The 54,410-nt window shown below is 67.3% G+C and carries 55 protein-coding genes and 1 pseudogene (1 of these 56 running past the window's edge); 36 read left to right on the plus strand and 20 right to left on the minus strand.

Annotated features, from left to right (window positions below; all coding sequences use genetic code 11):
• A pseudogene (locus AC07Z7_RS10175) lies at nt 1–162 on the minus strand (helix-turn-helix domain-containing protein); the annotation flags it as partial.
• A 104-nt stretch (nt 163–266) separates the two neighbouring features.
• Here AC07Z7_RS10175 and AC07Z7_RS10180 point away from each other — a divergent pair.
• The 6 genes from AC07Z7_RS10180 (at nt 267) to AC07Z7_RS10205 (ending at nt 4,037) form a co-directional block, all read left to right on the plus strand.
• A complete protein-coding gene (locus AC07Z7_RS10180; RefSeq protein WP_494766176.1) occupies nt 267–872 on the plus strand; it encodes a methyltransferase domain-containing protein in 606 nt (201 codons plus the stop codon).
• Nucleotides 865–1,620 carry a tRNA-uridine aminocarboxypropyltransferase gene (locus tag AC07Z7_RS10185; protein WP_494766177.1) on the plus strand — a complete coding sequence of 252 codons (756 nt, stop codon included), beginning with the start codon at nt 865–867 and terminating at the stop codon, nt 1,618–1,620. Before AC07Z7_RS10180 ends, AC07Z7_RS10185 begins: the two co-directional genes overlap by 8 nt.
• Nucleotides 1,621–1,721: 101 nt before the next feature.
• A complete protein-coding gene (locus AC07Z7_RS10190) occupies nt 1,722–2,348 on the plus strand; it encodes a chalcone isomerase family protein (protein WP_494766178.1) in 627 nt (208 codons plus the stop codon).
• Between the two features lie 110 nt (nt 2,349–2,458).
• Complete coding sequence (locus AC07Z7_RS10195) at nt 2,459–2,932, plus strand: GNAT family N-acetyltransferase (protein ID WP_494766179.1); 474 nt, start codon at nt 2,459–2,461, stop codon at nt 2,930–2,932.
• Between the two features lie 184 nt (nt 2,933–3,116).
• Nucleotides 3,117–3,368: a hypothetical protein gene (locus AC07Z7_RS10200; protein ID WP_063459727.1), complete on the plus strand. Its 252-nt coding sequence runs from the start codon at nt 3,117–3,119 to the stop codon at nt 3,366–3,368.
• Between the two features lie 99 nt (nt 3,369–3,467).
• Nucleotides 3,468–4,037, plus strand: a complete 570-nt coding sequence (locus AC07Z7_RS10205; protein WP_494766180.1) for a DUF1439 domain-containing protein — start codon at nt 3,468–3,470, stop codon at nt 4,035–4,037.
• A 167-nt stretch (nt 4,038–4,204) separates the two neighbouring features.
• Here AC07Z7_RS10205 and AC07Z7_RS10210 read toward each other — a convergent pair whose 3' ends face one another.
• Both AC07Z7_RS10210 and AC07Z7_RS10215 read right to left on the minus strand, forming a co-directional pair.
• The gene (locus tag AC07Z7_RS10210) at nt 4,205–5,272 is read right to left on the minus strand and encodes a serine hydrolase domain-containing protein (RefSeq protein WP_494766181.1); all 1,068 of its coding nucleotides are present in this window, start codon (nt 5,270–5,272) and stop codon (nt 4,205–4,207) included.
• Nucleotides 5,273–5,405: 133 nt separating this feature from the next.
• Entirely contained in the window at nt 5,406–6,329 is a 924-nt protein-coding gene (locus AC07Z7_RS10215; RefSeq protein ID WP_252658100.1) for a LysR family transcriptional regulator, read from the minus strand.
• A 138-nt stretch (nt 6,330–6,467) separates the two neighbouring features.
• On the opposite strand from AC07Z7_RS10215, the gene AC07Z7_RS10220 reads away from it, so the two are divergent.
• Entirely contained in the window at nt 6,468–7,247 is a 780-nt protein-coding gene (locus AC07Z7_RS10220; RefSeq protein ID WP_494766182.1) for an SDR family oxidoreductase, read from the plus strand.
• Nucleotides 7,248–7,263: 16 nt separating this feature from the next.
• Here AC07Z7_RS10220 and AC07Z7_RS10225 read toward each other — a convergent pair whose 3' ends face one another.
• Nucleotides 7,264–8,247, minus strand: a complete 984-nt coding sequence (locus AC07Z7_RS10225; RefSeq protein WP_494766183.1) for a LysR family transcriptional regulator — start codon at nt 8,245–8,247, stop codon at nt 7,264–7,266.
• Between the two features lie 158 nt (nt 8,248–8,405).
• On the opposite strand from AC07Z7_RS10225, the gene AC07Z7_RS10230 reads away from it, so the two are divergent.
• Nucleotides 8,406–9,317 (plus strand): oxidoreductase, encoded by a 912-nt coding sequence (locus tag AC07Z7_RS10230; protein ID WP_494766184.1) that lies wholly within the window; start codon nt 8,406–8,408, stop codon nt 9,315–9,317.
• A 115-nt stretch (nt 9,318–9,432) separates the two neighbouring features.
• Here the strand turns inward: AC07Z7_RS10230 and AC07Z7_RS10235 are convergent, their stop codons facing one another.
• Both AC07Z7_RS10235 and AC07Z7_RS10240 read right to left on the minus strand, forming a co-directional pair.
• The gene (locus AC07Z7_RS10235) at nt 9,433–9,966 is read right to left on the minus strand and encodes a hypothetical protein (protein WP_494766185.1); all 534 of its coding nucleotides are present in this window, start codon (nt 9,964–9,966) and stop codon (nt 9,433–9,435) included.
• 29 nt (nt 9,967–9,995) lie between these two features.
• Nucleotides 9,996–10,769, minus strand: coding sequence for an NIPSNAP family protein (locus AC07Z7_RS10240; RefSeq protein ID WP_494766186.1), 774 nt, complete (start codon nt 10,767–10,769; stop codon nt 9,996–9,998).
• A 179-nt stretch (nt 10,770–10,948) separates the two neighbouring features.
• On the opposite strand from AC07Z7_RS10240, the gene AC07Z7_RS10245 reads away from it, so the two are divergent.
• Nucleotides 10,949–11,941 carry a helix-turn-helix transcriptional regulator gene (locus tag AC07Z7_RS10245; RefSeq protein ID WP_494766187.1) on the plus strand — a complete coding sequence of 331 codons (993 nt, stop codon included), beginning with the start codon at nt 10,949–10,951 and terminating at the stop codon, nt 11,939–11,941.
• Between the two features lie 83 nt (nt 11,942–12,024).
• Here the strand turns inward: AC07Z7_RS10245 and AC07Z7_RS10250 are convergent, their stop codons facing one another.
• Together AC07Z7_RS10250 and AC07Z7_RS10255 are read right to left on the minus strand one after the other, a co-directional pair.
• Nucleotides 12,025–13,893, minus strand: a complete 1,869-nt coding sequence (locus tag AC07Z7_RS10250; protein ID WP_494766188.1) for a methyl-accepting chemotaxis protein — start codon at nt 13,891–13,893, stop codon at nt 12,025–12,027.
• A gap of 125 nt (nt 13,894–14,018) precedes the next feature.
• Entirely contained in the window at nt 14,019–14,708 is a 690-nt protein-coding gene (locus tag AC07Z7_RS10255) for a TetR/AcrR family transcriptional regulator (protein ID WP_494766189.1), read from the minus strand.
• An 83-nt stretch (nt 14,709–14,791) separates the two neighbouring features.
• Here AC07Z7_RS10255 and AC07Z7_RS10260 point away from each other — a divergent pair, with 83 nt between their 5' ends.
• From AC07Z7_RS10260 to AC07Z7_RS10285, 6 genes are all read left to right on the plus strand, one after another.
• A complete protein-coding gene (locus tag AC07Z7_RS10260) occupies nt 14,792–15,220 on the plus strand; it encodes a VOC family protein (RefSeq protein ID WP_494766190.1) in 429 nt (142 codons plus the stop codon).
• 78 nt (nt 15,221–15,298) lie between these two features.
• The gene (locus AC07Z7_RS10265; protein ID WP_494766191.1) at nt 15,299–15,784 is read left to right on the plus strand and encodes a DUF1579 domain-containing protein; all 486 of its coding nucleotides are present in this window, start codon (nt 15,299–15,301) and stop codon (nt 15,782–15,784) included.
• A 160-nt stretch (nt 15,785–15,944) separates the two neighbouring features.
• On the plus strand, nt 15,945–17,384 hold the full coding sequence (locus AC07Z7_RS10270; RefSeq protein WP_494766192.1) for an MFS transporter: 1,440 nt from the start codon (nt 15,945–15,947) through the stop codon (nt 17,382–17,384).
• A 224-nt stretch (nt 17,385–17,608) separates the two neighbouring features.
• On the plus strand, nt 17,609–18,700 hold the full coding sequence (locus tag AC07Z7_RS10275; RefSeq protein WP_494766193.1) for a pirin family protein: 1,092 nt from the start codon (nt 17,609–17,611) through the stop codon (nt 18,698–18,700).
• A 72-nt stretch (nt 18,701–18,772) separates the two neighbouring features.
• Complete coding sequence (locus AC07Z7_RS10280) at nt 18,773–19,243, plus strand: FKBP-type peptidyl-prolyl cis-trans isomerase (RefSeq protein ID WP_094291894.1); 471 nt, start codon at nt 18,773–18,775, stop codon at nt 19,241–19,243.
• Entirely contained in the window at nt 19,227–19,610 is a 384-nt protein-coding gene (locus AC07Z7_RS10285; RefSeq protein ID WP_133066335.1) for a hypothetical protein, read from the plus strand. Before AC07Z7_RS10280 ends, AC07Z7_RS10285 begins: the two co-directional genes overlap by 17 nt.
• Before the next feature lie 272 nt (nt 19,611–19,882).
• Here AC07Z7_RS10285 and AC07Z7_RS10290 read toward each other — a convergent pair whose 3' ends face one another.
• On the minus strand, nt 19,883–20,803 hold the full coding sequence (locus AC07Z7_RS10290; RefSeq protein ID WP_494766194.1) for a LysR family transcriptional regulator: 921 nt from the start codon (nt 20,801–20,803) through the stop codon (nt 19,883–19,885).
• Between the two features lie 110 nt (nt 20,804–20,913).
• On the opposite strand from AC07Z7_RS10290, the gene AC07Z7_RS10295 reads away from it, so the two are divergent.
• Nucleotides 20,914–21,579, plus strand: coding sequence for a glutathione S-transferase family protein (locus tag AC07Z7_RS10295; RefSeq protein ID WP_094291891.1), 666 nt, complete (start codon nt 20,914–20,916; stop codon nt 21,577–21,579).
• Nucleotides 21,576–22,604, plus strand: a complete 1,029-nt coding sequence (locus AC07Z7_RS10300) for a pyridoxamine 5'-phosphate oxidase family protein (protein WP_094291890.1) — start codon at nt 21,576–21,578, stop codon at nt 22,602–22,604. Before AC07Z7_RS10295 ends, AC07Z7_RS10300 begins: the two co-directional genes overlap by 4 nt.
• Here AC07Z7_RS10300 and AC07Z7_RS10305 read toward each other — a convergent pair.
• From AC07Z7_RS10305 to AC07Z7_RS10320, 4 genes are all read right to left on the minus strand, one after another.
• Nucleotides 22,573–23,448 (minus strand): TIGR03915 family putative DNA repair protein, encoded by an 876-nt coding sequence (locus AC07Z7_RS10305; protein WP_094291889.1) that lies wholly within the window; start codon nt 23,446–23,448, stop codon nt 22,573–22,575. The genes AC07Z7_RS10300 and AC07Z7_RS10305 overlap by 32 nt on opposite strands.
• A 15-nt stretch (nt 23,449–23,463) precedes the next feature.
• A complete protein-coding gene (locus AC07Z7_RS10310) occupies nt 23,464–24,756 on the minus strand; it encodes a putative DNA modification/repair radical SAM protein (RefSeq protein ID WP_094291888.1) in 1,293 nt (430 codons plus the stop codon).
• Nucleotides 24,757–24,892: 136 nt separating this feature from the next.
• Nucleotides 24,893–25,738 (minus strand): class III extradiol dioxygenase family protein, encoded by an 846-nt coding sequence (locus AC07Z7_RS10315; RefSeq protein WP_094291887.1) that lies wholly within the window; start codon nt 25,736–25,738, stop codon nt 24,893–24,895.
• A gap of 11 nt (nt 25,739–25,749) precedes the next feature.
• Nucleotides 25,750–26,097, minus strand: coding sequence for a protocatechuate 4,5-dioxygenase subunit alpha (locus tag AC07Z7_RS10320; protein ID WP_094291886.1), 348 nt, complete (start codon nt 26,095–26,097; stop codon nt 25,750–25,752).
• Nucleotides 26,098–26,155: 58 nt separating this feature from the next.
• Between AC07Z7_RS10320 and AC07Z7_RS10325 the strand changes: the two genes are divergently transcribed.
• Nucleotides 26,156–27,109 (plus strand): LysR family transcriptional regulator, encoded by a 954-nt coding sequence (locus AC07Z7_RS10325; protein ID WP_205734204.1) that lies wholly within the window; start codon nt 26,156–26,158, stop codon nt 27,107–27,109.
• A gap of 447 nt (nt 27,110–27,556) precedes the next feature.
• Here the strand turns inward: AC07Z7_RS10325 and AC07Z7_RS10330 are convergent, their stop codons facing one another.
• Nucleotides 27,557–28,447: a gamma-glutamyl-gamma-aminobutyrate hydrolase family protein gene (locus tag AC07Z7_RS10330; protein WP_094291914.1), complete on the minus strand. Its 891-nt coding sequence runs from the start codon at nt 28,445–28,447 to the stop codon at nt 27,557–27,559.
• A 600-nt stretch (nt 28,448–29,047) separates the two neighbouring features.
• Here AC07Z7_RS10330 and AC07Z7_RS10335 point away from each other — a divergent pair.
• From AC07Z7_RS10335 to AC07Z7_RS10345, 3 genes are all read left to right on the plus strand, one after another.
• Nucleotides 29,048–32,614 (plus strand): TonB-dependent receptor domain-containing protein, encoded by a 3,567-nt coding sequence (locus tag AC07Z7_RS10335; RefSeq protein WP_494766195.1) that lies wholly within the window; start codon nt 29,048–29,050, stop codon nt 32,612–32,614.
• The gene (locus AC07Z7_RS10340; protein ID WP_494766196.1) at nt 32,586–34,598 is read left to right on the plus strand and encodes a CHASE2 domain-containing protein; all 2,013 of its coding nucleotides are present in this window, start codon (nt 32,586–32,588) and stop codon (nt 34,596–34,598) included. The genes AC07Z7_RS10335 and AC07Z7_RS10340 overlap by 29 nt, the downstream gene beginning before the upstream one ends.
• A 99-nt stretch (nt 34,599–34,697) precedes the next feature.
• A complete protein-coding gene (locus AC07Z7_RS10345) occupies nt 34,698–35,048 on the plus strand; it encodes an HPF/RaiA family ribosome-associated protein (protein ID WP_094291882.1) in 351 nt (116 codons plus the stop codon).
• 120 nt (nt 35,049–35,168) lie between these two features.
• On the opposite strand, the gene AC07Z7_RS10350 is transcribed toward AC07Z7_RS10345, so the two are convergent.
• Together AC07Z7_RS10350 and AC07Z7_RS10355 are read right to left on the minus strand one after the other, a co-directional pair.
• Nucleotides 35,169–36,134, minus strand: a complete 966-nt coding sequence (locus tag AC07Z7_RS10350; protein ID WP_094291881.1) for a PDR/VanB family oxidoreductase — start codon at nt 36,132–36,134, stop codon at nt 35,169–35,171.
• On the minus strand, nt 36,131–37,183 hold the full coding sequence (locus AC07Z7_RS10355; protein ID WP_094291880.1) for an aromatic ring-hydroxylating dioxygenase subunit alpha: 1,053 nt from the start codon (nt 37,181–37,183) through the stop codon (nt 36,131–36,133). The genes AC07Z7_RS10350 and AC07Z7_RS10355 overlap by 4 nt, the downstream gene beginning before the upstream one ends.
• Nucleotides 37,184–37,455: 272 nt before the next feature.
• On the opposite strand from AC07Z7_RS10355, the gene AC07Z7_RS10360 reads away from it, so the two are divergent.
• The 6 genes from AC07Z7_RS10360 to AC07Z7_RS10385 all read left to right on the plus strand — a co-directional run bounded on the left by AC07Z7_RS10360 (nt 37,456) and on the right by AC07Z7_RS10385 (nt 43,310).
• Nucleotides 37,456–38,244 (plus strand): GntR family transcriptional regulator, encoded by a 789-nt coding sequence (locus AC07Z7_RS10360; protein WP_494766197.1) that lies wholly within the window; start codon nt 37,456–37,458, stop codon nt 38,242–38,244.
• A 173-nt stretch (nt 38,245–38,417) separates the two neighbouring features.
• Nucleotides 38,418–39,455 (plus strand): TRAP transporter substrate-binding protein, encoded by a 1,038-nt coding sequence (locus AC07Z7_RS10365; RefSeq protein ID WP_063459762.1) that lies wholly within the window; start codon nt 38,418–38,420, stop codon nt 39,453–39,455.
• 112 nt (nt 39,456–39,567) lie between these two features.
• The gene (locus AC07Z7_RS10370) at nt 39,568–40,050 is read left to right on the plus strand and encodes a TRAP transporter small permease (protein WP_494766198.1); all 483 of its coding nucleotides are present in this window, start codon (nt 39,568–39,570) and stop codon (nt 40,048–40,050) included.
• A complete protein-coding gene (locus AC07Z7_RS10375) occupies nt 40,047–41,366 on the plus strand; it encodes a TRAP transporter large permease (RefSeq protein WP_063459764.1) in 1,320 nt (439 codons plus the stop codon). Before AC07Z7_RS10370 ends, AC07Z7_RS10375 begins: the two co-directional genes overlap by 4 nt.
• A gap of 15 nt (nt 41,367–41,381) precedes the next feature.
• Entirely contained in the window at nt 41,382–42,353 is a 972-nt protein-coding gene (locus tag AC07Z7_RS10380; protein WP_494766199.1) for a Bug family tripartite tricarboxylate transporter substrate binding protein, read from the plus strand.
• Nucleotides 42,354–42,371: 18 nt separating this feature from the next.
• Complete coding sequence (locus AC07Z7_RS10385; RefSeq protein ID WP_494766200.1) at nt 42,372–43,310, plus strand: NAD(P)-dependent oxidoreductase; 939 nt, start codon at nt 42,372–42,374, stop codon at nt 43,308–43,310.
• Nucleotides 43,311–43,454: 144 nt separating this feature from the next.
• Here AC07Z7_RS10385 and AC07Z7_RS10390 read toward each other — a convergent pair whose 3' ends face one another.
• Nucleotides 43,455–44,405, minus strand: a complete 951-nt coding sequence (locus tag AC07Z7_RS10390) for a LysR substrate-binding domain-containing protein (protein WP_252658124.1) — start codon at nt 44,403–44,405, stop codon at nt 43,455–43,457.
• 188 nt (nt 44,406–44,593) lie between these two features.
• Here AC07Z7_RS10390 and AC07Z7_RS10395 point away from each other — a divergent pair, with 188 nt between their 5' ends.
• From AC07Z7_RS10395 to AC07Z7_RS10430, 8 genes are all read left to right on the plus strand, one after another.
• Nucleotides 44,594–45,295, plus strand: coding sequence for a substrate-binding domain-containing protein (locus AC07Z7_RS10395; protein WP_494766201.1), 702 nt, complete (start codon nt 44,594–44,596; stop codon nt 45,293–45,295).
• A gap of 34 nt (nt 45,296–45,329) precedes the next feature.
• Nucleotides 45,330–46,364 (plus strand): amidohydrolase family protein, encoded by a 1,035-nt coding sequence (locus AC07Z7_RS10400; protein WP_494766202.1) that lies wholly within the window; start codon nt 45,330–45,332, stop codon nt 46,362–46,364.
• A 1-nt stretch (nt 46,365) separates the two neighbouring features.
• On the plus strand, nt 46,366–47,049 hold the full coding sequence (gene ligK, locus AC07Z7_RS10405) for a 4-carboxy-4-hydroxy-2-oxoadipate aldolase/oxaloacetate decarboxylase (protein WP_494766203.1): 684 nt from the start codon (nt 46,366–46,368) through the stop codon (nt 47,047–47,049).
• An 89-nt stretch (nt 47,050–47,138) separates the two neighbouring features.
• A complete protein-coding gene (locus AC07Z7_RS10410) occupies nt 47,139–48,149 on the plus strand; it encodes a Bug family tripartite tricarboxylate transporter substrate binding protein (RefSeq protein ID WP_494766204.1) in 1,011 nt (336 codons plus the stop codon).
• 34 nt (nt 48,150–48,183) lie between these two features.
• Nucleotides 48,184–49,113, plus strand: coding sequence for an amidohydrolase family protein (locus AC07Z7_RS10415; protein ID WP_252658128.1), 930 nt, complete (start codon nt 48,184–48,186; stop codon nt 49,111–49,113).
• A gap of 4 nt (nt 49,114–49,117) precedes the next feature.
• The gene (gene ligA, locus AC07Z7_RS10420) at nt 49,118–49,558 is read left to right on the plus strand and encodes a protocatechuate 4,5-dioxygenase subunit alpha (protein ID WP_494766205.1); all 441 of its coding nucleotides are present in this window, start codon (nt 49,118–49,120) and stop codon (nt 49,556–49,558) included.
• Between the two features lie 2 nt (nt 49,559–49,560).
• On the plus strand, nt 49,561–50,427 hold the full coding sequence (locus AC07Z7_RS10425; protein ID WP_494766206.1) for a class III extradiol dioxygenase subunit beta: 867 nt from the start codon (nt 49,561–49,563) through the stop codon (nt 50,425–50,427).
• A gap of 13 nt (nt 50,428–50,440) precedes the next feature.
• Entirely contained in the window at nt 50,441–51,394 is a 954-nt protein-coding gene (locus AC07Z7_RS10430) for a Gfo/Idh/MocA family oxidoreductase (RefSeq protein ID WP_494766207.1), read from the plus strand.
• A gap of 80 nt (nt 51,395–51,474) precedes the next feature.
• Here AC07Z7_RS10430 and AC07Z7_RS10435 read toward each other — a convergent pair whose 3' ends face one another.
• From AC07Z7_RS10435 to AC07Z7_RS10445, 3 genes are all read right to left on the minus strand, one after another.
• On the minus strand, nt 51,475–52,074 hold the full coding sequence (locus AC07Z7_RS10435) for an ATP-dependent Clp protease proteolytic subunit (protein ID WP_494766208.1): 600 nt from the start codon (nt 52,072–52,074) through the stop codon (nt 51,475–51,477).
• A gap of 68 nt (nt 52,075–52,142) precedes the next feature.
• Entirely contained in the window at nt 52,143–53,462 is a 1,320-nt protein-coding gene (locus tag AC07Z7_RS10440; RefSeq protein ID WP_494766209.1) for a flavin-dependent oxidoreductase, read from the minus strand.
• 121 nt (nt 53,463–53,583) lie between these two features.
• Nucleotides 53,584–53,937 carry a FlxA-like family protein gene (locus AC07Z7_RS10445; RefSeq protein WP_494766210.1) on the minus strand — a complete coding sequence of 118 codons (354 nt, stop codon included), beginning with the start codon at nt 53,935–53,937 and terminating at the stop codon, nt 53,584–53,586.
• A 159-nt stretch (nt 53,938–54,096) separates the two neighbouring features.
• Between AC07Z7_RS10445 and AC07Z7_RS10450 the strand changes: the two genes are divergently transcribed.
• Nucleotides 54,097–54,410, plus strand: the start of a protein-coding gene (locus AC07Z7_RS10450) for a sigma-70 family RNA polymerase sigma factor (RefSeq protein WP_494766211.1). Its footprint extends 514 nt past the window's final position; the window shows 314 of its 828 coding nt (coding positions 1–314); it begins with the start codon at nt 54,097–54,099; the stop codon falls past the right edge of the window.

Here is a 54,410-nt window from a genome sequence, read left to right on the forward strand (position 1 = left end):
GCGCAGCAGTTCGCGGGCGCGCGGGTGTTCGCCCAGCTGGGCCATGGCGATGCCGCGCAGGGCCAGCGCGGGCGGGTCGTCGCGCAAGGCCACCCGCTGCAGCGCGGTGAGGGCGTCGCCCCCCGCCAGCGCGCGGGCGGCGGCAGAGATCATCGAATCCATGGCGACAGACTACACGCCCCCCTGAAAAGACCGCAAACAGGTTCTCCATGGAGGTGCGGGATACTCTCGCCCTCCCTGTCTTCCCTGCCCACAAGGACCGCCCATTGAAATCCGCCAGCGCCACCACCTTCGACGAGGCCTACTACCAGCGCTTTTACTTCGACAAGAAAACCAGCGTGGTGGACCCGCAGCACATGGAGCGCCTGGGTACCTTTGTGTGCAGCTACCTCAAGTACCTGCGTGTGCCGGTGCACCGCGTGCTCGACGTGGGCTGTGGCATCGGGCTGTGGAAGAACATCGTGGCGCAGCACTTTCCCGCTGCCAGCTACCTGGGCGTGGAGTTCAGCCCCTACCTGTGCGAGCGCTTTGACTGGCAGCAGGGCTCGGTGGTGGACTATGCGGCCAGCGAGCCGTTCGACTTCGTGATCTGCCAGGGCGTGCTGCCCTACCTGAGCCCGCCCGATCTGAAGGTCGCGCTGCACAACCTGGGGCGCCTCAGCAAAGGCGCGCTGTATGTCGAGGCCGTCTCGCGCGAGGACTACGAACGCGACATCATCGACGAGGACCTGACCGACAACCGCGTGTTTCGCCACCGCGCCGAGCTGTACCGGCGCGGCCTGCAGCAGGGCGCCATCGAACTGGGCGGCGGCGTGTGGCTGAGCCGCCGGGCCGAACTGCCGCTGTTTGCGCTGGAGCATGTGGATGGGTGAGCACGCTGCCGCTGCGCCGCACGCCGTTTCGCGCCTGCGCGCCGAGCGCCTGGCCCGCAGCGCCAAGCCTTTTCTGGCGCGCGGCGGCCCCAAGGGCGAGCGCTGCGCAGGCTGCCGCCTGGTGCCCAGCCACTGCATCTGCGCACTGCGTCCCCAGGTGCCCACGCGCTCGGGCATGTGCCTGTTGATGGCCGACATCGAACCGCTCAAGCCCAGCAACACCGGCTGGCTGATTGCCGATGTGGTGGCCGACACCTTTGCGTTTGGCTGGGCGCGCACCGAGGTGCAGCCGGGCCTGCTCGCGCTGCTGGCCGACCCGCAGTGGCAGCCGGTGGTGGTGTTCCCCGGCGAGTTTGTGGCGCCCGAGCGGGTGGTGACGCATGTGGCGCCTGCAGACGACGCCCCCGCAGGCAAGCGCCCGCTGTTCATCCTGCTCGACGCCACCTGGCCCGAGGCGCGCAAGATGTTCCGCAAAAGCCCGTACCTCGACCGCTTCCCGGTGCTGAGCCTGCAGCCCGAGCAGATCTCGCGTTACCGCCTGCGCCGCTCGCGCCGCGAAGACCACTTCTGCACCGCCGAAGTCGCCGCGCTGTGCCTGGAGCTGGCGGGCGAGGAGCAGGCCGCGCAGGTGCTGGATGCGTACCTGGACGTTTTCACCCACCACTATCTGCAGTCCAAGCACCAGCTGCCAGTGGCGGCCGACGACCCGACGCACCTGCGGCTGCACAGCCTGGCCACGGGGCGCTGACATTGGCTTGTTTGTGAACAATGTTCAGGCGGTCTACCGCCTTTCGGACGCTCTCTGTAGCATCAAAAGCTTCAATCAGAGTGAACTTGTCCGAGAGTTACATGCACTGCTTTCGTTGGGTTTTTGCTGGGCTTCTCGCACTGGGTGGGGCTGCCGCTGCACACGCGCAAACCGACACATCCACCAAGGTGGCGCCGTCGTTTACCTTCCCTGCCAAGGTGCAGCTGTCGGGCCGAAATCTCGTGTTGAATGGGGCTGGCATTCGGTTCCGTGCGGTGTTCCAGGTCTACCATGCGGCCCTGTACGTCGAGAACCCGTCGCACAACTTCGCTGACATGACGCGCAACAACGAGGCGCGGCGCGTGCACTTGATGATGGCGCGTGAGATCAAGTCCGATGAACTGGGCAAGTTGTTCGCCCGTGGCGTCCAGGACAACCTGGACAAGGCCTCGGCGGCGCGGTTGATGCCTGCGATGCTGCGCATGTCAGAGGTCTTTACCGACTACAAGCGGCTGGACCCCGGTGATCAGATCACGTTGGACTGGGTGCCTGGGCAGGGCACGGTGATCACGGTGCGCGGAAAAGTGGCGGGTGAGCCATTCAAGGAGCCTGAATTCTTCAATGCGTTGATTGGCATGTGGCTGGGGGCCAACCCTGTGGACGCGAAGCTGCGTGACGCGCTGCTGGGCGTCAAGCGGCCTGATATCACCGACCAGGCCAACCGCTGACAAACAGATTGCCGCCCGCGCGTGGTGCTGCACAGCGCGCGCTGGGCATGCAACGCGCGCACAAGAAGGGGCACACTCGGCGCAGACATCCGCCTTCTTGCCGCCACCTTATGCCCACTTTTCTCATCCGCAGCTTCTGCCCCGGCGAGGCGCCGGCGCTGCGCAGCGTTTTCCACGCGGCGGTGCACGGCCTTGCCCGCAGCCACTACCGCGCCGAACAGCTGGCCGCCTGGGCCCCCGCCGAGCACGACGCCGCGCAATGGGCTGCGCGCATGCAGGCCAACCAGCCCTTTGTGGCCGAGGCCGATGGCGGCGCCATCGCGGGGTTTGCCGACCTGCAGCCCGGTGGCTACATCGATATTTTTTTTGTGGCCCCGGCGTTTGCGCGCCTGGGCGTGGGCCACGCATTGATGGCGCACATCCATGCGCAGGCCGCGCAGCAGGGGCTGGCACGGTTGTGGGCGGATGTCAGCCTGGCGGCCGAGCCCTTTTTTGCGGCCCGGGGCTTTGCCGTGGAAACGCGCCAGGCCGTGGAGCGCGCGGGCGTGGTGCTGCACAACGCGCGCATGGGCAAGGCGCTGTAGTCATGACGCTCTTGTTTTGATAGCTTGATACGCTTGTCTATTGCGCGGTAACGGCGTTTTTTGTATGCAATCGGGCCTGTGCGCTGCCGGGGCGGGGCGCCAGTGCCTTACAGTAGCCGCCCCACCGCACACGCGGCGCATCCCGATCCCCCACCGCTTGCCAACACCAGAAGGCCACCCCACCATGACCAAAGACCCGGCCCGCCAACGCGAACTGCAACCCATGGCCCTGTGCGAGCCCTGCCAGGGCATCCAGCGCAACTGGCGCAAGGCCCCGGGCCACGCCGAGCTGGTGCAGCGCGGCAACCGCAAGGAAGACCGCGACCACGGCCCCGTGACCTTCACCCGCTATGTGTGCGACCGCTGCGGCACGGCCTGGGAGTATGAAAACGACAAGACCAACCAGCAGGCGGGCTGGTCGGTGGTGGGGCGGTAGTCGGCGGCATTTCTGAGTGCCTCGGAGTGTTTCCGAGTGCTCTTCTGCGGCACTTTTTTTGCCTGCGCACATCCCAGCTCCTTCCAGGAGAAATGCCACATGCACCACCGCCGCCAGTTTCTGAGCACCACCACCCGCAGCCTGGCCTTGGGCAGCGTGGCCCTGTTCATCGGCTGTGGTGCACTGGCCCAGCCCAGCTACACCGTACCGCTGGCCCAGCTGCAGGAGATGGTGGGCACCAAATTCCCCCGCAGCGTGCCGGTGCAGGGCCTGTTCGATCTGAACCTGCAGGCACCGCAATTGCGCCTGCTGCCCGCCGTGAACCGCCTGGGCGCCACCATGGCCGTGGAAGCAGCGGGCCCCGCGCTGCGGCGCAGCCACGGCGGCACCTTTGATGTGGAATTTGCGCTGCGCTACGAGGCCAGCGACCGCACGCTGCGTGCGCACCAGATCAAACTGGGGCGGCTGGACTTCCCCACCCTCAAGCCCGCCGTGACCGACCTGCTCAACGCCTACGGCCCGGTGCTGGCCGAGCAGTCGCTGCGCGAAGTCACGCTGCACCAGCTGCGCCCGCAGGACACGGCGGTGTTCGACGGCCTGGGCCTGCAGCCCGGGCCCATCACCGTGACGGCCCAGGGGCTGGAGGTGGCGTTTGTGCGCAAGCCTTAGGGGCTCTCCATGCGTTCACTAAGGCGCCGGGGTTCACTCCCTCTCCCCATGTGGGAGAGGGCGGGGGAGAGGGCGGGGGAGAGGGGGCGATGAGGCACAGCGCCTTGCACAGGCCCCCTCTCCCCGACCCTCTCCCGCGAGGGGAGAGGGAGTAAGGCCAGCCTGCGCTATTTCGGCTCCGCTGCCACCCGCCGCTGCACCGCTGCAAACACGGGGTTGCGGATGAGGTGCAGCGCCTGCCCGCGTTGGCCGCTCTCGGGCGACACGGTGGACGTGGTGGCCACCACCAGGTCCAGCGGCGGGTACACCCAGATGAACTGCCCGCCAAACCCGCTGGCCATGAAGGTGGGCCGCGCCGCCTTGCCGGGCACCACCCACCAAAGGTAGCCATAGGGTAGCCCCACGGGCGGGCCGCCCGCGTGCTGCACCTGCACGGACGCATCGGCAAACGCCCCGGGCAGCAGCGGTTGGCCATTCCACTGCCCGCGCTGCAGGTACAGCTGGCCCAGCTTGGCCATGTCGAGCGTGCGCAGGTGCACGATGCTGCCCTGGTAACGCGGCGCGGCCAGGCCGAGGGGCGCCACCAGCTGCTGCGCGTAGTCGGCCAAGGGCATGCCGGTGGCTTTTTCCAGCACGGCCACCAGCAGCGGCGTCACGGAGTTGTCGTAGGCAAACACCTGCCCCGGGTCGGCGGCCAGTGGCCTGGCCCAGGCCTCGCGCACGGGCAAAGGGGCGGCGGTGCCTGAGCGGGTGCGCGGGCCGCCATCCAGCGCAAAGCCGGCCGTCAGCGTCAGCAGGTGGCGCAGCGTGATGGTGGCGGCGCGCGGGTCGGGGTTGAGTGGCGCCCATTCGGGCATCAGCTCCACCACGCGCTGGTCCACGCTGCCGATGCGCCCCTGGGCCAGGGCCGTGCCCAGCAGGGCCGAGAGCGCACTTTTGGAGGCGGACTGGGTATCGCGCAGCCTCTCCGGCTCGCCGTCGCGGTAGAAGCGGTACACCACCCGGCCGCGCAGCACGACCACCGCACTTTGCACATCGGGGTACTGCGTGGCCAGCGCGGCCTCCACGGGCTGGAAGGCGGCGGCGTCCAGCGCCTGTTCATCTGCCGTGGCCGATTCGCGCCAGGTGGACGTGGCGGCGGTTTGCGCATGCGCAGTGCTGGCCACCAGGCCGACCCCGCCGACCAGCAGGCGAAGCGACAACGAGGCACAACAGACGGGCCAGCGGATGGGCATGCGGGACTCCTTCGGTGGGGGCGTGGGGGCGTGTCTGCCAGTGTAGAAGGCGCCACCTTTGCGCCAGCCAAAGATGACGTGATGACGTGATGACGTGATGACGTGATGAATGGATGCAGGGGCAGGGCCCGCCTCAATCCGCCCGCACCCGCTGCGCAAACCCGCGCTGGCTGAACTGCTCCACCACAAAGTCCACAAACACCCGCGTGCGCGCGGGCAGCAGCTTCTTGCTGGGGTAGTACAGCATGGTGGGCCCGGCATCGGCCCACCAGGCGGGCAGCAGGCGCACCAGGTCGCCACGCGCCAGCCAGGGCTGTGCAAACGGCATGGGCAGCACGGCCACGCCCAGGCCCATCAGCACCGCCTGGCACATGGCTTCGGGGTCGTCGAACACGATGCGGGGGCGAAACTCCACCGGCGCGGCCTCGCCCGCCTTGTTGCGCAGGGTGACCACCGGCACGCGCCCCGTGCGGATGGCGCGGCGTGCAATGCCGTCCCAGGCGGCCAGGTCGGCGGGGTGGCGTGGCGCCTTGCGGCCCTGCAGCAGCGCGGGCGCGGCCACCACCACGAGGTGGATGGGCCCGAGCGTGCGTGCCACCATGTCGGGGTTCAGGTTCAGGCCGCCGCCAATGCCCGCGTCAAAGCCCTCGCCGATCAGGTCCACCTGCCGGTTCTCGAAACGCCAGTCGGGCTGGATGGCGGGGTAGCGCTGCAAAAACTCGGTGAGCAGCGGCACCAGGTAGGCGCGGCCAAAAGCCTGGCCCATGCTCACCTTGAGCGTGCCTGCAGGCTGCTGCTCGGCCTCGGCTGCATGGTCCACGGCGTCGGCCAGCGCGGTCAGCGGCGGCCCGATCTGCGCCAGCAGGCGCTGCCCGCCCTCGGTCAGCGCCAGGCGCCGCGTGCTGCGCTGGAACAGCCGCACCCCCAGGCTGGCTTCGAGCCGCGCCACGTTCTTGCTCACCGCCGCGGGCGTGAGGCCCATCAAGCGCGCGGCGGCCGAGAAGCTGCCGGACTCGGCAGACTGCACAAAGGATTCGAGGTGGCTGAGCGGTTGCATGGCCGGCATTTTCAACTTTGGGTTGAAATTCATCCAGCCCATTGGTGGCTACCGCGCGGGCAATGGTTTTCTGACACTGCAGGGGTTCCTGGTTCGTTTTCGGGCCTTCTTGATCCCCCTCTTTTTTGGAGAAACACCATGTCTTCTGTTCTGGCAAGCTCCCCCACACACCAGCCCCTGGCGGGCAAGGTGGCGCTGGTCACCGGCGGCGCGCGCGGCATTGGCGCGGCCATCGTGCGGCGCCTGGCGCGCGACGGTGCGGCCGTGGCCTTCACCTACAGCAGCTCGGCCGCACCGGCCCAGGCGCTGGTGGCGGCCATCGAGGCCACCGGGGGCAAGGCCCTGGCCCTGCAGGCCGACAGCGCCGACGCCGCCGCCCTCACGCAGGCCGTGGACCACGCCGCCCGCACGCTGGGCCGCCTGGACATCCTCGTTAACAACGCGGGCGTGGCCGTGGCGGGCGTGCTGGACAGCTTTTCGCTGGCCGACTTCGACCACACGCTCAACGTGAACGTGCGCGCCGTGTTCGTGGCCACCCAGGCCGCCGTGCGCCACATGGGCCAGGGCGGTGCCTATGGCCGCGTGATCACCATCGGCAGCACCAACTCCGACCGCGTGCCATGGCCCGGCTTCAGCGTCTATGGCATGAGCAAGGCCGCCATCGTGGGCCTGACCAAGGGCCTGGCGCGCGACCTGGGCCCGCGCGGCATCACGGTGAACAACGTGCAGCCCGGCCCCGTGAACACCGACATGAACCCCGCCGACGGCCCCATGGCGGGCGACATGCACGGTCTGATGGCGCTGGACCGCCATGCCCACCCCGACGAGATCGCGGGCATGGTGGCCTACCTGGCCGGGCCCGAATCGGGCATGGTGACGGGGGCGAGCTTGCTGATCGACGGCGGGTTTGCGGCCTGAGTAGTCTGCACGGCGCTCACGGCGTGGGCTTTTGCGCCCGGGGCTTTTTCTGCACCGCAGGGCCGTGGGTCGCCAGCTCTTTGGGCGTGAGCAGATAGGCGGGGTTGTCCGCCACCATCTCCACCGCCAGGTCGATGAAGGCCCGCACACGCGCAGGCAGCGCCGTGCGGCTGCCGTAGTACACGTACAGCGCCAGGTGCTGCGCCACATGCTGTTGCAGCAGCGGCACCAGCTGGCCGCTGCGCACCAGCGGCGCAGCCGTGGGGCCCACCAGCTGGCCCACCGCGTGGCCGCCCAGCACCGCGCGCGCCTCGGCTTCGATGTCGTTGGTGCAGAACGTGGGGTGGATGGTGCGCGCCACAATGTCGTCGCCCACCTGGAACTCCCAGGGCATGGGCTTGCCGGTGGATGCATGGCGAAAGCCGCTGCAGCGGTGCTGCGCCAGGTCGTCGATGCTGGTCGGCGCCCCGTGGCGCGCGATGTAGGCGGGCGCGGCGCACACGATGAGCTGCAGCGTGAGCAGCCGCCGCGCCACCACGCCGCCCTCGGGCGGGTAGCCCGAGCGGAAGCCCACATCCACGCGGTCTTCCACCCAGTTGCCGATGCGGTCGTCCAGCTGCACATCGGGCTCCACCTGCGGGTGGCGTCGGCAGAACTCGTCGAGCACCGGCCAGATCACCTCCAGCAGGATGGAGCGCGGCGCCACGATGCGCAGCGGCCCCGCCATCTCCTCGCGACCTCGCCGCGCGCCCTGCACCGCATGCTGCAGCGTGACCAAGCCCGGCTGCGCCGAGGCCAGGAACTGTTGCCCTTCTTCGGTCAGGCTCAGGCTGCGCGTGGTGCGGTGGAACAGCCGCACGCCCAGGTGTGATTCGAGCTGCAACAGCAGCTGGCTGGACGCCTGTGGCGTGATGCCCTGCGCCGCGGCCGCCTGGCGCAGGCTGCCCAGCTCGGCCGCCTTGGCGAAATTGGCGATGGCACGCAGTTCGTTGATGGCCATGGTGGTGGTGCGGTGTTGGATAGTGATTGGCAAGCATTGCTTGTGAATGAATCGCCAAATTATGGGCTAGTCGCATGGCAATGGAACCCCTAAAGTTCGCCGCCGTGCGCACCCAAAGCGCCCACCCACTACCGAACACCACCACCCAAGGAACTGCCATGGCCATTGCCTCTTCACCCACCCCCTCGTCTTCTATTTCAACTTCGTCTTCGCACCCCCGCGTCTGGCTGATCACCGGCGCCTCGCGTGGCATCGGCGCGCGCATTGCCGAGGCCGCGCTGGCGCAGGGCGATGCCGTGGTCGCCACGTCGCGCAGCGCCGCATCCGTCGAGCAGCGCCTGGGCGCACACGACGCCCTGCTGCCCCTGGCGCTGGACGTGACCGACGAGACCCAGGCCCGCCATGCCGCCGGTGCGGCGCTCGACCGCTTCGGCCGAATCGACGTGCTGGTCAACAACGCGGGCTACGGCCTGCTGGGCGCGGTGGAAGAAGCCACCGCCGAAGAAGTGCTGCGCCTGTACGACACCAATGTGTTCGGGCTGCTGCATGTGACCCGCGCCGTGCTCCCCGCCCTGCGTGCGCAGCGCGCCGGGCATGTTGTCAACATCTCCTCGCTGGGCGGTGTGCAGTCGGCCGCCGGGTTTGGTCTGTACTGCTCCACCAAGTTCGCGGTCGAGGGCATCACCGAGGCGCTGCACGCCGAGCTGGCGCCGCTGGGTATCCACGCCACCGTGGTGGAGCCCGGGTACTTCCGCACCGAGTTCCTGGACAGCGCCTCGCTGGCCGTTTCGCCCCGCGTGCTGGAAGACTACGCCCAGAGCGTCGGTGCCGTGCGCGAAGCCGCGCGCCGCATCAACCTGAACCAGCCCGGCGACCCGGTGCGCCTGGCCCAGGCTGTGATGCAGCTGGTGGCCAGCCCCACGCCACCGCTGCGCCTGCCGCTGGGCACGGACACGCTGCAAGCTATTGCCGACAAACATGCCTTTGTGGCGAACGAGACGGCGCAGTGGCGTGCGGTGGCAGCGTCCACGGACTTCCCGGTGCAGGAAGCCGCGCTTCAGGTGGTGTGAAAAATTGCTCCTGTTTTGATAGCTATTGACGCCCTTCCATCAGGCGGAAGGGGCTGTTTGGGCTCAGTTTTTGGGCCTGGGGGCGGCCTGCGTGCTGTGCGCGGGCTGCCCACGCTCACACCGGCCGCGCCATCTCCATCACCCAGTTCACCTCCCAGGTCGCGCCGCCGTCTTCCGAAAACGCCTGCTGCCAGCGCGGGGCGCCGGTGTGCATCTGCGACCACTCGAAGCGCACGCGCACCGGGCGGCCCTCGAACAGATCCTCGCCTTCGAAAATGCCCACGCCGTCCTGGAAGCCGCCCACTACGGGCGGCAGCAGCTGGCCGGTGGCCGGGTCCAGGCCGCCGGTGACGTTGTCGAGCCAGTAGATGCTCCAGCGCTGCGATGCGGGGCTGAACACGCGCAGCGCCATGCCCACAAAGCCGGGCTTCCAGGCCTGGGGTGTGAAGCTGTCGTAGTTGCCGATGCCGGCGGGCAGTGGGTGCACGCTGCCGGTGGCGTCGAACACCTCCCAGTCGTTGCAGCCTGCCAGGCGCCGCACCAGGCGCGTGTTGCGGATGCGCCAGGGGCCCATGAGGAAGTCGAAGTCGTTGGCTGCGCTGGGCACAGCGGCGGGCGAAGGGATGGTGATGAGATGAGGGGTGGTCATGGTGGTGCTGGTGGTGCTCGGGTGGGTTTTCATGCGTGCAGGGCGCTGCGCGCCGTGGGCTGCAGGCGCAAGGTGTGGGGCGGGCCCGCGAGCCAGGGCGCCAGGCCCGGGGCCACGCCGCGCTGCCAGGCACCGCTGTCGGTCACGGCCTGGGCCGCTGCTGCGCTGCCAAACAGGGCCAGCGCCAGCAGCACGGGCTCGCCCTCGCGCACGGGCAGGCGGGGGAAGGTGTTGGCGCTGGCCTCGGTGCGGTACCAGGCCACCTGGCGCGCGCCGCTGCGCTGCAGCAGCGGCGCCATGCGGTGGTGGCAGAAGTCCAGCAGCGCAGGTGTGGGGCTCTCTCGCAGGGGGAAGACGGTGGCCGTGAGCACGCCCGGCGCCGCGCCGCTGCAGCCCGGCGCGGGGCGCGGGTGCTGGGGCAGAGCGATGGCGGCGCCGGGCCAGGCGGGGCGCAGCAGCAGCACGTTGTCCGAATCGACCATGGTGGCGTTGGCCGCGTTGCGGTGCGCGGCCCACACGGGGCCGCCATAGAAGCCTTCGAGCGCGCGGCGGCGGGATTCCATGTGGGCAAAGCCGCGCAGCCACACAAACATGTCGGGCCGGTCCAGGTCGCGGAACTGGCCCAGCACACGCATGCCGTGGGCCTCCTGCGTCTCCACCAACTCGCGGTCGAACAGGTCGATGAGCACCTCGCGCTGCTGCGGGTGCAGTGTGTACTGGCGCAGCTCGACAACGGCGCATTCGTCGGCGGCGGGCGGGGCTGCGCAGGGAGGGGGTGACGGGGCCATGAGGGCTTCGGACATGCGGGGCTCCTGGTGAGAAATGGCAGAAAAACACAACGAGCCCGCAGTCTGCGCCGCCATACCTGCCACCTTGTGGCAGGTATTTGGGATATCTTTGCGCATCGCCGTTTCGAGCGGCTAACAAACTCTTCTGGCGTCGTTGCCGCGTCTTGTCGCACCCCCCACACCCTTTTTGCCCCATGCGCGCCAGCCGCCTGCTTTCCCTTCAGATGCTGCTCGAAACCCGGGGCCGCATGAGCGCGACCGCGCTGGCCGATGCGCTGGAGGTGTCGGTGCGCACGCTCTACCGCGATGTGGACCAGCTCAGCGCGGCCGGTGTGCCCATCTATGCCGAGCGGGGGCGCCACGGCGGTTTCGCACTGCTGCCGGGCTGGAAGACCACCCTCACCGGCCTCACGCCCTCCGAGGCGCAGGCCGTGTTCTTGAGCGGCCTGCCCGGCCCCGCGCATGACCTGGGCCTGGGTGGCGACGTGGAGGGTGCGCGGCTGAAGCTGCTGGCCGCGCTGCCCGCCGGGTGGCGCGACGACGCCCAGCGCGTGAGCGCCCGCCTGCACCTGGACCCTGTGGACTGGTACCGCGAGAGCGACCCCACGCCGTACCTGTCCACGGTGGCGGCTGCGGTGTGGAGCGGCCACCAGATCACCCTGCGCTACGAAGGCTGGGCGCGCACGGCCGAGCGCACCGTGAGCCCGCTGGGCCTGGTGCTGAAGGCGGGCGTGTGGTACCTGGTGGCTTTGCCTATGGGAGCCGACGCGCGCGGGCCACGCACCTACCGGGTGTCGAACATCCTCGCGGCCACGGCGCTGGACCAACCGGCCAAGCATCCAGCAGGATTTGACCTGCCGGGCTACTGGGCCGCATCGATCCTGCGTTTTGAGTCAGGCCTGTATACGGGCGAGGCCGCACTGCTAGCCACTCCCGAAGGGTTACGGGGCCTGCGCGCGCTCAGCAGCGCGGTGGCGCGTGCGGTGGCTGACGCCCCGTCGTCCCGCCGTAAGGACGGCCGCACAGCCGTGACGATACCCATCGAGTCGGTGGAGCATGCCTGTGGTCAGCTGATGCGGTTGTCGCCGCAGGTGGAAGTGTTGCGGCCCGTGGCGTTGCGCCGCGCGCTGGTGGCGAGGGTGCGAGAAACCGCAGCGCTGTACGAGAAGGGGTTTGCCACGAAATAGGTCGCTGGTGGGCTTGGGCAAAGGGCGCGTCGGCGCTTCCACTACGGGGAGGCTGATGGCCCCCCATTGCCACCATGCGGTCGTCAACGCGGGCTCGTCAAAGCCAGCGCGTTCCCGTCCACCCGGAATACCGCTACCGATTCCACCAATCCGTGTGCCTGCTGGTTCAGTGTTTGCGCTGCGGCTGCCATTTCCTCCACCAGTGCGGCGTTTTGCTGCGTTGTCTGGTCGAGCTGCGCCACCGCCTCGCCGATCTGGCCAATGCCGGCGCTTTGCTCACGGGTGGCAGCGCTGATCTCGCCGATCAAGTCCGCTACACGTTTGACTTCGCCCATGATCTCGGTCATGGCGGAGCCTGCGGTGTTCACAAGCGCAGAGCCGGTCTCCACTCTCTCCACGCTCGCCTCGATAAGCGACTTGATTTCCTTGGCTGCCTCAGCGCTGCGCTGTGCGAGGTTGCGCACTTCACTGGCGACCACCGCAAAGCCTCGTCCCTGCTCTCCTGCGCGCGCTGCTTCAACAGCTGCATTCAATGCCAGGATATTCGTCTGGAAGGCGATCCCATCGATGACGCTGATGATGTCGCTGATGCGGCGCGAACTGGCCGTAATATCTCCCATGGTGCTGACCACCTGTGCGACGACGGTGCCGCCATGCTCGGCGGCGGCGCGTGCTGTAGAGGCAAGCTGGCTGGCCTCCTGAGCGGTGTCCGAGTTTTGCTGCACGGTCGCCGTCATTTCCTCCATCGACGCTGCGCTGCGCTGCAGGTTGCTGGACTGCTGCTCTGTGCGGTGCGAGAGGTCGGTGTTACCCGCTGCAATCTCTTGGGATCCAGATTCGATGGCGGTGGCGGAGGCTCGGACGCGGCTCACGATATTGGCCAGCGCGCCCTGCATATCGCTGAGGGATGCCAGCACGCTGTCAGGAGGAGCGCTGGACGCGCCTTCCACTGCATTCAGGTTGCCCGAGGCGACAAGTCTCGCGGCCGCACGCAGCTGCACGGGGTCTGCGCCCAGGGATCGCATGAGGCTGCGATTGATCAGTGTGGCCAGCGCAATCGCTGCTGCAATGGCGGTCACGGAAGCCAGCACGAGCTGGATTCGCTTGGATCTGAATTTCTCCGCTGATTTTTTGATTTCTTGCGCACCGGATGTAGCGATCAGTTTTGTGTAGTCCGATGTGGTGCCGATCAACTGCTTGAGCAGTGGCTGGCACTCGGCGTTCATTTTTGCGGTCGCCTCTTCCTTTTGCCCTGCCAGGGCTTTCGCCACGATGTCCAGCGCTACGGGCCCGTACCGCTCCTCCAGCTTTTCCAGCTTGTCGAACAGGCCACGCTCTTCGGCTGTTACGTCCTTAGCGTTCGCCAGTGTCGTCTTGAGTGTAGCCAGGCGCTCCTGCACGCGGTCGTGTGCCGCTTTGACGGCTTCCGTTTCCAAGCGCACATCTTCAGGGCCGTTCAGCAGGATCAGGTTGCGTGCGGAAATAGCGCGCGCACTGGCTGCAGCGCGTATGTCGCGCGCCAAGCCGCCACGGCTGAATTCATCACTGACGAAGTTGTCGAAGTCCTTTTGTGATTCGCTCAAACTCACTACCGACAGGACGGACACGCCGATCAAGATGGTGACCAGCACGGAGAACGCAATGAACAACTTGCGGGAGACGGTTTGATTGTGGAAGTTCATTGAGGAAACCTCTTGAGAGCCTGTGTCGGCACTTGGCGCGGGAAATGCCGCAATGAACCAATTGTGACCAAAATAATCATTTATATCAATTTGATCAGAATTTCTGACCATGAAGGCTGGGCTTTCCGTTTGCCTGCCGACAAAATATGGCTTTTGTGGCAACACTTTGGACAGTTGTGTTGTCTTCTTTTGAGTGCACGCACGTATCCAAGGCGATCTGGCCCTTGGTTGTCCTGAGGCGTCGCCCGGCTGATGGATGAGGCGCCGCATGGCAGCTTTGCTGCGTTGAGCGTTCCCCGATGGAGGGCGATTTCAACCCAACGAGGGTGCACTATCAGTTTCCGTGCCTGAAGTTGGCCCGGGAAGCAGTTGCCCAGGCCTTGCAGGCCGTGTGCTCACAAGCCCCGCTCCACCATGTCCAGCAGCCGCTGGCTCAGCGCGTCCAGCGTCTGCTGGGGTGTGCCGCGCAGTGGCCCGTCGATGGCGAGCAGCGCCATGCCGTGCACGGTGGACCAGGCCAGATATTCGGCACCGGGGCGCCGTGCGGCGGGCAGTGCGCCTGCGGCCACTAGGTCATCCAGCGCCGCGCTCAGGTGCTCGAAGGGGTTGAGCCCCGTGGCGCCGCCCATGGCCGGGTCGGGCTGTTGCTGCACGGTGAAGCGGCCGCCGAACGCGGTGCGGAACAGGCCCGTCTCGGCCTGGGCAAAGCGCAGGTAGCCCGCGCCCACGGCGCGCACCTTCGCGTGGGCCTGCTGGGTGGCGGTGCCGGTGGCGGGCACCTGGGCCAGCTCGGCCTCCATGAAGCGTGCAGCGGCGGCCACGGCGGCGGCGCGCACGGCGCCCAGCAGGTCGTCGCGGTTGGCAAAGTGGCGGTAGGCCGCGTTGGGCGCCACACCTGCGCGGCGCGTGGCCTCGCGCAGCACCACGGCGTCGGGGCCGCCCTGGCGGGCCAGTTCGATGCCCGCGTCCAGCAGTGCGCGGCGCAGGTCGCCATGGCGGTAGGTGCTGCGGGCCGCAGCGCGGGCCGGTTCGGGCGTGTTGCCGGTGGTTACGTGCATGTTGTTCTGGATGTGGACAGTGTCCATTATCTTTGTTATGGTTTGTGGACGGTGTTCACAATTGCGCGCCGACCCCCTTTTTTGCTCCCAACCCCTGCCAGGAGACCCCCATGAAAGTCGAGCCCTATCTGATATTTGAAGGCCGCTGCGAAGAGGCGCTGGATTTCTACCGCCGTGCGCTGGGCGCCCAGGTCAAGCTGCTCATGCGCTACAAGGACAACCCCGATCCGGCCGGTGCCCCGGGCTGTGCGGACGGCAGCGGCGGCGGGCCCACGCCCGAGATGGTGATGCACGCCGAGTTTTCCGTCGGCCAGACCACGCTGATGGCGTCGGACGGCATGGGCTCGGGCAAGGCGAAGTTCGAGGGCATCTCGCTGGCCCTGAGCCCCGCCAGCGTGGCCGATGCCGAGCGCCTGTTCCATGCGCTGGCCGACGGTGGCCAGGTGCAGATGCCGCTGGGCAAGACCTTCTTCTCGCAGGCCTTCGGCATGGTGGCCGACCGCTTTGGCGTGCCGTGGATGGTGGTGGGGCCGGAGTGAACGTGCTCGCGCGCTGGCCCCGCATCCATCCAACCGTTCTTTCCACTTCCGTTGATCGTTTCACTCCAGGAGACACCCATGATGAATCCCGAACCCCATGCCATGCACCGCTGGCTACAGCAGTTGCTGGGCCACTGGACCAGCACCTCCAGCTGCGACGCGCCGCCCGGCGGGTCGGCCGAACAATCCGTGGGCGCCGAGCACGGCCGTGCGCTGGGCGATCTGTGGGTGATCCTGGAAGGCACGGGCACCATGCCCGATGGCGGCGAGGCGCGCATGCAGATGACGCTGGGCTACGACCCCGAGAAGCAGGTGTTTCTGGGCACCTGGGTGGGCTCGATGATGAGCCACATGTGGATCTATCGGGGCACGCTCGATGCCGACCAGAAGGTGCTGACGCTGGAGACCGAGGGCCCAAGCTTCAAGGGCGACGGCAAGACGGCGCGCTATCGCGATGTGATCACCATCGTGGGGCCGGGCGAGCGCACGCTGACCTCGTTTGGCGAGCAACCCGACGGCAGCTGGAACCAGATCATGCAAGCAAACTATGTAAAAACCGCCTGAGCCGCTGCGCGGCGTCCCCCTCAAAGGGGGACGCACCCGGTGGACTGGCCGAGCCAGATCCACGGGTGCACGGGCGGTGCGCCGCGCCAGTTGCTGACGCCGCGCGCGTGACAAACTGTGGGGCGCGTCCTCGGCGCTTTCCACATTCCCATTGACCTCCATGACCCTCTCCATCGAAGGCCGCGCACGCTGGCCCGCGCTCATCCTGCTGTGCCTGGGCGAGCTGATGATCGTGCTCGACACCACCATCGTGAACGTGGCGCTGCCCAGCATCAAGGCCGACCTGGGTTTTACCGAGACATCGCTGGTGTGGGTGGTCAACGCCTACATGCTGACCTTTGGCGGCTGCCTGCTGCTGGGCGGGCGGCTGGGGGACTTGTATGGCCACCGGCGGCTGTTCCTCGCGGGCATCACCTTGTTCACCCTCGCGTCGCTGGGCTGCGGGCTGGCCCACACGCAGGGGCTGCTGGTGGCGGCGCGTGCGGTGCAGGGTGTGGGCGGGGCGGTGGTGTCGGCCGTGGCGCTGTCGCTCATCATGAATCTGTTCACCGAACCCGGCGAGCGCGCGCGGGCCATGGGGGTGTATGGCTTTGTGTGCGCGGGCGGCGGCAGCATTGGTGTGCTGCTGGGTGGAGTGCTTACCAGTGCATTGAGCTGGCACTGGATCTTTTTGGTCAACATCCCCGTGGGCGTGGCGATCTACGCGGCCTGCCTGGTGCTGCTGCCGGGCGGCAAGGGGCAGGCGCACGGGCAGCGGCTGGATGTGGCGGGCGCGGTCACCATCACCGCGTCGCTGATGCTGGCGGTGTACGCCATCGTCAACGGCAACGAGGCGGGTTGGACTTCGCTGCAGTCGCTGGGCCTGCTGGGCGCCTCGGCGGCGCTGCTGCTGGTGTTTCTGTACATTGAATCGCATGTGGCCGCGCCGCTGGTGCCGCTGGCCTTGCTGCGGCTGCGCAACCTGGCGATCTCCAATGTGGTGGGCGTGTTGTGGGCAGCGGGGATGTTTGCGTGGTTCTTTCTGTCGGCGCTGTACATGCAGCTGGTGCTGGGCTACGACGCGATGCAGGTGGGCCTGGCGTTCCTGCCGTCCAACCTCATCATGGCGGGCTGCTCGCTGGGGCTGTCGGCCTGGGTGGTGATGCGCTATGGCATCCGCAGCACGCTGGGCTGGGGCCTGATGCTGGCCACCGTGGGGCTGGCGCTGTTTGCGCTGGCGCCGGTGGACGGCCAGTTTGTGCTGCATGTGCTGCCCGGCATGGTGCTGCTGGGCGTGGGGGCGGGCATTGCGCTCAACCCGCTGCTGCTGGCCGCCATGGGCGATGTGAAGCCCGAGGACTCGGGCCTCGCATCCGGCGTGGTTAACACGGCCTTCATGATGGGCGGCGCGCTGGGCCTGGCGGTGCTGGCCAGCCTGGCCGATGCCCGGACCGGGGCGCTGCGCGAGGCGGGCGCATCGGCGCCGATGGCGCTGAACGGCGGCTACCAGCTGGCCTTCTGGGTGGCGGCGGCGGGATCGCTGGTGGCGGCGCTGCTGGGTGGCCTGGTGCTGCGGCCTGCGCAGCCGCCGGGGACGGGGGCGCAGGGGGCGCTGCACTGAGAAAAGATTGCTATCAAAAGTGAAGCTATTGGGGCAATGCCAGCAGGCGGAAGGGCCGAATTTCATTCAGATCCTGTGCTGTGTACACCTGCCAGGGCTGCCCCACTGTCCTGTTCGGTGGACCCCACTGTTCCACGCAGCGCACTTCTGCTCAGGCACCATTGGCGCCATATTCCACAGGCATGCCGCCCGATAGTGGCGGTGCACAACCCAAGGAGCCTTCCATGCCCTCGTCCACTTCTGCCGTTGCCCCCCTGCTGCCCATCGTGCGTGCGCAGCTGCTGGGCCCGCAGTGGCCCACGATGGACCCGTTTCTTTTCTGCGCCCACCACGACGATGCCTACCCCGCAGGCAACGGCGCCTTTGCGCCCGCCGTGCCCATCGACGACCGCCAGATCGGCAGCGACTTCAGCCGCAAGGATGGCTGGAGCATGTACCACGGCGACCCGGTGCCCGGCTTTCCCGGCCACCCGCACCGGGGCTTTGAAACGGTGACGCTGGTGCGCAAAGGCCTCATCGACCATTCCGACTCGCTGGGCGCCGCCGCGCGGTTTGGCGGGGGCGATGTGCAGTGGGTCACGGCGGGCAAGGGCATCGTGCACTCCGAGATGTTCCCGCTGCTCAACGCCGACGGGCCGAACCCGCTCGAACTCTTCCAGATCTGGCTGAACCTGCCCGCGCGCAACAAGATGGTGGAGCCGCACTTCACCATGCTGTGGAACGAGCGCATCCCGCGCCTGGTGCATGCCGACGCCGCAGGCCGCAAGACCACGGTGACAGTGGTGGCCGGTGCGCTGCCCGGCGCACCTGATCCGCTGTCGCCGCCGCCCGAGTCCTGGGCCTCGCAGCCCGAGGGCGATGTGGCGATCTGGACGCTGCACCTGGAGCCCGGCGCCGAGTGGACCTTGCCCTCAGCCAAGGGAGCGCAGGGTGCGAATGGCGACGAAGGCACGCAGCGCATGCTGTACTTCTTTGTGGGCGACAGCCTGCGCGTGGGCCCGCAGGACGTAGACCGCCACGCCGCGCTGCAGGTGCGCGCTGGTGAGGACTGGCTGCTGACCAACACCGGCACCACCGCCGTGGAATGCCTGGTGCTGCAGGGCCGGCCCATTGCCGAGCCCGTGGCGCAGTACGGCCCGTTTGTGATGAACACGCAGGCCGAGATCATGCAGGCCATGAACGACTACCGCCGCACCCAGTTTGGCGGCTGGCCTTGGGCCCAGCAGGACCCGGTTCACGGCGCCACACCGCGCCGGTTTGCGCGCTACCCCGGGCAGACCGAGGAAGAGCGCCCGGCCGAAAGCGCGGCTGCTTAGCCCGCCCGCGACGGGTGGAAACGCGGGTCGTGGACAATCCACGGTCCCGATCCGCGTTGTTATGCAAGACCTATGAACATCACCAAAGACTCCGCCGTCACCATCAGCTACAAGGTGACCACGCCCCAGGGCAAGCCGCTGGACGCGGGCCACCTGGCCTACCTGCACGGCGGCTATGAAAACATCTTCCCCAAGGTCGAAGCCGCGCTCGAAGGCCAGGCGGTGGGCTTCAGCACCACGCTGCAGCTGGCCGTGGAGGACGCGTTCGGCGCGCGCGACGAGAGCCTGGTGCGCACCATTCCCAAGAGCGAGTTCCCGCCCGGCGTGAAGGTCGGCGGCCAGCTGCAGGGCGTGGGCAACGACGGCCAGCCCGCCGTGTTCAACGTGGTCAAGATCAAGGGCCCCGAAGTGCACCTGGATGGCAACCACCCGCTGGCAGGCCAGGCCCTGGTATTCAGCTGCAAGGTGACCGAAGTGCGCGCGGCGTCGGCCGAAGAAGTCGCCCACCGCCATGTGCATGGCGGCCATGGCCACCACCATTGAGCCAGCAGGTTCTGTAGTGCAAGGATTCAAGGACCGACTCGGCTACGCGCTGATAGGCGCTTTCTTCGGCGCTCTGGTTGGATTGCTCGGCTGGTGGGTCTATGGATTCGCGCACACCCTGCGCTATCGAGGCCCTGGTATAGACCCGCTGCTGCGTCAATGGATAGTGCTTGGCAGCGTCATTTTTGCTGCGCTGGGCTTCATCCTGCGCGAGCGCGCTGCCGATGTGGTGGCTGGCGCGCTGTCTGCGGTGCTTGGGTCCGAGCCGACCAGCGTATCCGCGCGCGTGGGCTCTGCCGTGCTGCGTGGCGTTGTGCTGGTGATTGTGGTGGCATTGATTTGGATGTTGAACCAGAACAAAGGGTAGTTTGTGGTGGTCGGTACAGACGTGCCGCCGTATTTCTACATCCAACCTGCAGAGGCCCATCTTGCGGCGCTGGCTGAGGGCGCAGCGGCAGCCGTGGAGCGCGGCATTATCAATGAGGCCTGCTTCAGCATTCAGCCCATGTGAATGCCCAGGTCCTGGCATCCCCGCCCCAAGCTGATCGGCAGCTCCGTTGCAACGAATTCCTGACGCGTGCCAGTGAGAAGAAGGCCGATTGATTGGAGCGCAAGAGCGATCAGAAACACTTCTAAAAATCAGCGCCCTTTCCGGCGCAAGCCCCGGCCCTGCAGCACGGGCTCGGCCGCCAGTCGCTCGCGCGCAAACTCCACAAACGCCCGCACCTTGGCGGGCGCGCGCCGCCCGGCGGGGTAGACGATGTGCACGGGCACCGGCGGGGGCTCGAATGCCGCCAGCACAATGCGCAGCCGCCCCGCGCGCAGGCTGGCTGCGGCCTGGTAGGCCAGGCAGCGTGTGAGGCCCAGGCCCGCCTCGGCAGCGGCAATGTCCACCTCGTTGGCGTTGCTGATCCATGCGATCTGTGGCTGGCCCACCAGTCCGTTGCCAAACTTCCAGGGCGCGGCGGCCCGGGCCTCGAACGAGAACGCAATCGCCCGGTGCTGCACCAGGTCCTGCGGGTGCTGCGGCTCGCCGTGGCGCGCCAGGTACTCGGGCGACGCCACCACCAGATGCCGCAGCGCGCCCACGGGCAGGGCGGTGAGGCCCGAATCCGGCAGGTGGGCAATGCGCACGGCCACATCCATGTCTTCTTCCAGCAGGTGCACCAGGCGGTTCACAAACAGCGTGCGCGCCTGCACGCGCGGCTGGGCCTGCAAGAAGCTCTGCACGATGGGCGCCACATGCTGGATGCCAAACATCTGCGGCGCGGTGATGGACAGCAGCCCCTGTGGCTGCACTTGCGCGCCGCTGGCGGTCTGCTCGGCCTCGGCCAGGTCGCTCAGGATGGGGCGGCAGTCGGCCAGAAAACGCTCGCCCGCCTCCGTCAGCCGCACCCAACGCGTGCTGCGCTGAAACAGCAGCACACCGAGCCGCGCCTCCAGCGCCGCAATGGCGCGCGTGACGGCCGCCGCCGAACAGCCCAGGCGCCGCCCCGCCACGGCAAAGCCGCCCGCATCGGCCACGGTCACAAAGCAGCGCAGGGTGTCGAGGTGGTCCATTGTTGCGTTTCACGAAATTCTGAAAGCCGCACTATCGCTATTCACGCTGTAGAGCGCAATAGATAAGGTTGAGCCCTTCTTTCCACGCCGTTTTGACAAGGACTCGCCCCATGACATCCGCCCCCCTTCCTGCCGCCCCGCTCACGCTGCACCGCACGGCCATCTCCGGCCACTGCCACCGCGTGGAGTTGCTGCTGTCCCTGCTCGGCCTGCCGTATCGGCTGGTGGAGGTGAACCTGCTGCAGGGCGAGCACCAGTTGCCCGCGCACCGCGCGCTGAACCCGCTGGGCCAGGTGCCCGTGCTGGTGGATGGCGAGGTGGTGCTGAGCGACAGCAATGCCATCCTGGTCTACCTGGTGCAGCGCTACGCGCCCGGCAGCGCATGGATGCCGCAGGACCCGGTGGGCCAGGCGCAGCTGCAGCGCTGGTTCAGTCTGGCGGCGGGCTTTCTGGCGCCGGGCATCGGTGGGCCGCGTTTTGCCACGCTGACCGGCAAGCCCATCAACGAGGTGGCGCAGGCCCAGGGCCGGCGGCTGCTGGACTTCATGGAATCCGAGCTGCAGGGGCGTGGCTGGTTGCTGGGCGGTGCTGCGCCCAGCCTGGCTGATGTGGCGATGATCAGCTACACCTCGCAGGCGCACCTGGCGGGCCTGCCTCTGCCTGCCGCCTACCCGCGCATTGCCGCCTGGGTGGCGCGCGTGCAGGCGCTGCCCGGCTATGTGCCGCTGCTGGACCACCTCAGCGGGTTGACTCCCCAGCCTGCGGAGGCCGTATGACCGCCCTGCCCGCAGGCGGCAGCGAAGGACCCGCCCCCAGCGCCTGGCACGCCGGTGAACAGGCGCTGCAAGCCCGCGCTGGCGTGCACGAGCGCATGGCCGCCGTGGGCGAGGTGGTGGTGCGCGACCACATGCCCGACCAGCACCGCGAGCTGTTCGAAAAGCTGCCCACGCTGCTGCTGGGTGCCATCGACGCGCAGGGCCAGCCCTGGGCCACCATGCTGGCGGGCCCGCCCGGCTTTGTGCACACGCCCCACGCGCAGCGCATGGATGTGGGCGCCGCCATCGACGCGGCCGACCCGGTGATGGCGGCGCTGGCCGCGCACGGCACTGGCGCGCCCGTGGGCGTGCTGGGGCTGGAGCCGCACACGCGCCGCCGCAACCGCATGAACGGCCATGTGGTGCGATGGGGGGCGCAGCAGGGCCTGTCGATCACGGTGGCGCAGAGCTTTGGCAACTGCCCCAAGTACATCCAGGCGCGTGCGCCGGGCCTGCGCGCCGCCGTCGCACCACCGCAGCCTGCGCAGGCGCTGGGCCCAGCGCTGGATGCCGACGCGCTGGCCCTCATTGCGCGCAGCGACACGCTGTTCATCGCCAGCGCCTCGGCCGCCCGGCCCGGTGCGCAGCGAGGCGAGGGCGTGGACATCTCCCACCGGGGTGGCGAGCCCGGCTTTGTGCAGGCGAAGCACACCGCAGAAGGCATGGAGCTGTGGCTGCCCGACTATCCTGGCAACCTGTTCTTCAACACCTTGGGCAACCTCGCGCAGCACCCGCTGGCCGGGCTGCTGTGGGTGGACTACGAAGACGGCGGCCTGCTGCACGTGGCCGCGCGCGCCGAGCTGCTGTGGAGCGAGGCCGACCGTGCGCCCTGGCCCGGCGCGCAGCGCGTGCTGCGGCTGCAGGTGCTGGGCGGGGTGTGGCGCGCACAGGCACTGCCCTGGCGGTGGACGGTGGCGCAGCCCGCGCCGCAGTTCCAGGCGATGCGCCAGGCCGCTACGGCAGCACCTGCGGCGCCGGGCGCTTGAGGGGCGCAATCGCCTTGCGTGGCGTGGTGGGCTCGGCCGCCACCATCTGCGCGCTGCGCTCGTGCGCGGTCTGCGCCAGCTCGGTGATGAGCGCGGCTTCGGGCAGGTTGTGCCAATAGCGCGTGGGCATCTCTTTTTTCATCATGTTCAGCTTGAGCCGTGCGGGGTTGAAGATGTGGCGGTAGTAGGTGAGCCACAGCGCCTCGCCCGCATCGGGTGGCGGTGCATCGCTGCGTTGCGCACCCGGGCCGGTGTGCAGCTGCTGCCCGTCCCAGCGCACGCTGGCGTCGGGCGTGAGGATGGCCCAGCGCATCTGCGTGAAGCGGCGGATGAAGAAGCCCGCGTTGGCCACGGTGATGTAGTGGTCGGGCTCGAACCAGGCCATGTGCAGGGTGTTGCCGTCAGGCTCCACCACAGGCCGAAAGCGCACAAAGGCGTGCATCTTGTGTTTGTCGCGCCCCACGGCGCGGACCATGTGGTGGGCCAGCATGCGGTCCGCGTCCAGCGGGTCGTGCCGCGCGGCTTCGGCCTCCGCGCCGCCTTGCGCCATGCGCCACAGCAGGCGGTACATCAGTGCAAAGCGGGCCGGGTCGCGGTGCAGGATGAGCTGCTCGCACAGGTGCACAAAGTCGGGGGGTACGCGCAGCGGCGGCGCATCGGGGGACGGGCTGGGCAAGGTGTGGCTGGCTGCAGGCTCGGGCGCGAACAGGTCTTCCGCGGCATCCGCCGGGCTGCGCCAGTCCACCGCCTGCGGGGGCACGTTGGCTTGCACCAGGGCGCGTGCGGCGGTGCGAAAACCGGGCCAGTCGGTGGCGTGGTCCAGCGTGACGGTGTGGCGCTGCATGCGGGTCGCTCCAGCTCAGAACAGGCTGCGCTGCACCGGCGGCGGCGCCAGCTGCGCGGCGAGGTCGGCAGCGTCCAGCGCACGGCCGGGGCGGTAATCGGCCGCCTCCACAAACGGCAGCACTTTCTTGAGCGGCACATGCAGCCGAGCCAGGTCGGCATGCCGCAGGCGGCGCACGTGGCGGGCGGCCAGCAGGCGCTCCACCGTCTGCACGCCAAAGCCGGGCACGCGCAGCAGCAGCTCGCGCGGGGCGGTGTTGAGGTTGACCGGAAAGCGCTCGCGGTGCGCCAGCGCCCAGGCCAGCTTGGGGTCCATGTCCAGCGCGAGCATGCCCACCATACCTCCGGGGGCGCCTTGGCTGGGCGGCACGATCTCGTCGTGCGTGAAGCCATAGAAGCGCATCAGCCAGTCGGCCTGGTACAGCCGGTGCTCGCGCACCGTGGGCGGCGCAGCCAGCGGCAGGGCGCGTGCCGCATCGGGGATGGGGCTGAAGGCCGAGTAGTACACGCGCCGCAGCCGGTGCACGCCGTACAGCCGCGCGCTGGTCGCCAGGATGGTGCGGTCGTCCGTGGCATCTGCCCCCACGATCATCTGCGTGCTTTGCCCGCCGGGCGCAAACAGCGGCGCGCTGGCCCGGCGCGTGGTGCGCGACTGCGGCATGGACACGATGGCCTGCGCGGCTTGCTCCTTGCGCGCCGCACGCGATTCGCCAATGTGCACCGCCATGCGGGCCATGGACCGGTCGATGGCGGCGCTGTTTTTCTCCGGCGCCAGGGCGGTGAGGCCCTCGGCCGTGGGCAGCTCGATGTTGATGGACAGGCGGTCGGCATAGCGGCCAGCGCGCTGCATCAGTTCGGGCGACGCGTCGGGAATGGTTTTGAGGTGGATGTAGCCGCGAAAGTCGTGCTCCTCGCGCAGCACGCGGGCCACTTCCACCACCTGCTCCATGGTGTAGTCGGGGCTCTGGATGATGCCGCTGGACAGGAACAGCCCCTCGATGCAATTGCGGCGGTAAAAGTCGAGCGTGAGCTGCACTACCTCATCGACCGTGAAGCGTGCGCGGGGCACGTTGCTGGTGACGCGGTTCACGCAGTACAGGCAGTCGTACTGGCAGAAGTTGGTGAGCAGAATCTTGAGCAGCGAGATGCAGCGCCCGTCGGGCGCGTAGCTGTGGCAGATACCCATGCCCTCGGTGGAGCCCATGCCGCGCCCGCCCACTGAGTTGCGCGGCGCAGCACCGCTGGATGCACACGAGGCGTCGTACTTGGCTGCATCGGCCAGGATGGCGAGTTTGGACTGTAAATTCACTGGATGAATTTACAGTAAACACAATGCCTGATGCCAGTCTGTGGGAAAGCTGAGAGAGGTCAATACTCCTGAATTGATAGCTGCTTGCGCATGATGGATGGGCGCAGGCAGCCAAAAATGCTTGAACTTGACGAGGTCAGACCGTTTCCAGCGCCATCACGGCCGTCGCCGTGTTCGAGATCGGGATGTGGTAGTTGCTGTGCACCCGTCGCACGCCCGCGCTGGCGGTGGCCAGCGCCCCGCGCATGGCCAGCCACATCAGCAGCTCCACGCCCTGGGTGCCGGTCTTTTCCACCAGCTCGTGCACGCTGAACTGCGTGGCCCACTCGGGGTTGGTGGTCAGGCTCTCGATGAACTGCAGGTCAAACGCCTTGTTGATGAAGCCTGCGCGTTCGCCGTCAAGCTGGTGCGAAAGGCCGCCCGACGCAATCACCGCCACCTTCTTGTCGCTGTCCCAGCTCTGGATGGCCTGTCCCACGGCCTTGCCCAGCGCGTAGCAGCGCCTGGCCGACGGCAGCGGGAACTGCACGGTGTTGATGCACACCGGCACCACCGTCACGGGGCAATCGCCCCCGGGCCAGAAGAGCTTGAGCGGCAGCGTGCAGGCGTGGTCCACCAGCATCTCCTGGCAGGTGGTCACGTCAAACTCTTGCTCGATCAGCGTGTTGATGAGGTGCCACGACAAGTCCACCTCGCCTTTGAACGGCGGCAGCGTGGGGATGCCCCAGCCCTCGTCCGCGTTGTTGTATTCGGCCGCAGCGCCCACGGCAAAGGTCGGCATCTTGTCGAGGAAGAAGTTCAGGCCGTGGTCGTTGTAGAACATCACCACCACGTCGGGCTGCTTCTCACTCAGCCACTGGCGGATGGGCGGAAAGCCGTCGAAGAAGGGCTTCCAGTACGGCTCGTTTTGCAGGCCCTTGTGGATGGCGTTGCCAATGGCCGGAATGTGCGAGGTGCCGAGGCCGCCGATGAGTTGTGCCATGTGATGTCTCCTTATTTGCCCGCTGCGACCAGCATGGCTTTGAATTCGTCCTTGGTCATGCCCGTCTGCTGTGCGCCGATGTCCTGCATGTCCAGCTTGAAGATGCCAGCAAACTTGGCCAGGTAGTAGGCGTTGCCACCTGCGGCAATCAGCTGCAGCACGTTCTTGGCGCGGATGGCGGCGGCCTGCTGCTCGTTCAGGCCGTACTTGCGCATGTACGCCTCTTCGTCGGCCAGAAAGGCCTTGCGATTGGCCTCGTCGTTGAACGAAAAGCACATCTTGTTCAGCGCATAGCCCTTGCGGGCCTGGTCGCCATCGAACGGCGTGGTGCCGGGGATCGGGGGCAGTGGGGAAGGCATGGAAGTCTCCGGGGCTTGATGTAAGTCAGCCCGCAGTGTCGCGATGCCATTGCCAAAGATGAAGCCTGAAAACATCATCGAATGCATGAGCAATTTCGATGGATCAGCGCTGGACGGCCACCTGCTCAAGCTGCTGCTGGCCGTGCTGGAGACGGGCAGCATCACGGCGGCGGCTGATCGCCTGGGCGTCACCCAGTCGGCCGTGAGCCACCTGCTCGACAAGCTGCGCGCCATTACCGGCGACCCGCTGTTTGTGAAGCGCGGGCGCGGCATCGTGCCCACCGCACGGGCCGAAGCGCTGGCCCAGCCCGCGCGCGACATGCTGCACCAGATGCAGCTCTTTGCCCAAGGGGCCGAGTTTGATCCTGCCGCGTGGCAGACCGAGCTGACGATTGCGGCGAACGACTTTCAGCGTGATTTGCTGTTGCCCGCACTGGCCATGCGCCTGCGCACCGCAGCGCCGGGCGTCACGCTGCGTATCTTGCCCAGCGGCGCGCCCAGCGCGGAGCTGCTGCGGTCTGACGCGTGCCAACTGGTCATCAGCCCCCGTCCGCCCGATGGCACGGACATCGTGCAAAAGCGTTTGTTTGAAGACCAGTACCGCGTGTTCTACGACGCCAGCGTGCGCAGCGCCCCCGCCACCGAGGCCGACTACCTGGCCGCCGACCACACCACTGTGGCCTACGAGGCGCACCGGGGGTTGGACTTGGACCGCCAGCTGCTGGCCCGTGGCGTGCGCCGCCGCTTTGCGGTGCGCGTGCCGGGTTTTGCGGCGCTACCAGCCTTTGTGCGCGGCACGGCGCTGCTCACCACCGCGCCCTCGCTGCTGGCCCGCACGGCCTTGGCAGGTCTGGCCAGTGCGCCCGTGCCGGTGGTGTGCCCGGCCATGCCGATGTATTTGATCTGGCATGTGCGGTACCAGCAGGATGCGGCGCACCGGTGGCTGCGGGGGGAGGTGGAGGGAGTGGTGGGGCCGGTGTTAACGCTGCGATGTGACGCAAACCGAAAGTAGATTGTCCAATTGCATCGGGTTCCGTCTGGCCCGACTTGGGTCGCCAATACAGCGGGTCTCAACAGATAGATTGGCGAAAAGCGAAAACGCCCCTTTGAAAGGGGCGTTTTCTATTGTTGGTGGGGGCGGGCTCTCTTTGGACCTAAGACAACCAGTTCATCACAGTGACCTCCATGCAGTGTCCAGTGCGCATACCCCCAGAATCCCCGCGCCCTTTCGATTGCTTTGCAGCTTGAATTTGACTTTCATTTTTCCTCCTTTGATTTCTGATTGATCTCCAGGGAGAGATCGAACACCATAAAAAAGGCGGCAATGATCACCAGACACGTGCTGAAGAGGCCCCCCGTGATTGGCATGGTCGCCACGGCACCGAAGACTTGACTGCCCGCATCCTAGACGCTGTTTTGGATCGATGCAAGGCATTTGCAGTTGATCTAGTCAGCAGAGCTACGGATTGTTTTTCTCCTCGGCCCTGTCCCTGCGCAGCGCGCCGCGCAACAGCCGCGTTGCCCGGTCCCGCAACCCCACCGGCTTACCCGGCCGTACCGGGTGCTTGCGTGCCTCCACGCACGCCGCCAGAAAGTCCTGCAGGATGGCCGTGTCGTCCAGCGTGTCCGAGCCCTGTTTGTGGAACTCCGGGTGCCACTGCGTGGCCGCAATGTAGCCGCGCCCGGGCGCAGGCTTGAGGCGGATGGCCTCGGGCACGCCATCGGGCTCGCTCAGGGCCTCGACCTCGAACTCGGGGGCCAGGCGCTTGATGCCCTGGTGGTGAATGCTGTTCACGCGCGCGCGGGGTGCGTCGGGGTAGAGCTGGGCCAAGCGTGAGCCGGGCACGATCTGGATGTCGTGGAAATGCTGGTCGTAGGTGGTGGCGTTGCGGTGCTGCAGCGCGCCCGGGTGCTGGGTCTCGATGTCCTGGTACAGCGCGCCGCCAAAGGCCACGTTGATGAGCTGCAGGCCCCGGCACACGCCAAAGATGGGCTTGCCCACTTCGGCAAAGGCCTTGACCAGGGCCAGGTCGTAGATGTCGCGCACGCGGTCACCCACCCACTCTTCGCGCAGGGGCTCCTCACCATAGTTGCCGGGCCACACATCGGCGCCGCCGTGCATCACCACGCCATCGAGCCACTCGGCATAGTGCTGCAGCGTCACATCGCCGCGCGCCGTCTCGCCGGTGGGGCAGGGCACCATCACCACGATGGCGCCGGACGACATGATCCAGTGCGCGATGGATTGCTCCACATACTGCAGCGTCTTGTTGGTGAACAGCGGGCGGGTGGGGTCGGCGTGCTGGAAACAGGCCGACAGGCCGATCTTGAGGCGGGGGGCAGCGGGCATGGCAAAAGGCTCCGGGCGGCACACGCAGGGCGTGGCGGGCAACAAGAAGAAGGGGGTGGAGGGAGGGGCGAAAGGCCCCCACGGGTTTGTTTGTATCACCGCCTTCTTGGGCCGTCTGTAGGAAAGGGCCGTGCGGGGCAGGCTTCGCCGCTGCGCGGCCCTTTCGTCTGTTACGCGGTGCTACGAAATGTGGCTTTCTTCATGAAACGCGCGGCAGAGGCCCGTGCGCCGAGGGGCTGGAGCGCAGGGCGCTCGCGATAATTTCTGTTTGCCGGGTGCTGAGAGCCTGTTCAAAGCCTTTTTGGAGATCGCATTGGAGTGCAATCGGGATGAGTGGAAGCTTCGGATGCGCCGCATGGGCTCATGCCCATGCAAGCCGCCGAGGCTTCCAATCGCCCGATTTCACTCCAACCCTTCGGGCAAGTGCCTTGCCGGGCGGTCTGCGGCGTTGCGGCGCTTGTGGATAGCCAGGCTATCCACTGCGCACCGCGCCTAGCATCCCATCCCGGCAAGGTACTTGTGCGACTCCAAAAAGGCTTTGAACAGGCTCTGAGGCCCCGGCGAAGTTGATGTGTTTCCTGCCTTCCGCGAAAGCCCCACATGCACCAAAAGAAAAATCGCCTGCCCGCCCTCACCACGCTTGCGGCACTGGCCGCCATGGCCTGGCCCCAGTTCGCCCAGGCCGTTGTGCCCCCAGGTGCCGCCGCCGAGATCGTGAGCCTGCAAGGCACGGGCGACCAGCGCGCCGCCGCTGCGGCCGACTGGGGCCCCGCGCGCCTGGCGCAGCCGCTGGCCACGGGTGACTTTGTGCGCACGCGCCAGGCAGCGCGCATGGCGCTGCTGTTTGCCGACGACACACAACTGCGCCTGCACCAGAACACGGTGCTGCAGGTCAAGGGCGTGGCCACCCCTGCCCAGCCGGTGACCACCTTGCTGCTCAATGCGGGCCGCGCCTGGACCCAGACCAAACGCGCCGATGGCAGCCGCCTGAACCTGGAGACCCCTGCGGCCACGGCTGCGATCCGGGGCACGGACTGGGACATCAGCGTGGAGGACGATGGCCGCACGCTGATCACGGTGCTCTCGGGCACCGTGGAGTTTTCCAATGCGCAGGGCGCGGTGTCCGTGGGTGCCAACGAGGCGGCCATGGCTGAGGTGGGCAAGGCCCCGGTCAAGCTGGTGCTGAGCCAGCCGCGCGACCGCATCCAGTGGGTGAACGCGCTGCGTGCCGACCCGCTGCCCCACCTGGCCGCCGAGCCCGTGCCCGACACCCTGGCCCCGGTGCGCACCGCGCTCGCGGCCCGCGACCTGGCCGCTGCACGCGCCGCCCTGGCGCAGGCCCGCAGTAGCGGCGCCCCCGCCGCCTGGCTGGCGGTGATGGACGCGGCCATTGCCCTGCAGGCGGGCGACCTGCTGGCCGCGCGCGAGCAACTGGCCCGCCAGGTGGCGCAGCCTGCGGCGCCGCTCCCCGCCTGGCTCATGCAGTCCGACGTGCAGCTGGTGGAGGGCGAAGGCGCCGCAGCCGCCGACACGCTGCGCACGGCTTTGCAGCGCTGGCCCGCCCACCCCGCGCTGACGGCCCAGCTGGCCCGTGTGCTGATGCTGAGCGACCGTGTGGACGAGGCCAGCGCCGCGCTGGCCCCCGTGCAGGCCACGGCCCATGCCGAAGTGGCGCTGGTGCGTGCCGAACTGGCCCGGCGCCGGGGCGATGCGCCCGCCACGCTGGCCGCCTACACCGAGGCCACGCAGCTGGCCGCTGGCGATGCGCGTGCCTGGCAGGGCCTGGGCAGCGCGCATGTGGAGCGCGAAGACCCCCGCCCCGCCCGCGAGAACCTGCAACGCGCACTGGCGCTGTCGCCCCAGCAGCCCGGCGCCTGGGGTGAGCTGGGCACACTCGAAACCTTTGTGAACGAGTTCACCGAAGCCGGTGCGGCCTTTGCCACGGCCCTGGGCGACAACCCGGCGGACTATGTGGCGCTCACCGGCCAGGGCCTGCTGCACCTCAAGCAGGGCCACCCGCAGGCCGCGCTGGATGCGTTCTTGCGCGCGGGCGTGATGGAGCCGCGCTATGCCCGTGCCAAGACCTGGACGGCCGTCGCCTACTACCAGCTGGGCCGCCACCAGGATGCGCTGTCCACCCTGCACCAGGCCATCGTGCTGGACGACAAGGACCCTGTGCCCCACATGCTGCTGGCGCAGATCCACACCGACCTGTTCCAGCCCGGCGAGGCTGTGGAAGCCGCGCGCGCTGCGGTGCAGCGCATGCCCTACCTCAAGTCACTCAACCAAGTCGCCAACGACCAGAAGGGCAGCGCCAACCTGGGTGCGTCGCTGGCCTTTTTTGGCATGGAGGACTGGGCGCTGGAACTGGCGCAGCAGAGCTTTTATCCGTACTGGGGCGGCAGTCACTTGTTCATGGCGGACCGCTATGCGGGCGAGTTCAACAAGAACTCTGCGCTGTTCCAGGGCTTTCTGACTGACCCCATGGCGTTTGGCGCGAGCCAGCGGTACTCCTCGCTTCTGCAGCAGCCGGGGGCGCATGGGGCCGTGGGGGTGACGCTGGACCGCGACCTCTACCGCATGCGGGCCCCCGCCGTCACGCTCAACGGCATGAACAACACCCATGTGCCCGTGTCGTGGTTCTTCAAGGCCCAGTCGGCCCGTGCGAGCGAGTTCCCGTTTGATCTGCAGGTCAACAACGCGCCCGCTGTGCGCGGAGGTTATGGCGATGTGCGGGCGCGTGCCGTCACCATTGGCGCGGGCATGCAGCCCACCGAACGCATCAACCTGTTTGCCTATGTGAACCAGTTCGACATGCGCCTGGCCAGCCAGAACCTGTTCGAGACCGCGCTGGACAACCAGAGCACCCAGGGCGCCGTGGGCCTGGCCTACCGCTGGGGGCCCACCGAGCAGACCTGGATCAAGCTCGGCCGCAGCATGGAGCACATCCTGCTGCAGCGTTACCCCACGCTGTACCTGGAGCCGCCGTTTGTCAGCCTGATGGGCGTGAGCAGCCTGCCCCAGAAACAGTTCAACGACCTGCAACTGCGCCACACGGTGGACACCGCCCCCGGCAGCCGCTGGAGCGTGGCGCTGGAGCATGTGCGCGAGCGCCAGCACAACCTGATCGCAGGCGAGGCCGCCGTGGCGGCCGACATCCCGGGGGTGGGCCCCTTCCGCGACTCTCTTCTGGTGGCCGGCTACAACAACGTGGACCGCCGCTACACCGGCCTGACCCTGGCCACCACCCAGCGCCTGGATGCGGCATGGAATCTGGACGCGGCCCTCGGCCTGCAGCAAATTCGCCACCGGGTGGACGGCCTGACGCAAAGCTACCTGGTGAATCTGGACCACCTGAGCGAAGAGCAGGCACGTCGCGCCGAGATGGAACGGGTAGTCACGCCCCGCGTGGGCCTGGTGTGGCAGCCTGCCGCAGGCACCACGGTGCGCATGGCCTACCAGGACTGGTTGCGGCCGCTCAGTGTGTCCACCCTCACCAGCGTGGAGACGGCGGGCATTCCGGTGGAGGACCGCCTGGTCGAAGCGGGCGGCCGCCACAAGCGTGTGGTGGCGCAGCTGGGCATGGCGCTGGGCCAGAGCACCTTTGTGAGCCTGCGGGCCGACCACCTGCGGGTGCGCAACCCCGGCACCGTGGGCGTGGACCTGCGCACGCCCAGCCTGCCGTTCCTCGAAGAAATGCGCAACGCGCAGATGGTCAACCTCTCGACCACCGACCTGCTGGAAGACACACCCAGCTTCGACTCCGGCACGCTCAAGACCCTGGGCGCAGGTGTCAACCACATGTTCAGCCGCCGCTGGTCAGGCTATGCCAAATATCTGTACCAGGGCAGCGAAAGCCGCAGCTACGACGCCGACGGGGCCGTGGGCCGTATCCCCTACATCCCGCGCCACACGGCCGTGCTGGGCGCCACCTGGGTCGGCCCGCAGCGCTTCTATGTCAGTGGCCGGGCGGTGTACCGGTCAGAGCGGTTTGAGGACAAGGAAAACCTCACGCGCATCGCACCCGGCTGGGGCGTGGACCTGATGGGGTACTGGGAGTCGCAGGACAAACACTGGGTGGTGGGTGTGGCTGCCATGAACCTGTGGGCGCCCAAGTCAGACCGCCGCAAGACCCGCTATGTCCTGGACGCCCGCTACCGCTTCTGACCGGGCCTCGCCCGCCACCTGGCGCAGCCAGCCTTGGTGGCCCCTGGCGGCCTGTCTGCTGGCGCTGCTGCTGGTGGGCGCCGCCACCTTCACGCGCACCTGGCATCTGCTGGAGTTCAAGACCTTTGACGTGCTCACTGCGCTGGTGGCGCCACAGCGCAGCACGCTGCCGGTGGTGATCCTGGCGATTGACGAGCCCACCTTCCAGGAGCTGCAGCAGCCCTGGCCCTTCCCGCGCAGCGTACATGCAGCCCTGTTGCAGCGCTTGCATGCTGACGGCGCCGCTGCCGTGGGGTTTGATGTGGTGTTTGCCGATCCCTCCACCGAGGCCGAGGACGCGGCCCTGGACCGTGCCATTGCCGAGGCGGGCCCGGTGGTGCTGGCCGCCACGCGCGAGAAGATCGACAGCAGCAACGCCGCGCTCTGGCTCGACGTGTTGCCGCTGCAGCGCTTTCTGGATGCGGGCGCCGACGCGGGCGATGCCGGGGTGGAGCCGGACGACGACTTTGTGGTGCGCCGCGCCCCGGTGGCGCGCGAGAGTTTTGCGCTGCGGCTGGCCCAGCGCGCGGCCGAGGCGCGCGGCCAGCAGCGGCCCGCGCTGCGCCATTTCGACTGGATTGGCTACCGAGGGGCGCGCGGCACCTTCGACACGCGCTCGTACTACCAGGCGCTGGAGCCGGGCCTGCTGCCCGCGGGCTTTTTCAAGAACAAGATCGTGCTCGTGGGGCGCTCAGCGCGCACGGCCACCGAGCTGACGCGGTCGCAGGCCGATCTGTTCAACTCGCCGTTTGGCACGGCGGGCGGCGAGCGCCTGTTCCCCGGCGTGGAACTTCAGGCCACGCTGGTGGACAACTACCTCACGGGCGGAGGGCTGCGCAGCGTGCACGAAAGCTGGTCACTGGCCCTGGTGCTGCTGGTGCTGCCCGTGTTGCTGTGGGGCAACCGCAGGCTGCCCCTGGCCGGTGCGGCGGCGCTGGCGGCCGTGCTGGTGGGGGCCATCGCGCTGGGTTCGTGGTGGCTGTTTGCGCGGTTTCAGCTGTGGTGGCCGCCGCTGTTGCCTGCGGCGGCCACAGCGGCGATCTACGGCGGGGCAGCGCTGGCGGGTTATGCGGCGGTGCGCCAGCGCGCGCGCCAGACGCGCGCGATGTTTGCGCAGTATGTGCCGCCCGCCGTGGTGGAGCGTCTCATCGCGCAGCCCGAGCTGATGCGCCTGGGTGGCGAGTCGCGCGAGGTCACGCTCATGTTCACCGACCTGGCCAGCTTCACCACGCTGTCCGAGCAGCTCAGCGCCGACCAGACGGTGGAGGTGCTCACCGCCTACTTCAACGCGATGACGCCCATCGTGCACGCCACCGGTGGCACGCTGGACAAGTTCATCGGCGATGCGGTGATGGCCTTCTGGGGTGCGCCGCTGGACGATGCGCAGCACGCCGAACACGCCGTGGCCGCCGCCATCGCCATGCAGCAGGCCATGCAGGCGCTGGTGGCGGGCCTGGCCGCGCGCGGGCTGCCGCCCATCCATATGCGCATTGGCCTGCATACGGGGCGGGTGGTGGTGGGCAATGTGGGTTCGGACCAGCGCTTTTCATACACCGCGATTGGCGACGCGGTGAACCTGGCCGCGCGGCTGGAGGGGGCCAACAAGGCCTTTGGCACCGGCATCCTGCTGTCGGCCGCCACCGCAGCGCAGCTGCCTCCCACGGTGGCGCTGCGCGCGCTGGACGATGTGATCGTCAAGGGCAAGACCGAGCCCGTGCGCGTGTTCACGCCCTGCGACGACGCCACGGTGCGCGAGGCGAGTAACGCGGCGCTGACCGCATTCCATGCCCGCGACTGGCCCGGCGCCGAGGCGCAGCTGGCGCGGGTGCTGGAGCGGCTGCCCGGTGACCTGGCCGCCACCCGGCTGCGCGAGCGTGTGGCCGAGGCCCGGGCGCTCCCTGCCGATGCGCCCTGGGTACCTGCCGTGTCGCTTGACAAACTCTAGATCGGACGAATTCAACATCCTTTGACATGTGTTTACCGGGGGTATGGACGCCGGTGCCATGATGGGGCCTTCGCAACTTCATCAGGAAGGCCCCTCGCCATGCAAGTACAAGTCAACACCGACGACCACATCCACGGCGGCGAATCACTGGCCCGCTGGATCACGGACGAATGCAAGAGCCGGCTGTCGCGTTTTCAGGACCATGTGACGCGGCTGGAAGTGTTCCTGAGCGACCTGGATGCGGGCAAGTCGGGCGCCAATGACAAGCGCTGCCGCATCGAGGCGCGCGTCACCGGCCGCCAGCCCGTCACCGTGACCGACGACGCCGACAAGATGGCCAACGCCTTCATCGGCGCGGCCGACAAGCTGGCGCGCGCGCTCGACACCGACCTGGGCCGCGTGAAGGACCGCAACGGCCGCGAGACCATCCGGGCGGCTGTGGCGGAGTGAAACTTGATTAAAAAATGGCTTCTGCGCGCGATGGATAAGCGCTGATAGCTATTTATTTGATAGCACTCAGGGGAAAGGCGCTGCAACCCACGGTTGCAGCGCCTTTTTTGCTTGGGCCACTCACAGATCCAGCACCAGCAGCTTGCTGCGCGCGCGCGAGCAGCAGGGCATGAACTGTTCGTTGGCGGCTTTTTCTTCGTCCGTCAGGTACATGTCGCGGTGATCCACCTCGCCCTCCAGCACGCGCGTGAGGCAGGTGCCACACACGCCTTGCTCGCAGGATGTGAGGATGTCGATGCCCTCCTTGCGCAGCGCCTCCACCACCGACACATCGGCTGCAATCGGGTAGACCTTGCCGGTGCTGGCAATGCGCACTTCAAAGCCCTGGTCGCCCGAGGTGTCCTGCGCCGGGGCGCCAAAGTATTCGAGGTGGATGTTGTCCTGCGCCCAGCCCATGGCCTTGGCGGTGGTCACCACATGGTCGATGAAGCCTGCGGGGCCGCACACATACAGGCGCTTGTCCGCACCGGGCGCGGCGAGCACGGCGGCCAGGTCCAGCTTCTGCTCGGGCGAGCCTGCGTCGAAGTGGAAGTGCACATGGGGGCCCATCGCCGATGCCGCGATCTCGCTGGCAAACGCGGTGCGCTCCACCGAGCGGGTGCAGTAGTGCAGTGCAAAGTCGGCGCCCGTGCGGGCCAGCCGGTCGGCCATGCACAACAGGGGCGTCACGCCGATGCCCCCCGCCAGCAGCAGGGTGCGCTGCGCGGGGTGCAGCGCAAAGTGGTTGCGGGGTGTGCTGATGGTGATCACGTCGCCTTCGTGCACGCTGTCGTGCATGGCCACCGAGCCACCGCGCGATGCCGCGTCGCGCAGCACGGCGATGCGGTAGCGGTGCGACTCGTGCGATGCATTGCACAGCGAATACTGGCGCACCAGCCCACCGGGAACGTGCACGTCGATGTGCGACCCCGCGCTGAACGGGGGCAGCGCGGCGCCGTCCACGCGCGCCAGCTCAAAGCTGGCAATGCCTTCGGCTTCGGTCCGCTTCTGGACGACGCGGACCTGCAGGGTTTCCTGCGCGGTCATGCGGTCACCGCCTGGGGTGCGGGGGCCTGCTCGGCCGCCAGGATGCGGTCCAGGATCTTGCGCGACTGCACGCCGCCCGCGTCGATGTTGAGCATGAGCAGCTTGCGGTCAGGGTAACGCAGCAGGTTTTGCTGCTGCTGTTCCAGCATGTCCTGGTCCTCGGCAAAAATTTTGCCCTGGCCGTCGCGGATCTGGGTGGTGAGCGACGGGTCCTGCGGCTTGAAGTTGCGCGCCATGCCCCAGAAGTAGTGGATAGACGTTTCGGTTTCGGGCGTGATGAAGTCCACCACGATGCTGGATGCTTTCTTGTCGGCCGGGGCGTTGTAGCCGCCGTGGCCCGCCAGCGCCACACCCACTTCGATCAGCACATGGCTGGGCGGCGTGAAGTGACAGATCTGCCAGCGGTCCACCGGCTGGTCGTCGGGTAGGCCGTTCATGCGCAGCGCCATCTGCCAGAAGGGCGGCGGCTGGATGCCTTCCATGAAGCGGCTGGTGATGACCTCATCGCCCTCCACGCGGGTCTTGCAGGGCACCTCGTCGATTTCCTTCTGGCCGATGCTGGTGGAGTGCACATAGGTCTCGTGCGTCAGGTCCATCAGGTTGTCGATCATCAGGCGGTAGTCGCAGGCAATGTGGTACAGCCCGCCGCCGTAGGCCCATTCGGGGTTGTTGGCCCAGGGCAGGTGGTGGATGGTGGCGGGGTCGGCCTTGTCGGCGTCACCCGGCCACACCCAGATGAAGCCATAGCGCTCCACCACCGGAAAGCTGCGCGCCTTGGGAAAGCCCTGCACACGCTGGCCGGGCATGGACACCGACTTGCCCGTGCATTCCACCCGCAGGCCGTGGTAGCCGCACTGCAGGTGCCCCTCGCACACCGTGCCCAGCGACAGCGGGGCACCCCGGTGGGGGCAGAAGTCGTCCAGCGCGGCGACCTGGTCGGGCGCGGGGCGGTAGAACACGATCTTCTCGCCGCAGATGGTGCGGCCCAGGGGCTTTTCGGCGATCTCGTCGGGGGTGCAGGCGACGTACCAGGCGTTCTTGGGGTACATGGGGCTTGTCTCTTTGTGTGGTGGGGCCGCGCTGCGGAGCATGCGTCGCAGCGCGGGGTGGGGCTTGCTGGGCGGATTGTGCGAAAAAGCGGCGTTAATGTATACATTGAATGGTGATAAATCAGCTATTGCAACCTGTGATATCTCATAAATCATTGTTTTTAAAAGATTTTCTTTGAAATCTATGGGACTGATCCTTTGGTTGTGTATACATTATTGGGCGACGTCTCCCAGGCGGAACGCCACCCCCAACCTCTTTGACTTGTTTGCCTATGAACCCCAGTGAATCCCCGGTGGCGGAGCCCACCCCTGGCGACGGCGCCGAAGCGGGAGCCTCCCAGTCGGTGAAAGCGCAGCTGCGCCTGCGCGAGATGATCCTGGCGGGCGAGCTGCCCGGCGGCGCGCGCATTGCCGAGCTGGCCATCGTCGAGAAGCTGGGGGTGTCGCGCACGCCCATCCGCGCGGCGCTGATGCGGCTGGAGCAGGAGGGGCTGCTGCAGCGCCTGCCCGGCGGCGGCTACGCCGTGCGCACTTTTTCTGAAGCCGATGTGGCCGATGCGATTGCGCTGCGCGGCACCCTGGAGGGGCTGGCGGCGCGTCTGGCGGCCGAGCGCGGGGTGCCTCCCGCCGTGCTGGCCGACGCCCACGCCTGCCTGGACGCCATCGATGCCACGCTGGCACCCCCGGCCCTGGACGACCGGGGTTTTGCGCGCTATGTCGAGCTGAATGCGCAGTTCCATGTGCTGCTGGGCCGCATGCTGGGCGGCAGTGTGGTGGCGCGCGAGCTGGAGCGGGTCAAGGGCCTGCCTTTTGCCTCGCCCTCGGCCTTTGTGCTGGTGCAGACCCATTCGCAGCAGGCGCGCGACATGCTGGTGGTGGCGCAGGACCAGCACCGCCAGCTGCTCGATGCCATCGAACACCACGAAGGCGCACGCGCCGAGGCCATCCTGCGCGAGCACTCGCGCCTGGCCCAGCGCAACCTGCGTTCCGCCCTGTCCGCGCAGGCGGCCGGGCAGGGCGCTGCCAGCATGCCTGCCCTCGCGCTCATCCGCCGCCGATGAACCCGTCCTGCTGCCGTTCTGCGGGTTTCACCGGTTTCATAACGGTCTGGCATAGCTGAAAGTCCGTCATAGAACTGGCATGTGGCCGTGACCGCATGCACAGTGAGGCTCAGATGCGTCCCACGCATGCAGAAAAAGATACAAGTGCAGACCCACGGAGACTGGAGACAAAAATGAACTTCCTCAAGCGACGCGCCGCATTGACGGCCCTCGGGGCAGCCGCCCTGGCCACGGTGGCGGGCAGCGCCATGGCGCAGACCGTGACCCTGCGGCTGCACCAGATGCTGCCACCCCAGGCCACCATCCCGGCCAAGGCCCTGGTGCCCTGGGCCCAGAAGATCGAGGCCGAATCGGGCGGCAAGATCAAGGTGCAGCTGTTCCATGCCATGCAGCTGGGCGGCGCGCCCCCGCAGCTGTTCGACCAGGCGCGCGATGGCGTGGTGGACTTCACCTGGACGGTGCTGGGCTACACCCCGGGCCGCTTCCCCAAGACGGAAGTGTTCGAGCTGCCCTTCATGAGCGGCAATGCCGAAGCCTCCTCGCGCGCCATCCAGGAATACGTCGAGAAGTTCGCGGCCGACGAATTCAAGGATGTGAAGCTGATCGCAGTGCACACCCACGGCCCCGGCCTGTTCCACACCAAGACCCCCGTGACCGGCCTGGAAAGCCTGCGCGGCATGAAGGTGCGTGGCGGCTCGCGCATCATCAGCAACATGCTTACCAAGCTGGGCGCCACGCCCGTGGGCATGCCCGTGCCTGCGGTGACCGATGCGCTCAGCAAGGGCACCATCGATGGCACCACCATCCCGTGGGAGGTGACGCCGTCGCTCAAGGTGACCGAGCTGGTGCGCAACCACACCACCTTTGCGGGCAAGGAAGGCCTGTACACGCAGACCTTTGCGTTCTCGATGAACAAGGCCAGCTACGACAAGCTGCCCCCCGACCTCAAGGCCGTGATCGACAAGAACTCCGGCATCGAGACCGCTGCCATGTTCGGCCGCGCCATGGACGAAGGCGACAAGGTGGGCCGCCAGATTGCCGAGCGTGCCAAGAACAACATCGTGGCCCTGGACGTGGCCGAGACCCAGCGCTGGCGCCGCACCGCCGCCAGTGTGGAGACCGACTGGATCAACGAGGTCAAGGGCAAGGGCATCGACGGTGCCAAGCTCGCGGCCGAAGCCCGGGCCCTGATCGAGAAACACAGCAAATAAGCGTGGTGTTGCTTTTGGGCGCACCCGGGCGTGCCTGGGGCGCCTGTGCACGCCGATCCGCCCTGGCAGGTGCCGGGACGGATCGGTTTGATTTTTCTGACAGGACCCTGCCTTGAAGTTCCTATCGTTTCTCGCCCAGGCCTGCGCGGTGCTGGCCGGGATCATTCTCACGGGGGTGACGCTGATCACCTGCGCCAGTCTCATCGGCCGCAACACCACGGGCTGGACCCTGCTGGGCGACTATGAACTGACGGCCGTGGCCGCTGGTGCGGCCATAGCGCTGTTCATGCCCTGGTGCCAGTTGCGCCGCCAGAACATCATCGTGGACTTTTTCACCGCCCGGGCCTCTTCGGCCGTCAACGCGCGGCTGGACCGCTTTGGCGCGCTGCTGCTGGCCGCCATGTTCATCGTGCTGGCCTGGCGCACGGCCACGGGGGGGCTCAGCGCCCGCAGCTCCATGACCACGACCATGATGCTGGGCTTTCCCGAGTGGATCACCTACGCCGCCATGGTGCCGCCCCTGCTGCTGACGGGGGTGATTGCCCTGGTGCAGGCCTTCGGCCCGGCGCAGAAAGAAGAAGAGGGCGTCGCATGAGCCCGCTGCTTCTCGCTCTCTGCATCTTTGGCGTGATGCTGGCGCTCATGGTGGTGCGTGTGCCCATTGCGGCGGCGATGTTTGCCGCCGGTGCCTTTGGCTACCTCTACCAGGTGGGGCTGCCGCCGTTTCTGAACAACCTCAATGGCCTGGCGTTTGCACGGTTTGCAAGCTACGACCTGTCGGTGATCCCGTTGTTCATCCTCATGGGCAACTTTGCCACCCAGGGGGGCATCTCCAAGGCGCTGTTCCAGTTCGCCAGCGTGCTCATGGCGCGCTTCAAGGGCGGGCTGGCCATGGCCGCCGTGGGGGCCAGCGCGGCGTTTGGTGCGATCTGCGGCTCGTCCATCGCCACGGCCGCCACCATCACCTCGGTGGCGCTGCCCGAGATGAAGCGGCATGGCTACTCGGGCCGCCTGGCCACCGGCACACTGGCGGCAGGCGGCACGCTGGGCATCCTGATCCCGCCCTCGGTGCCGCTGGTGATCTACGCCATCCTGACCGAGCAGAACATCGCCAAGCTGTTCGCTGCGGCCACCATCCCCGGCATCATCGCCATGCTGGGCTACATGATCGCGATTGCGATCTACGTGCGCATCCGCCCGGGCCATGCGCCCGACCATACGGTGGACCTGCCCAAGATGTCCCTGCAGGCCCTGATGGGTGTGCTGCCCATCGCCATCGTGTTCCTGGTGGTGTTTGGCGGCATCTACGGCGGCCTGTTCACCCCCACCGAAGGGGCAGGCGTGGGCGTGGCCTGCACCTTTGTCGCGGCGCTGCTCAAGCGCGAGCTGACGCTGGAGAAGGTCAAGCAGTGCTTCCTGTCCACCGCGTCTGCCAGCGCCATGATCTTCATGATCTTCATCGGCGCCGACATGATGAACACGGCGCTGGCGCTCACGCAGGTGCCCGGCCAGCTGGCCAGCCTGATCCAGGGCTGGAACGTCTCGCCCTACCTGGTGGTGGCGGGCATCCTGATCTTCTACGTGGTGCTGGGCGCGGTGATGGACGAGCTGTCCATGATCCTGCTGACCATCCCCATCTTCTTCCCGGTGATCATGGGCCTGGACTTCGGCATGTCGCAGGAGCACACGGCCATCTGGTTCGGCATCATGGTGCTCATGACCGTGGGCTTTGGTCTGCTCGCGCCACCTGTGGGGTTGAACGTGTACGTGGTCAACGGCATGGCCAAGGATGTGCCGATTGCCGAGAGCTACAAGGGCGTGATGCCCTTCCTGGCCAGCGATGTGGTGCGCACCACGCTGCTGCTGCTGTTCCCGCCCATCTCGCTGTGGCTGGTGCAGTTCGTGGGCTGAGGGGCTGAGGTGCCGTTGGATCGCCGCACCGCGCTCCGCGCCCTGGCCGCCGCAGGGCTGGCGCCCTGGGGTGGACTGCAGGCCCAGCCCACCTTTCCTTCCAAGCCGCTGCGCATCGTGGTGCCGTTTGCGGCGGGCGGTGTGGGCGACCTCACGGCACGCGCTGTGGCCACCGGCCTGGCGGCGCGGCTGGGGCAGCCGGTGGTCATCGACAACCGCCCGGGTGCGGGTGGCGTGGTGGCGGCCGATGCCGTGGCCCGTGCCGAGCCCGACGGGCACACCCTGTTCCTCATGTCCAACGGCACGGCCGTCACGGCCAGCCTGTTCAAGGCGCTGCCCTACGACACCCTGGCCGACTTCACGCCCGTGAGCACGCTGGGCGTGTTCGACATCGCCGTGCTGGTGCCTGCCGATTCGCCGCACCACACGCTGGGCCAGCTGCTGGCGCACGCGCGCGCCCATCCGGGGCGGCTCAACATAGGTAGCATCAACACCGGCAGCACCCAGCACCTTGCGGCCGAGCTGTTCAAAAGCAGTGCGGCCATCGATGCGCAGGTGGTGCCCTTCAACGGCACGCCCGCGCTCATCACCGCGCTGCGGGGGCGCCAGGTGGATGTGGGCGTGGAGATCCTCGGCCCCGCACTGCCCCAGGTGCGCGCGGGTGCGCTGCGGGTGCTGGCCGTGGCCAACGAGCAGCGGTCTGCCGCCCTGCCTGACGTGCCCACGGCGGCGGAGTCGGGGGTAAAGGGTTTTGTGGCCACATCGTGGAACGCGCTGGCTGCCCCTGCGCGCACCCCGCGCGCCGTGGTGGACCGCCTGCAGCGCGAGGTGGTGGCCTCCGTGGGCACGCCTGCGGTGCAGCAGCAGTTGCGCGCCCTCAATGTGGAGCCGCGAACCTCTACGCCCGAGCAGGCCGCCGCGCTGCTCAAGTCCGACATCGAACGCTGGCGCGCCGTGATCGAGCGCGCGGGCATCCCCAGGCAATGACAGAACACCGACCGCACCATGCAGACTGAAGAGAAGCAAGACACGCTCCCAATGCACCGTCTGGGCATCGTTGGCTACGGCGAGGTGGGCCGCATCTTTGCGGCAGGCCTGCGCGCCCGGGGTGTGGGCGATCTGGTGGTGTGGGATCTGAAGTTCATCGACCCCGCGAAGGGCTCCGAGCCGCTGGCCCACGCACAGGCCGCAGGCGTGCGCGCGGCCGACAGCGTGGCCGCGCTGTGCGCCGGGCGCCAACTCATCGTGTCGGCCGTCACGGCCAGCAACACGCTGGCGGTGGCCGAGGCGGTGGCGCCGCACATCGTCCCGGGCGCGTTTTTTCTGGACCTCAACTCCGCCTCGCCCGGCACCAAGCAGCAGGCCGCGCAATGCATCGAGGCGCGCGGCGGGCGGTATGTGGAGGCGGGCGTGATGACCTCGGTGCCGCCCTATGGCATGGCCGTGCCCATGCTGCTGGGCGGCCCCCACGCGGCTGCGCTGGCACCTGCACTGCAGGCCTGGGGCATGGACGTCACACCGGTCAGCGACCGCCTGGGCGTGGCCAGCGCCATCAAGATGTGCCGCAGCGTGATGATCAAAGGCCTCGAAGCCCTGGTCATCGAGAGCTACGCCACCGCCCGCCATTACGGCGTGGAAGACCATGTGCTGCCCACGCTGGCTGAGACCTTTCCGTCCATCGACTGGCACCAGCAGGGCCGCTACTTCTTCAGCCGCGTGGTGCAACACGGCCAGCGCCGCGCCGAAGAGATGCGCGAGTCGGCCCGCACTGTGGGCGAAGCCGGCATGGAGCCTTTGATGACATCGGCCATCGCCGACAAGCAGCAGTGGGTGGCCGACCTGGCGCGTGCCGGGGTGTTCGCGGACCTGCCTCAGGATGCGCGCTGGCAGGACTATGCGGACAGGGTGCTGGGCAGCGTGCGCAAGGTACCTCCTAACGACTGATTCGAAAGCTGGTGGCGCGCGGCGGCCGTTTTGTTTCTTGCGACGCTTGCCCCCGACCGTTCACGTTGAGCCTGTCGAAACGCTGCACCAGGCTTCGACAAGCTCAGCCCGAACGGGTGGGGCTGCATGGGCCCGGTCTGCAACTCAACCCGGCGTCTTGTACAGCGCCATCAGGGTCGTACGAATCAGCTCCGCCATCGCCTGCTGCGTGAGCGTGGCCGGGCGTTGCGAACTCACGGCCAGATAGAGCTTGCTGCGCAGGCGGGCGCCGTCGTCGCTTCCGTCATCGCTGCTCGCGCCGTGGATGGGGCGGGTGCTGAACACCTCGGGCTTGCCCGAGGTGGTGACCGCGTTCATGGGCAGCACGGCGCAGCCCGCGCCGTCGGCCACCAGGTCCAGGATGGCGGCCACGCCGTCAATCTCCAGGCTGATCTGCGGGCGTTTGCCGCGCGTGGCCAGTTCCGACTCCACCAGCATGCGGATCGAGTTGGGGCGCGTGGGGATGACCAGCGGATACCGGGGCAGATCGCCCAGGGGCAGCGGGGTGCTGGTGTCTGCCTCGGCACCGGGTTGTGCGCCACCACGCCGCTGGACCAGGAACAAGTCTTCCTCCAGCAGCGCCGTGATCTCGATGCCCGGCGCGGGCGGTGTGTTGTAGAGCAGCGCAATGTCGAGCAGCCCCGTGGTCAGCGATTCGCGCATGGCCACCGACAGCCCTTCGCTGATGGCCAGCGCCGCGTCGGGCATCTTCACGCGGAAGGCGCGCGTCAGCGGCACGGTCAGCACCTTGGCAATGCTGGGTGGCAGGCCGATGGCCACACGCCCGGCGAGGGCCCCGCGCACGCGGCCCAGCTCCTCGCGCGCGCGCTCCACCTGGTGCAGGATGCCGCGCCCATGCTCCAGCAGCAGCTTGCCTGCCTCGGTGGGCGTGGCGCCCCGGCCATTGCGCACCAGCAGGTTCTGGCGCAGTTCCACCTCCAGCAGGCGCACTTGGCGGCTCAGCGCGGGCTGGGCAATGTCCAGCACCACCGAGGCACGCGTGAAGCTGCCCAGCTCGGCCACCCGCACAAAGTATTCGATCTGCTTGAGGTCCATGGGCAAGGCTCTCTGCTATTTGCAATAGCTGTGGGTCAACAATCACGGAATGATATAGCTGGTAGTGCGGGTGCCGACTTCATGAATGCAGCCGCCCTCTCCACAATCGGTGCCACAGAAAGCCCCGTTGCGGCTTTCCCTGCGGCCCTTCAAGAGGCCGCGCAGAGCCCGCCAGGAGACAAACACCCATGACCACCGCACCGCTGCTTCGCGGCATCTCATCCATGGCCACCCGCCAGGTGCTGGCCGAGCTGACGGCGGCCTATGCCGCCAGTGCCCCCGGGGCGGGCGCGGTGCAGATCGAATCGGTGGGCGGCGTGGACGCGGCCAAGCGCGTGGCGGGCGGCGAGGTGTTCGATGTGGTCATCCTCGCGTCCGACGCCATCGACAAACTCATGGCCGCAGGCCATTTGCTGCCCGGCAGCAAGGTGGACTGGGTGCACTCCGGCGTGGCCGTGGCCGTGCCTGCGGGCGCGCCGGCGCCCGACCTCAGCACCGAAGACGCCGTACGCAATGCCGTGCTGGCCGCGCCCAGCATCAGCCTGTCCACCGGCCCCAGCGGCGTGGCGCTGAGCAAACTGTTCGAGCGCTGGGGTATTGCCGGGCAGATTGCGCCGCGCATGGTGCAGGCACCCCCCGGTGTGCCTGTGGGCTCGCTGGTGGCCAAGGGCGAGGTGGCGCTGGGCTTTCAGCAACTGAGCGAGTTGTTGCACGTGCCGGGCATCCAGATCGCGGGTCCGCTGCCACCGGCCATCCAGATCACCACCACGTTTTCTGCGGGTATCGGCGCGCATTCACAGCAGGTGGATGCCGCGCGTGCCTTGCTGGCCTATCTGGCCTCCCCAGCCGCTGCCGAAGCCAAACGCAAGCAGGGCATGGAGCCCGCCTGACCGATCACAAGAACACCTTCCAGGAGCACCAACCATGAGCCTCATCATCGACTGCCACGGCCACTACACCACGGCCCCCAAGGCGCTGGAGAACTGGCGCAATGCGCAGATCGCCGGCATCAAAGACCCGGCGGCCATGCCCAAAGTGGCTAACCTGAAGATCAGCGACGACGAGCTGCGCGAGTCCATCGAGACCAACCAGCTCAAGCTGATGAAGGAGCGCGGCAGCGACATCACGCTGTTCAGCCCGCGCGCCAGCTTCATGGCCCACCACATTGGCGACTTCAACGTGTCCAGCACCTGGGCGGCCATCTGCAACGAGCTCTGCTTTCGCGTCTCCACGCTGTTCCCCGACCACTTCGTGCCCGTGGCCATGCTGCCGCAATCGCCCGGTGTCGATCCCGCCACCTGCATCCCCGAGCTGGAAAAGTGCGTGCACGAATACGGCGCGGTGGGCATCAACCTGAATCCCGATCCGTCTGGCGGCCACTGGACCAGCCCCCCGCTGACCGACAAGCACTGGTACCCCATCTACGAAAAGATGGTGGAGTACGACCTGCCCGCCATGATCCACGTGAGCACCAGCTGCAACGCGTGCTTCCACACCACCGGCGCGCACTATCTGAATGCCGACACCACGGCCTTCATGCAGCTGATCCAGGGCGATTTGTTCAAGGACTTCCCCACGCTCAAGTTCCTCATCCCGCACGGCGGCGGTGCGGTGCCCTACCACTGGGGCCGTTTCCGTGGTCTGGCGCAGGAGATGAAGAAGCCGCTCTTGGACGAGCACCTGATGAACAACGTGTACTTCGACACCTGCGTGTACCACCAGCCCGGCATCGACCTGCTCAACACCGTGATCCCGGTGAAGAACGTGCTGTTCGCCAGCGAGATGATTGGTGCGGTGCGCGGCATCGACCCCACCACCGGCAACTACTACGACGACACCAAGCGCTACATCGAGGCGTCCACGATCCTGAGCGCCGACGACAAACACCAGATCTACGAAGCCAACACGCGCCGTGTGTTCTCCCGACTCGATACCCGTCTGAAAGCAAAGGGGCTCTGATATGTACGAACTAGGCGTTGTCTACCGCAACATCACCCGCGCCGACCGCGCAGCCGCCGATGGCCTGGCCGCCCTGGGCTCGGCCACCGTGCACGAGGCCATGGGCCGCGTGGGCCTGCTCAAGCCCTATATGCGCCCCATCCAGAGCGGTGTGCAGGTCAGCGGCACGGCCGTCACCGTGCTACTGCACCCGGGCGACAACTGGATGATGCATGTGGTGGCCGAGCAGATCCAGCCCGGCGACATCGTGGTGGCCGCCATCACGGCCGAGTGCACCGACGGCTACTTTGGCGACCTGCTGGCCACGTCCTTCCAGGCGCGTGGCGCGCGGGCACTCATCATCGACGCCGGGGTGCGCGATGTGAAGACACTCAATGAGATGAACTTCCCGGTGTGGAGCAAGTGCATCTCCAGCAAGGGCTGCATCAAGGCCACCATCGGCTCGGTCAACATCCCCGTGGTGTGTGCCGGCCAGCTCGTCACGCCCGGCGACGTGATCGTGGCCGACGACGACGGCGTGGTGTGTGTGCCTGCCGCCCGCGCGGTCGAGACCCTGGCCGCCGCGCAAAAGCGCGAAAGCTTTGAAGGCGAGAAGCGCGCCAAGCTGGCCAGCGGCGTGCTGGGCCTCGATATGTACAAGATGCGCGAGCCGCTGGCGGCAGCGGGGCTCAAGTACATCGACTGAACCTACTTTTACAAGCTTTTCAGATCGTCTGCGCGCGTCCATATTGCGCTGATAGCTATCAATTTTGATTCTTCTCTGTCCCTGATCCCATGACTTCCTCTTCTGCTGCTTCCTCTTTCCGTATCCGCCGCACGCTGGCCCTGGCACTGGGTGTGGCCGCCGTGGCGGGCACGCTGGTGCAACCCGCTGCCGCGCAGCAGTTCCCCACCAAGCAGGTGCGCATCATCAGCCCCTTCCCCGTCGGTGGCGGCCCCGACGGCGTGGCCCGCCTGGTGGCCGACAAGCTCTCGCGCACCTGGGGCACGGGCGTGATCGTGGAGAACCGCCCTGGCGGCAACGGCTTCATCGCCATCGACGCCTGGAAGCGCGGCGCCAAGGACGGCCACGACCTGCTCATCCTGGACAACGTGCACCTGGCTGCCTACCCCAGCCTGTTCAAGAAGCTGCCCTACGACGTGGCCAAGGACTTCGACACGCTGCTGCCGCTGTTCAAGACGCATTTCTTCTTCACCGTGGGCACGGGCAGCAAGTACAAGACCGTGGGCGACATCGTGGCCGATGCCAAGGCGCGCCCCGGCAAGCTCAACTACGGCAGCTGGTCGGTGGGCAACCCGGTGCACCTGGGCTCGGAGCTGTTCGAATCGGCCACCGGCACACAGATGGAGCATGTGATCTTCAAGGAGACCACGCAGCTCTACACCTCGGTCTCCACCGGCGAGATCGACTTTGCACTGGGTAGCGCCGCCACCGCAGGCCCGTTGTACCGCGCGGGCAAGCTGCGCCTGCTCGCGTTTGCCGGGCCCCAGCGCTCGGCCGAGTTCCCCGATGTGCCCACCGTGGCCGAATCGGGTGGCCCCAAGGACTTTGCCGTCACGGGCTGGAATGCCATTGCCGTGCCGCCCGGCCTGCCCGCTGCCGTGGCAGACAAGATCCGCAAAGACATCGAACAGGCCCTGACTGGCCCCGAAGTGGCCGAGAAGTTCAAGACCTTTGGCTACGAGCAGTTCCCCACCACCCGCGCGCAGTTCAACCAGTTCGTCAAGGACGAGAGCCAGCGTTTTGGCGACGTGATCCGCAAGGCCAACGTGTCGCTCGATTGATCTGCGAGCCTGCAAGAAACCAAGGAGTACGCGCATGAGCGAATTCACAAAAACCCCTGGCTGGCTCGACTGGTACGCGGGTCCGAGCAAACCCCGGTTCCAGGTGCCTGCCGGTGCGGTGGACGCGCATTGCCACGTGTTCGGCCCCGGGGCCGAGTTCCCCTACGCCCCCGAGCGCAAGTACACGCCCTGCGATGCCAGCAAGCACCAGCTGTACGCGCTGCGCGACCACCTGGGTTTTGCCCGCAACGTGGTGGTGCAGGCCACCTGCCACGGTGCGGACAACCGCGCCATGGTCGATGCGCTGGTGCACTCGGGCGGCAAGGCGCGTGGCGTGGCCACCGTCAAGCGCTCGGTCACTGACGAAGAACTGCAGGCCATGCACGACGCCGGCGTGCGCGGCGTGCGCTTCAACTTCGTCAAGCGCCTGGTGGACTTCACGCCCAAGGACGAGCTGATGGAGATTGCCGCGCGCATCCACCAGCTGGGCTGGCATGTGGTGATCTACTTCGAGGCGGTGGACCTGCCCGAGCTGTGGGACTTCTTCACCGCCCTGCCCACCACCGTGGTGGTGGACCACATGGGCCGCCCCGATGTGAGCAAGCCGGTGGACGGGCCCGAGTTCGAACTGTTCCTGAAATTCATGCGCCAGCACCCCAATGTGTGGAGCAAGGTGAGCTGCCCCGAGCGCCTCTCCGTGACGGGCCCCAAGGCGCTGAATGGCGAGCAGAACGCGTACCAGGACGTGGTGCCCTTTGCCCGCCGCGTGGTCGAGGAGTTCCCCGACCGCGTGCTCTGGGGCACCGACTGGCCGCACCCCAACCTCAAGGACCACATGCCCGACGACGGCCTGCTGGTGGACTTCATCCCGCACATCGCAACGACACCGGAGTTGCAAAAGAAGCTGCTGGTGGACAACCCCATGCGCCTGTACTGGCCCGAAGAAGTCACCGTGGAGGACTGACACCATGTCGCTCGATAAACCCTACCTGGACGTGCCCGGCACGACCATCTTCGACGCCGAGCAAAGCCGCAAGGGCTACTGGCTCAACCAGTTCTGCATGAGCCTGATGAAGGCCGAGAACCGCGTCCGCTTCAAGGCCAACGAACGTGCCTACCTGGACGAATGGGCGATGACCGAAGAGCAGAAGCAGGCCGTGCTGGCACGTGACCTGAACTGGTGCATTCGCCTGGGCGGCAACATCTACTTCCTGGCCAAGATCGGCTCGACCGACGGCAAGAGCTTTCAGCAGATGGCGGGCAGCATGACCGGCATGACCGAAGAGGAATACCGCAACATGATGATCAACGGCGGCCGCAGCGCCGAAGGCAACCGCTACATCGGCGAAGACGGCGACGCCCAGGCGCACCGCCAGCCCCAGGGTAGCGCGGGCAAGAAAGGAATCTGACGATGGCCAAAATCACCGCCTCCGTGTTCACCTCGCATGTGCCTGCCATTGGCGCGGCCATGGACCTGGGCAAGACCCACGAGGACTACTGGAAACCCGTGTTCGCGGGCTATGACTTTGGCAAGCAGTGGGTCAAGGACCATAAGCCCGACGTGATCTTCCTGGTCTACAACGACCACGCTACGGCCTTCAGCCTGGACCTGATCCCCACCTTCGCCATCGGCACCGCCGCCGAGTACGAGGTGGCCGACGAAGGTTTTGGCCCGCGCCCCGTGCCCAAGGTCATCGGCCACCCTGACCTGGCCGCACACATTGCGCAGTCGGTCATCCAGCAGGATTTTGACCTCACCATCGTCAACAAGATGGCCGTGGACCACGGTCTGACCGTGCCCCTGTCGCTGATGTTTGGCGAACAAGACCCCGTGAAGGGCGCCTGGCCCTGCCCGGTGATCCCGTTCGCCGTGAATGTGGTGCAGTACCCCGTGCCCAGCGGCCGCCGCTGCTACAACCTGGGCCAGGCCATCCGCAAGGCCGTGGAGAGCTACGACGAAGACCTGAACGTGCACATCTGGGGCACGGGTGGCATGAGCCACCAGCTGCAGGGCCCGCGTGCCGGGCTCATCAACAAGGAGTTCGACAACGCCTTCCTCGACAAGCTCATCAGCGACCCCGAGGCCGCTGCCAGCATTCCGCACATCGACTATGTGCGCGAGGCGGGCAGCGAAGGCATCGAGCTGGTGATGTGGCTCATCGCCCGTGGCGCGATGGCCGACGTGGCCGGAGGCAAGCCCCCGAAGCTGGCGCACCGCTTCTACCATGTGCCAGCGTCCAACACCGCCGTGGGCCATCTGATTCTTGAGAACACGTAAAAGGACACACACCATGACCATCAAAGTCGCACTCGCAGGCGCTGGCGCCTTCGGCATCAAGCACCTGGACGGCATCCAAAACATTGACGGCGTTGAAGTCGTCTCCCTCATCAGCCGCGACCTGGCCAAGACCCAGGAAGTGGCCGACAAGTACGGCATCAAGCATGTCACCACCGAGCTGAAGGACAGCCTGGCCATCAAGGAAGTGGACGCCGTCATCCTGTGCACACCCACGCAGATGCACGCCAGCCAGACCATTGCCTGCCTGGAGGCGGGCAAGCATGTGCAGGTCGAGATCCCGCTGTGCGACGTGCTGGCCGATGGCGAGAAAGTCGTCGCCCTGCAAAAGCAGACCGGCCTGGTGGCCATGTGTGGCCACACGCGCCGCTTCAACCCCAGCCACCAGTACGTGCACAAGAAGATCACGGCCGGCGAGTTCAACATCCAGCAGATGGATGTGCAGACCTACTTCTTCCGCCGCACGAACATGAACGCCCTGGGCCAGCCCCGCAGCTGGACGGACCACCTGCTGTGGCACCACGCTGCCCACACCGTGGACCTGTTCGCCTACCAGGCGGGCAGCCCCATCGTCAAAGCCAACGCCATCCAGGGACCCATCCACAAGGACCTGGGCATCGCCATGGACATGAGCATCCAGCTCCAGGCGGCCAACGGAGCCATCTGCACGCTGAGCCTGAGCTTCAACAACGACGGCCCGCTGGGCACCTTCTTCCGCTACATCGGCGACACCGCCACCTACATCGCGCGCTACGACGACCTGGTGAACGGCAAGGAAGAGAAGATCGACGTGAGCAAGGTCGATGTGTCGATGAACGGCATTGAACTGCAAGACCGCGAGTTCTTTGCCGCCATCAAGGAAGGCCGCGAGCCCAACGCCAGCGTGGCGCAGGTGCTGCCGTGCTACCAGGTGCTGCACAATCTGGAGCAGCAGCTCAACGCAGGCTGACTGCAAGCCAAATTGGCTGCTGGCGCTTATCCATCAAGCGCTGGCAGCTATTCATTTGATAGTGATTGGGGTGTGCGGCCTCACCCCTTCAAAGCCGCCTTGTTCTCAATGATGCGCGAGACCAGGCCGTAATCCACCGCCTCTTCGGCCGACAGCCAGTGGTCGCGCTCAATGTCGGCCAGCACCACCTCCAGCGGCTTGCCCGTCTGCCGGGCAATGGTGCGTGCAATGCGCTCGCGGGCTTTCACGATCTCCTGCGCCTGGATGGCGATGTCGCTGGCTGGGCCCCCGGCGCCCCCGCTCGGCTGGTGGATCAGAAAACGTGTGTTGGGCAGGCAGAACCGCCGCTCGTGCGGCGCGGCCAGGTACAGGTGCGTGGCCGCGCTGCCCACCCAGCCGGTGCCGATCATGTTCACCGGCGCGGTGATGAAGCGCACCAGGTCATGCATCGTGTCGCCCGACTCCAGGTGCCCGCCGGGCGAGCTCACCAGCATGTCGATGGGCTCGGCGCTCTCGGCATCCAGCGCAATCAGCCGCCTCGCCACATCGGCGGCCAGCGCGTCGGTGATGGTGCCGAAGACCAGCAGGGTGCGGGCCTTGAAGGCCTTTTCTTCCAGGTACGACGTGCGCGGCTCGGAGCCTGGGGTGGCGGGTGGGGTGTTGGTGTCTGGCGTGTCCATGGGGGCAGGTCCTTGAAAAGAGTGACAGGACTGCCTTGACGAACGAGACACGCCGGGCGTGACACCCCTCAGCCTGCGGCCACGCGCTGCCCCGGCACAATGGTGGGGGGCGCCGCATTCAGCGTCTCGATCGCAAACCCCGCCGCCGCCTTGTAGCGGGCCATGAAGCCTTCGCGCTCCTCGCGCGGCAGCACGTCGTCGATGTGGTCGAACACCCCGCCGCAGCGCTCGTCCACCAGCCCCAGCAGGCCAAAGGGGCCGGAGCCCCGGTTGCGCAGCACCAGCGCCGAGATGTCCTTGCACAGCTGGTCGTCATAGGCACGCAGCGCCTGCGGGCCCACGCCATGCGCGATGAACTGTGCGCCCAGCACGCGCGCATCCACGATGGCCTGGCTGGCACCGTTGGAGCCCACGGGGTACATCACATGCGCCGCATCGCCCAGCAGCGCCACGCGGCCGTCCACCCAGGTGGGCACCGGGTCGCGGTCGATCATGGGGTACTCAAAAATGTCCTTGGCGCCGCGCAGCATGGCGGGCACGTCCAGCCAGCTGTAGTTCCAGCCGTCAAAGTGGTGCGCGAACTCCTCCAGTGCCACGCGCCGGTTCCAGTCGCCCTGCTGCCAGCCGCCCTGGTTGTCCACCGTGATCTCGGCGATCCAGTTGATGGTGGCGAGGCCCGTGGCCGGGTCAGGCGGCGTGATGGGGTAGAACACCACGCGGTGCCGCAACGAGCCCACGCCCACAAACGACGCGCCTGTGCGCACCGGTACCCCCGGCGTGGTGCCCCGCCACATGATGGCGCCGCCCCACTGGATGGGCGGCTGCGTGGGGTGCATTTGCGCCCGCACGGCCGAGTGCAGGCCATCGGCGGCGATCAGCAGTGAGCCTGCCACTTCACGCTTCTCTCCGTCGCGTGTCTCGACGATGGCGGTGACGCCATTCGCGTCCTGCCGGTAGCTCACCACCCGTTGCCCCAGTTGTACGGCGTCGTCGCCCAGGCGGGTTTTGACGGCGTGGTACAGCATCATCTGCAGCTGCCCCCGGTGCACGGAGTACTGCGGCCAGTGGTAGCCCGCCTCCAGGCCGCGCGGCTCGGCATACACCTCGTTCCCGTTGCGTCCTACCAGCGCCCATTCGCGCGCCTGCAGGCCAATCGTGTCCAGCACGTCGTTGCCAAACCCCAGGTCGTGCAGTTCCCGCACGGCGTTGGGTTGCAGGTTGATGCCCACGCCCAGCGGTTGCAGCTCGGGCACCGACTCAAAGACGACGCAGGGCACGCCGATCTGGTGCAGGGTCAGGGCGGTGGCCATGCCACCAATGCCACCACCGGCGATCAAGACGGGGCGGGCGGAAGAGGGGTGTGAAGTGGTAGGAGGTGCGCCAGACATGCCGAGATTGTCCATGCAATGGCGGGCGGAGCTTGTCGCGGACGCCGCAGGCGAATGTGGCGCTGGTGCATGCCGGGGCGGGGGCCGCAGGCAGAGGCCACTCGTTCAGAAAGCCGTTTTGTCAGGCGTAGGTATCGACGTTGTTGCCCAGCCCAGCAGGTGGATTCTTTGCCGATGGGGCCTTCTGCTGCTGCGCGGCACCGGCCGCCGCGCCTTCGGCCTTCGCCGACTGGGCCCGTTGCTGCTCTTGCTGTTGCGCGCGCTGTATCGCCGTGATCTGGGCCTGCACCATCTGAATTTGGGCCTGCAGCAACTTGGCCTTCTGTTGCTTGGCCTTGGCATCCATGTCGGAGCTGGCCAAGCCCTTGAGCTGCTCGGTCAGCTCGCGCAGCTGCTTTTGCAGCTTGGCGATGTCGCTGCTGCCACTGGAGGAAGAGACCGGGCCGGTGGAGGAGGTGGTGCTGCCAATTTGCATCCCTGGTTATCGGCAATGCGCAGGGAAAGTTGACTGGTGGCCCTCTCGCGCTGCGGGCTGTTGAACGCCGCCAACCCATGTGACGGAGGTAGTGACAACAGCCTGCGAGCCATTGTCTGCCGATGTGTGGCCGGCTTCAGCCTGTGGCACCATGCCCCGATGCAGAACGATGAACACCTGATGGCGCTGGTGAACGCCAGCCGCAGCACCCTGCTGCGCGCCGCCTCGCGCCTGCTGGGCCCGACCGAGGCCGAGGACGCCGTGCAGGACGCCTACGTGCGTGCGCTGGAGGCCCAGACCCCGGCGCTCAATGCGGCCCAGGCGTGGCTGCTGACGGTGGTGCGCAACCTGGCCATCGACCGCCTGCGGCGGCGCCAGTGGATGGCGCAGTGGCTGACCGAAGCCACGCAGACCGCGCATGGCGATGTTGCCGGTTCGGTCGCACCCTCGGCAGAGGCCGATGCCGCGCTGGC

This window comes from Acidovorax sp. GW101-11A03, from assembly GCF_059424825.1.

Coding starts and splice junctions, on each gene's coding strand:
- AC07Z7_RS10185 (WP_494766177.1), top strand. CDS start 865: ATGGGTGAGCACGCTGCCGCTGCGCCGCACGCCGTTTCGCGCCTGCGC.
- AC07Z7_RS10190 (WP_494766178.1), top strand. CDS start 1,722: ATGCACTGCTTTCGTTGGGTTTTTGCTGGGCTTCTCGCACTGGGTGGG.
- AC07Z7_RS10195 (WP_494766179.1), top strand. CDS start 2,459: ATGCCCACTTTTCTCATCCGCAGCTTCTGCCCCGGCGAGGCGCCGGCG.
- AC07Z7_RS10200 (WP_063459727.1), top strand. CDS start 3,117: ATGACCAAAGACCCGGCCCGCCAACGCGAACTGCAACCCATGGCCCTG.
- AC07Z7_RS10205 (WP_494766180.1), top strand. CDS start 3,468: ATGCACCACCGCCGCCAGTTTCTGAGCACCACCACCCGCAGCCTGGCC.
- AC07Z7_RS10210 (WP_494766181.1), bottom strand. CDS start 5,272: ATGCCCATCCGCTGGCCCGTCTGTTGTGCCTCGTTGTCGCTTCGCCTG.
- AC07Z7_RS10215 (WP_252658100.1), bottom strand. CDS start 6,329: ATGCAACCGCTCAGCCACCTCGAATCCTTTGTGCAGTCTGCCGAGTCC.
- AC07Z7_RS10220 (WP_494766182.1), top strand. CDS start 6,468: ATGTCTTCTGTTCTGGCAAGCTCCCCCACACACCAGCCCCTGGCGGGC.
- AC07Z7_RS10225 (WP_494766183.1), bottom strand. CDS start 8,247: ATGGCCATCAACGAACTGCGTGCCATCGCCAATTTCGCCAAGGCGGCC.
- AC07Z7_RS10230 (WP_494766184.1), top strand. CDS start 8,406: ATGGCCATTGCCTCTTCACCCACCCCCTCGTCTTCTATTTCAACTTCG.
- AC07Z7_RS10235 (WP_494766185.1), bottom strand. CDS start 9,966: ATGACCACCCCTCATCTCATCACCATCCCTTCGCCCGCCGCTGTGCCC.
- AC07Z7_RS10240 (WP_494766186.1), bottom strand. CDS start 10,769: ATGTCCGAAGCCCTCATGGCCCCGTCACCCCCTCCCTGCGCAGCCCCG.
- AC07Z7_RS10245 (WP_494766187.1), top strand. CDS start 10,949: ATGCGCGCCAGCCGCCTGCTTTCCCTTCAGATGCTGCTCGAAACCCGG.
- AC07Z7_RS10250 (WP_494766188.1), bottom strand. CDS start 13,893: ATGCGGCGCCTCATCCATCAGCCGGGCGACGCCTCAGGACAACCAAGG.
- AC07Z7_RS10255 (WP_494766189.1), bottom strand. CDS start 14,708: ATGGACACTGTCCACATCCAGAACAACATGCACGTAACCACCGGCAAC.
- AC07Z7_RS10260 (WP_494766190.1), top strand. CDS start 14,792: ATGAAAGTCGAGCCCTATCTGATATTTGAAGGCCGCTGCGAAGAGGCG.
- AC07Z7_RS10265 (WP_494766191.1), top strand. CDS start 15,299: ATGATGAATCCCGAACCCCATGCCATGCACCGCTGGCTACAGCAGTTG.
- AC07Z7_RS10270 (WP_494766192.1), top strand. CDS start 15,945: ATGACCCTCTCCATCGAAGGCCGCGCACGCTGGCCCGCGCTCATCCTG.
- AC07Z7_RS10275 (WP_494766193.1), top strand. CDS start 17,609: ATGCCCTCGTCCACTTCTGCCGTTGCCCCCCTGCTGCCCATCGTGCGT.
- AC07Z7_RS10280 (WP_094291894.1), top strand. CDS start 18,773: ATGAACATCACCAAAGACTCCGCCGTCACCATCAGCTACAAGGTGACC.
- AC07Z7_RS10285 (WP_133066335.1), top strand. CDS start 19,227: ATGGCCACCACCATTGAGCCAGCAGGTTCTGTAGTGCAAGGATTCAAG.
- AC07Z7_RS10290 (WP_494766194.1), bottom strand. CDS start 20,803: ATGGACCACCTCGACACCCTGCGCTGCTTTGTGACCGTGGCCGATGCG.
- AC07Z7_RS10295 (WP_094291891.1), top strand. CDS start 20,914: ATGACATCCGCCCCCCTTCCTGCCGCCCCGCTCACGCTGCACCGCACG.
- AC07Z7_RS10300 (WP_094291890.1), top strand. CDS start 21,576: ATGACCGCCCTGCCCGCAGGCGGCAGCGAAGGACCCGCCCCCAGCGCC.
- AC07Z7_RS10305 (WP_094291889.1), bottom strand. CDS start 23,448: ATGCAGCGCCACACCGTCACGCTGGACCACGCCACCGACTGGCCCGGT.
- AC07Z7_RS10315 (WP_094291887.1), bottom strand. CDS start 25,738: ATGGCACAACTCATCGGCGGCCTCGGCACCTCGCACATTCCGGCCATT.
- AC07Z7_RS10320 (WP_094291886.1), bottom strand. CDS start 26,097: ATGCCTTCCCCACTGCCCCCGATCCCCGGCACCACGCCGTTCGATGGC.
- AC07Z7_RS10325 (WP_205734204.1), top strand. CDS start 26,156: ATGAAGCCTGAAAACATCATCGAATGCATGAGCAATTTCGATGGATCA.
- AC07Z7_RS10330 (WP_094291914.1), bottom strand. CDS start 28,447: ATGCCCGCTGCCCCCCGCCTCAAGATCGGCCTGTCGGCCTGTTTCCAG.
- AC07Z7_RS10335 (WP_494766195.1), top strand. CDS start 29,048: ATGCACCAAAAGAAAAATCGCCTGCCCGCCCTCACCACGCTTGCGGCA.
- AC07Z7_RS10340 (WP_494766196.1), top strand. CDS start 32,586: ATGTCCTGGACGCCCGCTACCGCTTCTGACCGGGCCTCGCCCGCCACC.
- AC07Z7_RS10345 (WP_094291882.1), top strand. CDS start 34,698: ATGCAAGTACAAGTCAACACCGACGACCACATCCACGGCGGCGAATCA.
- AC07Z7_RS10350 (WP_094291881.1), bottom strand. CDS start 36,134: ATGACCGCGCAGGAAACCCTGCAGGTCCGCGTCGTCCAGAAGCGGACC.
- AC07Z7_RS10355 (WP_094291880.1), bottom strand. CDS start 37,183: ATGTACCCCAAGAACGCCTGGTACGTCGCCTGCACCCCCGACGAGATC.
- AC07Z7_RS10360 (WP_494766197.1), top strand. CDS start 37,456: ATGAACCCCAGTGAATCCCCGGTGGCGGAGCCCACCCCTGGCGACGGC.
- AC07Z7_RS10365 (WP_063459762.1), top strand. CDS start 38,418: ATGAACTTCCTCAAGCGACGCGCCGCATTGACGGCCCTCGGGGCAGCC.
- AC07Z7_RS10375 (WP_063459764.1), top strand. CDS start 40,047: ATGAGCCCGCTGCTTCTCGCTCTCTGCATCTTTGGCGTGATGCTGGCG.
- AC07Z7_RS10385 (WP_494766200.1), top strand. CDS start 42,372: ATGCAGACTGAAGAGAAGCAAGACACGCTCCCAATGCACCGTCTGGGC.
- AC07Z7_RS10390 (WP_252658124.1), bottom strand. CDS start 44,405: ATGGACCTCAAGCAGATCGAATACTTTGTGCGGGTGGCCGAGCTGGGC.
- AC07Z7_RS10395 (WP_494766201.1), top strand. CDS start 44,594: ATGACCACCGCACCGCTGCTTCGCGGCATCTCATCCATGGCCACCCGC.
- AC07Z7_RS10400 (WP_494766202.1), top strand. CDS start 45,330: ATGAGCCTCATCATCGACTGCCACGGCCACTACACCACGGCCCCCAAG.
- ligK (WP_494766203.1), top strand. CDS start 46,366: ATGTACGAACTAGGCGTTGTCTACCGCAACATCACCCGCGCCGACCGC.
- AC07Z7_RS10410 (WP_494766204.1), top strand. CDS start 47,139: ATGACTTCCTCTTCTGCTGCTTCCTCTTTCCGTATCCGCCGCACGCTG.
- AC07Z7_RS10415 (WP_252658128.1), top strand. CDS start 48,184: ATGAGCGAATTCACAAAAACCCCTGGCTGGCTCGACTGGTACGCGGGT.
- ligA (WP_494766205.1), top strand. CDS start 49,118: ATGTCGCTCGATAAACCCTACCTGGACGTGCCCGGCACGACCATCTTC.
- AC07Z7_RS10425 (WP_494766206.1), top strand. CDS start 49,561: ATGGCCAAAATCACCGCCTCCGTGTTCACCTCGCATGTGCCTGCCATT.
- AC07Z7_RS10430 (WP_494766207.1), top strand. CDS start 50,441: ATGACCATCAAAGTCGCACTCGCAGGCGCTGGCGCCTTCGGCATCAAG.
- AC07Z7_RS10435 (WP_494766208.1), bottom strand. CDS start 52,074: ATGGACACGCCAGACACCAACACCCCACCCGCCACCCCAGGCTCCGAG.
- AC07Z7_RS10440 (WP_494766209.1), bottom strand. CDS start 53,462: ATGTCTGGCGCACCTCCTACCACTTCACACCCCTCTTCCGCCCGCCCC.
- AC07Z7_RS10445 (WP_494766210.1), bottom strand. CDS start 53,937: ATGCAAATTGGCAGCACCACCTCCTCCACCGGCCCGGTCTCTTCCTCC.